This window comes from Staphylococcus rostri, from assembly GCF_002902145.1.
Classification (GTDB): domain Bacteria; phylum Bacillota; class Bacilli; order Staphylococcales; family Staphylococcaceae; genus Staphylococcus; species Staphylococcus rostri.
The window spans coordinates 1-57671 of sequence record NZ_PPRF01000019.1 but is presented as its reverse complement, the minus strand read 5'-3'; the positions used below and the strand labels follow the sequence as shown (position 1 = coordinate 57671).

Sequence of the window (57671 nt, the reverse complement as noted above, 5' to 3'; positions counted from 1 at the left end):
CAATTAACGTATTCATTGGCGTCAATTGGTAATTAATTTTACCTTCTTGTTTAAAGCTTTCTAATTTTGTTTGGATTTCCGCGATATATTGACTTACGCTTGGTCCTTCTGTTCCTACTGGGATTACAACTACATCTACAATTGCCATTGTCTATCTCTCCTGTTCGATAATATAAGTTTTTATTAAACCAGCTGCACCAACAATACCTGCCTCATTGCCTAACGAAGCGGAAACAATTTCTGTCCCTTCCTGAGATGGCGTAAAAGCAAGTTGATAGTACGCTGTTTTAACATTCTCTAATAAAATATGCCCTGCATCAGCCATGCCGCCGCCTAATATAATATATTTAGGATTCACTGTAACACTTAAAATACTAGCTAAATAAGCGATATACTGTGCGATTTTCTCAACGATAAACAAGCTAAAGCTATCACCTAATTTGGCAGCATCAAAGACGTCTTTTGCAGTGACATCTCCACTTTTAATGAGCGGACGTAATTGAGATTGTATGGATAACTTAGGGTGATAATAGTTTACAAGGTTTACAACACCTGTTGCGGATGCGACGGTTTCTATACATCCTGCTTTACCACAGTTACAATCAAACCGTTGCTCATGGTCGACACGAATATGACCTAATTCGGCACCTGAACCATTATGACCGTGGACAATTTTACCGTTTGAAATAATACCGCCACCAACACCTGTACCTAAAGTAATTGCCACGACATCATCTGCATCTTTACCAGCACCAAGATGTTTTTCACCCAATGCGGCAATGTTAGCATCGTTATCTACAACAACTGGAAAGTCTACAAATTCTGACATCAGTTGGACAACATTGACTTTACCAGGCCAATTTAAGTTAACTGCACCATTCACAATACCAGCGTCAAAATTCACAGGCCCTGGAACACCAATACCCATGCCAATAACATCATCTAACTTATAATTTAACATGTCACACTGTTCGATAAAAGCATCGTAAATCTTTTTGAGTAATTGACGACCTGTTGGATCAGACGTGTCAGTTTTAATTGCCCATTTTTTGAGCCGTGTTAAGTTTTTATCAAAGATACCCAATTTGCATGTTGTACCACCAATATCAACTGCAAAAATTAAATGTTTCGTCATAATCGGTTCAACCTTCTCTCGTTCACAATATGTCGAGCCTGTAAGAATTCATCTCGTGATATTAATTGATGTTTGAACAGTGATTTTAATTCTTGTTCAATCATTTCTAACATATCAGCCTTATTGTCAAAGTAAATAATAAAACCGAATTTCTTTAATAATTGTTGTACATCATAAAATGTTTCTAACTTTGTTTCCATATTAATCTTCCAACTCTCGTTTTAAGATTTTGACACTCTCATTTTTAGGTGCGATTTCAGCGGCTTTGTTAATAAATTTTTTGGCGCTTTTCTCATCACCTAAAGAGCGATTGGTAATTGCCATAATATAGTTAAGCTGTACAGAGTTTGGGAAAGTACGCAAGCCACGTTCCCACTCTGCCACTGCCTCAGCTTTAGAATCTTGTGCAGCGATAATCATGCCGGATAAGTAATACGTCATGTCATCCGCATAGCCTTTATCAATCGTTTGTTGAACCATTTCTTTCGCTTCACCATAATGATTGGCGTGCATTTGATCTTGAATGATTTGGTTATAAATATTTTCATCAGGTGTCAGAAACGTTTTAACCAGTAGTAATACGATCGTTAAAACTGTGAGACCAACTAACCAATAGAACCCTTTTTTAAATGTATGGTAAAAATAATAAAGGTACACAGCGAGTATACCACCTACTAAACCACCCAAGTGTGCAACGATATTAACATTGCGGACGAGTAGTGAAATAACAGCCATCACGACAGCGGCAATCAATAATTGAAAAATTGATTTTCGATCATACAACTTGCTGATTGTTAATAATGCGATTAGTGCACCTAATAATCCAAAAATTGCACCACTGGCACCTACAGACAAGCTTGTCGTAATAAAAGCGAGGGTAAATAAATTCCCTATCATGCCTGACACAAAGTAAATACCTAGCATTTTTAATGAGCTCGTATAAGATTCAACGAGCTTACCAAAAATGTAAAGTGACATCATATTTAAAATCAAATGTTCAATATCTAAATGTAAAAACATGGAAGAAATTAAACGATACCATTCTCCATGTACGACATTGAAATGTGCAAGTGCACCGAGATTAATAATTTCAATATCAGAACCATGTGGTAAGAACCAAGTAATGACAATCCAAATGAGTATGTTAATTGCAATTAAACTGTATGTGATTGGCGTGAAACGATACATCGCACGTTCAATAAGATTTTGATTGAGTACGCGTTTTTGATACATATCAATCGGTTTATTATCTCGCCTCAAAAGGTGACTTTTTGCGATAGGATTTGTCATTTTTTTAGTCAGCGTTTTTAAGTCTTGAATCGAATGGAATCGAAGTTGTACCGGCTCGCGTTCATTCAAGCTAACAGGGTTAAACGGCTTATCTGTTAAAAAGTAGATGTCATATCTCTGGATGCGCATCTTCAGAAAGTCATCGATCTGTTGTTGATGTTCTAGTACGCGTTGTTTATCAAACTCTAATGATTGAGACGTATAGCTACCATATTTGAAAATCGCAATCCGTTGTTTTGATTGATTCGCTAACCATATTTCTTGCTTTTCTTGGTCATAATGGACGCAACTATAGCCGTAGTAGCGCATCCATATATAACTGGCCTTCCATAAATCTTTTTGGTCTATCATGTTAGCCTCCATATTCTGAAGTATTTGCAATAATAAGATGTTCCACTGGTTGATCGTGTGCTTCAATTGGTATGTGGTCACACATTTGAATATCATAGACGAGGCTTAATGTTTTAACATCGTATGTATTTAAATAGCGATCAAAATAGCCCCCACCATAGCCGATGCGATATCCATCATGATTAAAAACAACACCGGGAACGATGACTAGGTCTAAATCATTATCAACAGGTGTGTCACGGTTGATATAACGAATTCCTTTTTCATCCAATGCGACATCAGACAAATCTGTGAGCGCTTGGAAGTCCATCGTCTTACTCGTATAATTTGTAGCTGGTACATAGACTTGTTTTTGATCGTGCAACATTTGTTTGATAATCGGATCGGTATTGACTTCATGTGGCATTGATAACACGACACCAATTTTATGTGCAGTTTTGTAATCAGGATGTGATAGAAATTGCGTTTGTAACCACTGATCCGCTTGCTCCTTTTGTACATAATCAAGTGCACGCATTCGCGTTAATGTATTTTGTCGTAATTCCTTTTTCATCATTTATTGCATCGCTCCAATCTTATGTCTATTATAACGTGCAGAACGTGAGGTGTCATGAATATCGCAATTTTCGTGCGTCACACATTCCAAATAAAAAACCTATCAATGGAGACTTACGAATAAGTGCCATTGATAGGATAAAGTGTGTGTGTATTATTTTTTGTCTGTAACGTCTTTAACTGTACCTTTGATTTTTCCTTCTACAGTTTCAACAACACGACCTGAAATAGATCCTTTTTTCTCAGCCATTATAAATGCCTTCTTTCTTAATATATTTGAATTGTGTAAGTAGATCACACAGCCATTCACATTATAAATGAAATTAAGTTAAAAATGAAGTGTAATAATATGCTATAGTGACAATCTTGCCGATAAAATGAAGAGAATATAATAAAAGACTAGAACACAATTATGCTCTAGCCCAAGATGTTATTATTTTGTTTCACGGTGTAATGTTTGTTTGTTTTCACGTGCACAGAATTTTTTCATTTCAATACGTTCTGGGTTATTTCTTTTATTTTTAGTAGAGATATAATTACGGTCTCCACATTCTGTACATGCAAGCGTTACGTTTACGCGCATATTACCCCTCCTAATCTTTCTTCAAAATACGACTTTATTATCATATCATTTTCTTGTTGAATTGAAAAGTATTAATTTCATTTGTCTTGTAAAGAAGTTCAAAATAAAAGAAAACGTGCAACTCATACCGTTATTCCATGGTATGTTACACGTTATCTTCTGTTAGACTTAGTCGAAATAATAATTGATAATATCTCGTCCTAAATCCCCACCGTTTAGCCATGGTTCTGGCACAGGTTGGTTCGTATATACGATAGAGAATGCAATCTCTGGTTTATCTGCTGGCGCATAGCCGACATATGTTGAGTTTACACGTGGCTCGCCATTTTGGAATACTTCGGCAGTCCCTGTTTTACCTGCTGAACGTACTTTCGTTTTACTGAAACTTTGGTAGCCAGTACCTTGTGATTCATTAAACGCCTTATCAAAGCCTTTTTGAACTTGTTTAATTTGCTCTGGTGTATTATTTACGTGATTTAATACTTTACCTGTAATTTTATGTTTGACAGGTCCAATCGCATCATCACGTGTTGCTTTGCGAATTTCTTTACCAATATGTGGTTGAATACGATCGCCGTCATTGGCAATGGTTGAAACATATTGGGCAAGTTGTAGCGGTGTATACGTATCATACTGACCGATTGCTAAGTCAAGATAGTTACCAGGGTTGTCTTTCAGCGGTTCGATCTGCCCTGTTACTTCATTTGGTAAATCAATCCCTGTTTTCACACCTAAGCCAACTTGGTTTAATCCTTTACGCAATTTTTGCCCTGCTACTGTAATATCTTCCGGAAGTGGCATCCCTGGATAATAATCAATTCCCGCAATTTTTAATGCTGTTTTGAACATGTATACGTTAGATGAATGCATTAACGCTTGTGTATCATCAATTTGACGGCTACCATTCTTGTTGAAGTATGAGCGTTTCGTCAAACCACCTTGGAAAGTCAGCGGTTCGTCGACCATGACATCACCCGGTGTAATCACTTTGTTCTGATAACCTGCAAGGAGCGTACCACCTTTTACAGAAGATCCGACTGTATATTGCGTTGTAAAAGTACCAATATCAAAGTCAGACAAGCTACCGTCTGGATCGATTTTTCTACCAGCGAGTGCTAGAATATCGCCATTGTTTGGATCCTGTACAACAACTAATGCTGAGTCCATATTGACTGCCCCTTCACTGCGTAGCTTACTAATTTGTTTTTCAAGGTATTCTTCCGCTTTTTGTTGGAGCTTCATATCAATTGTTAGGACTAAGTCATCCCCACGAGAACCTTTATTCACGACTTCTGAATCAATAATGGCACCCGATTTATCCGTCGTATAGCGCATTTCCTTCTTCTTACCACGTAAAATACTTTCGTACTGGAATTCCAAATAGCCTTTACCGACTCTGTCATTTCGAGAGTAACCTTTTGACAAATAATAGTTCGTCAATTCTTTTGGCAACCCTTCTTCAGGTGTTGACACACTGCCTAAGATACCTCTTAGAGAATCGCCAAAAGGATATTTACGTTCCCAATCCATTGTCGTATTAATACCAGGTAAGTTAGAAAGTTGTTGTGATACAGCAGCGTATTCTTTATCAGATACGTTCTCGTTCTTAATCGTTCGTGGACTTAACGTACTACCTTGCATCATTTCACGATAAACCGCCAGTACTTGCAAGTCGCTATCGCTTAATGTTTTAAGATCTTTTTCCGTTATTTTATCGCGTAACTTTTGGTCATAATCTTCTTGAGATATATCCCCATTTTTATAAAGAACGAGCTCTTTTTTCATACGCTTTTGCGCTTCATCAGGATGGTTGGTAATCCAAAAATCTTTTTTATCACGCTCAGTAATCTTTTGCGTGTCCATTTTAATGAGTTTTGCCAATCGTTTCGCAGTATCTAAGATTTCTTCTTGATCGGTTTTCTTACCTCGCGTATATGTAATAGCTTTTTTAGAGGCATTATCTACAATGACACGACCATTTCGATCTAAAATTCTCCCTCTTGGTACGGACTCATTGACCGTTACATTCTCACTTTCACGAATCATTTGGCTATAATGTGAGCCTTGTGCAATTTGTAGGTAGCCGAGCCTCAAGACAATTGCAACAAAGGCAAAAATAATAACACCAAAGATAAAATTGATGCGCTTATTCATACGATTGCGCATCTTTTCATCATTCGTTCTTTCTTTTAAACGTTTTAACAACACAACCTACCTCTATTCGCACAGATTTCATACTAAAATGATATATGAAAATTTGCTGTTTGGCTAATATTTTATTGAAAAAAAGCAAAGAAATTTTGTAGGAGTGGGACAGGCATCTCATTTATCAAAAAGATTACGTTGTCTCAAATCTGTCATCGCTTTAAATACTTTTGCATATGAAGTAATAGTATTGATTGATAAATTTTGTCTCTCCTTTTCTGCTATGATTATTTCCTTAACCTTTTCAAAAATATCTAAATCTACATGTGTCTTATTACGTCTTGTTTTTTTATTTTCCATATAAAAACACCTCTCCATTTATTGTAAAACAAATAGAAAGGTGTACTTTTGGTGTGTTTTTGTATATTTTTGAAGTTTCAATACTTAACATGTATTCATGACAAAGTTAGTTACGATTACATGTTGTTAATTTCAAAAATTACAATATTATTTTGCAGCTTGGAATAACTCGTCTACTTTTTCCCAGTTTACAACGCTCCAGAATGCATTGATGTAATCTGGACGTTTGTTTTGGTATTTAAGGTAGTATGCATGTTCCCATACATCAAGACCTAATAAAGGAGTTTTGCCGTCAGTTACTGGGTTGTCTTGGTTAGGTGTTGTCACAATTGCTAATTCGCCATTGTCTACAACTAACCATGCCCAACCTGAACCGAAACGTGCAGCAGCTTTATCAGCAAATTCTTGTTTGAAGCTGTCTAAGCTACCCCATTTTTCAGTAATTTTTTCAACAACTTCACCTTTTTCTTCTGAGTTAGGTGTTAAAAGTTGCCAGAATAATGAGTGGTTTAAGTGACCGCCACCATTGTTGCGTACTGCAGTGCGTTTTTCTTCAGGTACGTCGTTTAAGTTTGCAACAAGTTCTTCGATAGATTTGTTTTCAAACTCTGTACCTTCAACAGCAGCATTCAACTTAGTCACATATGTGTTGTGATGTTTTGTATGATGAATCTCCATTGTTTCTTTATCAAAGTGTGGTTCTAATGCGTCGTATGCATAAGGTAATTTTGGTAATTCGAAAGCCATAATTAATCATCCTCCTAATTGTTGATTCCAGTTATACTATAACAAGTCTTTGACACCACTTACAATCATTCTGCTTATAAAGGTGAATCTTTTACTCGGAATACTTATCATATTACACATTTTACATTTTCTTAAACATAAAAAGTCATATAAAAGGGTTCATTGTTTTGAATAACGCCCTATCGATATTGTATAATGTATATTAACGTTGAAAAGAATAGCCTGTCAAAGTGCATTTTCAATTTATAAATTAGTTATAAAGGAGTTTCAAACATGTCTGAAATTACACATCGTAAAAATACACGACCTGTCAAAGTTGGTAATTTAACTATTGGTGGTTCTGATGAAGTTGTAATCCAAAGTATGACGACAACGAAAACCCATGATGTAGAGGCAACTGTTGCAGAGATCAAGCGTCTTGAAGAAGCTGGCTGCCAAATTGTTCGTGTAGCATGTCCGAATGAAGAAGATGCACATGCGATTAAAGATATAAAAGCACAAATTAATATTCCACTCGTTGTAGACATTCATTTTAATTATAAATTAGCGTTAATTGCGATTGAAAATGGTGCAGATAAAATTCGTATCAATCCAGGGAATATCGGACGACGCGAAAAAGTAGAAGCTGTTGTAGAAGCATGTAAAGCGAAAGGTATTCCAATTCGTATTGGTGTTAATGCCGGTTCATTAGAAAAACACATTCTTAAAAAATATGGCTATCCTACTGCAGACGGTATGGTAGAAAGTGCATTACATCATATTAAAATATTAGAAGATCTTGATTTCCACGATATTATCGTATCAATGAAAGCAAGTGACGTGAACTTAGCAATTGAAGCATATACAAAAGCAGCACAAGCCTTTGATTATCCGTTACATCTTGGTATTACAGAAAGTGGTACATTATTTAACGGAACAGTCAAATCTTCAGCTGGTTTAGGTGCGATTTTAGCTTTAGGTATTGGTAATACATGCCGAATTTCATTATCTGCAGATCCAGTAGAAGAAGTAAAAGTGGCCAAATCATTATTGAAAGCGTTTGGTCTTGCAAGTAACGCAGCGACATTAATTGCCTGCCCCACTTGTGGCCGTATTGAAATTGACTTGATTTCTATTGCAAATGAAGTTGAAGACTATATTGAAAAACTTCAAGTACCATTAAAAGTAGCCGTGCTCGGATGTGCGGTAAACGGTCCGGGTGAAGCACGAGAAGCGGATATTGGTATTGCTGGTGCACGTGGCGAAGGATTGTTGTTTATGAAAGGAAAAACAGTTCGTAAAGTACCTGAAGAAACAATGGTCGATGAACTGAAAATGGAAATTGATAAGTTAGCTGCAGAATGGGAAGAAAACCATAACAAAGCAGCACAATAATAAAATTTCTAGGCGGGATGGCATATTGATGCTGTCCCCTTTTTAGTTCTACGCATAAGATTTCTGTAGTGCTCTCAAAGTTTTGGTAAAATCGTGGCAGTTCTGCCGAGAGCCTCTAAATGAAGCCTCAGTGGGAATACAAAAATAAGCCTTGTAAACACGTTTCGTCGTGCTTACAAGGCTTATTTTTAACGACATTTTTCGCAAATGCCATAGACTTCAAGTTTGTGCATTTCAATTTCAACTTCCGGCAATGATTTTTTAATTTCTGTCATTGGGCAGTAGTCAATCACCTTTGTATCCCCGCATGATTTACAAATAAAGTGATGATGGTGATGATTTGTGCATGCAATTCTAAATTTCATTTCGCCGTCTAACTCTGTACTTTCAATGATACCTAGCGTTTTAAACAAATGCAGATTGCGGTAAATCGTATCGAATGAAATGCCAGGGTACGTGTCATTCATTAATTTTTGTACGTGTTTCGCGTTAATATATTTATCTTCTTTAACAAAAATCTCTATCATGTCACGACGTTTATCTGTATATTTATGTCCTTCATCTTTGAGTAATTGAATAGCTTTTTTAGTTTCCATTCGTTTTCACTCCTTTAACGCGTCCTTTAGTAATTGCTTGATAAAACATTGTGAGACAAAGTAGTAGGACGAGAATCACTACAATAATCCCACCCGGTGAGATATTTAAATAAAATGCTGAAATCAGACCTGTAATAACTGAAAACTCACCAATCAGAATGCTCATAACGATAAATTGCTTATAGCCTTTAGTCCAACGCATGGCAATCGCCACTGGTAATGTAATAAGTGCACTTACAAGTAACACACCGATGACACGCATAGATGCCGAAATAACAAGTGCAACAATGACGATAAATAAAAATTGAATCCATTTTGGAATGCCGATAACTTGGCTATACTCTGAGTCAAATGACAAGATAAAGAGCTCTTTATAAAATAGTAAAATAAATAGTAGCACGAGTATCGTAATAGTAATAATCGTCACTAAGTCGCTTAACGAAACGGCACTGATTGACCCAAATAAAAGGCCTACAAGCTCTTGATTAAAGCCATCTGCAAGAGAAATAAAGATGGCACTCAAGCCGATACCTGTACTCATAATGATTGGTATCGCAATTTCTTGATAATTTTTGTATGAGTTTCGCAGATTTTCGATTAACAGCGCACCAATAATCGAGAATAAAATACCCGTCCATATTGGGTTAATATCAACAAAAAATGGGACTGCCGAAATTAAAAACATACCGAATGAAATCCCGCCTAAAGTTACGTGACTTAATGCATCCGCGATTAATGACAGTCGACGTACTACAATAAAAGTACCGATTAATGGCGCAATTAAACCGATTAAGAGGCCACTTATAAATGAATACCTGATAAATTCAAAATTTAATAATGCATCAATCATAAACAACAATCCCTATCGTGTTTATGGTCAACGAACTTAATTGGATGACCATATATTTTTGAAATTTCTACTTTATCAAGCGACTTAAATTCATGAGCTGTCCCATGAAAATGAAGGTGCTTGTTAATACATGCGACTTCAGTTGCCGTATCTGCGACGACACCAATATCATGTGTAACTAGAATAATCGTTACGCCTTCTTTTTTTAAACTGTCCAATGTATTATAAAATTCACCAACGTGTTTCGCATCAATGCCGTTTGTCGGTTCATCCAATATTAAAACAGTTGGGTTGCTGACAAGCGCTCTTGCAATCAACACACGTTGTTGCTGGCCGCCAGATAGTTCAGCAATATTTTTGCTTTTTAGATGACTAATATTAAGACGCTCGAGCACATGGTCTACCTTCTGTTGATCTTGACGATTGAACCATCTAAACAACCTTTTCTGACGTGTTAAACCACTGAGCACCACTTCGTTCACAGTCGCAGGAAAGCCTGCCGTAACCGCTGATGCTTTCTGTGATACGTAACTAATCTTATCCGTCGTTAAACTTTTATGATAAGCGACACCGTCTACAAAAATTTCCCCTTTTTGAATCGGCAATAATCCAAGAATTAACTTGAGTAGAGTTGATTTACCAGCACCATTAGGACCGACAATCGCTAAAAACTCCCCTTTATTAATACGAATATTGATGTCTTCTAGTACTTTTTTATTTTCAAAATAAAAATCAATATCTTTTAACTCGAAAACAGGTTGCATGATCGTTTCACCTCATTAATTACTATATACGTCCAAACCTTAAATGTAAATAGTAATGTTTACGACTATAAAATGACGAAAACTATACATGAAATGGTTCCCTTTCCCATTCATGTATAGTTATAGAATGTCTTGTTATTTCGTTGCTAAAATTTTAGTTTTCATATCTGCATCAAACGTTTGATTGTGGAATGCTTCAATTTCGTGTGCATATGGTGGCTTTTTATTTTTCTTATCTTCGCCAACATATGGCGTTTCTAAAATTTTAGGAATATCTTTGAATTGTTCATGATGGACAACATAATTTAACGCGTCGAATCCAATATGGCCAAAACCAATATTTTCATGGCGGTCTTTATGTGCCCCAATAGGGTTTTTACTGTCATTGACGTGTACGACTTTAATGCGATCAACGCCAACGATTTTATCGAATGTATTCAATACGCCATCGAAGTCATTCACGACATCATAACCTGCATCGTGAATATGACACGTGTCTAAACATACAGAAAGGCGATCATTATTGTGTACACCATCAATAATTTGTGCAATTTCTTCAAATGTACGCCCAATTTCTGATCCTTTGCCAGCCATTGTTTCTAAAGCAATACGTACATTATTATCATTTGTTAGCACTTCATTAAGGCCTTCAACAATACGTTTGATTCCCACTTCAGCACCTGCACCAACGTGCGCACCAGGGTGTAGCACAATATCACGTGCTCCAATTTTTTCAGTACGTTCGATTTCATTTTGTAAAAAGTCGACACCGAGTTGGAACACTTCAGGTTTTGTCGTATTCGCAATGTTAATAATATAGGGTGCATGAACGACAATATTTGATAAACCGTAGTCTTTCATTGCTGCCTGTCCAGCTTCAATGTTGAGCTCTTCAATTGGTTTACGACGTGTATTTTGGGGTGCGCCTGTATAGATCATAAATGTAGACGCGCCATAACCATGCGCTTCTTCTGCTGAGCCTTGTAGCATTTTTTTGCCACTCATTGAGACATGTGATCCGATTAACATTTATTCATCCTACCTTTACTTTTTGTTTTTACGATTTTGTCGGTTTTTACGACGACTAAATTGACGTTTTTCTTGGCGTTTCAGATTTTCAAGTTCTTGATTAAACTTCTTCTTATAGCCAGGTTTGACTTTCTTTTTATTGTTGCGTTTTACTTTATGTTTCACTTGTTGCGTAATATGGTCATCTTGCTTTTGACGTAGACGACGTGTGTTATGTGCCTTGATTGGGACTAATTCACCGTTCTTAACATCTACGTTTTCAAAATGATAGCCTTTCGCTTCAATTTGATGGATTAATGACTCTTCGTCTGGCGTATATAACGTAATCGCAATACCTTTGTAGTTACCACGGCCTGTACGACCTACACGGTGCGTGAAAAAGTCAATGTCTTTGGGTACATCAAAGTTGATTACGTGACTTACGCCTTCAATATCGATACCACGCGATGCTAAATCACTCGCAATAACGTATTGGAATTCTAAGTTACGAATACGTTTCATTTGTTGTTTACGTTCACGCGGCGATAAGCCACCATGAATTATACCCACTTGAATACCTTCTGCTGTTAGTTGTTGTGCCAAGTTGTCGGCATTTTCACGACTGTTACAGAAAATAATACCGAGATATGGGTTCAATGTGTGGATGAGTTCAATCGTTTTTTCGATTTTTGCCGAACCACGAGTTGGAATTAAGTAAAATTGGATGCTGCTTTTATTTTTTGAAGTTGTTTTGACTTCAATAAACGCAGGATTTTCCAAATATTTGTTAAGAAATGGATGCAATGATTTCGGAATCGTTGCACTAAATACCGCCATTTTTGTATCATCATCGAGTCTTGCAGCGATTTGGTCTACTTCTTGGATTAAACCGAGATCAATCATTAAGTCTGCTTCATCGACAACTAAGTAATGTGCGAGATGTACGTGTAACGCACCGATTTTTGCTAAGTCATTAATACGTGTAGGTGTACCGATAATTAATTGTGGTTGAATCGTTGTTTTCTGTTTGTCTTTTTCAAAATCTGTACCACCAATAAATAAGCTCACTTTCACGCCTTGCTTATGCTCTGCTAATTGAAGCGCTGCATGATATAGCTGCGTTGCTAACTCACGTGTAGGCGCAACGACAATCGCTTGTGGTTCCGTAATATTTGGGTCAATTTGATGAAATAATGGAAGCAAGAAAGCATGTGACTTCCCCGTCCCAGTTTGTGATTGCCCAATTAAGTTTGTTTTTTTCATCATTTTCGGAATAACACGTTGTTGTATATCAGTTGGTTGTTTAAAATTTAATGCGTCTATTGCTGCTAATATGTCTGAGTCAAAGTTAAATTGCTCAAATGGATGCTTTGCCATTGTTTGGCCTCCTTAAAGATTCATCTCTATATTATAAATGAAATAATGCATAAAGAAAATAAACAATGTGACGATGTATCATAAATACAGACATTTTGTTCGCAATCTTTGTTGTAAATTTAAATTTTTACGTCTTTGATTTGTGTTTATAGCGAATATCGATTAATGTCATATGCATTATACACGTTCTTATTATAAAATTTGTGCGTCTTCATATTATGCATATATCAACGCTAAATATTTTACCGTACGCTCTAGCCCCTTTCCTTTTAATGCGCTACAGATGTTGCTATAATAAATGTTTGAAGGAGGTTCGTGAACTTTATGGAAATTATAAAAATTACACCACGTGGTTATTGTTATGGGGTTGTTGATGCAATGGTTATTGCGCGCAATGCGTCGTTAGACCCGAACTTGCCACGTCCGATATATATACTTGGAATGATCGTGCACAACAAACATGTGACAGATGCGTTCGAATCAGATGGTATTATCACTTTAGACGGCCCTAATCGCCTTAAAATTCTAGAGCAAATTGAAACAGGGACTGTCATCTTTACAGCACATGGTGTGTCTCCTGAAGTGAAGCAACGTGCAAGAGACAAAGGATTAACATGTATTGATGCAACGTGTCCAGATGTTGAAAATACTCACGAACTGATTAGAGCGAAAAAAGCGGCTGGTTATCATGTTGTGTACATTGGTAAAAAAGGCCACCCAGAGCCAGAGGGGGCTGTCGGTGTTGCGCCTGAAATCGTCCATCTTGTGGAAACAAAAGAAGATGTTGATGCGTTACCTGATAGTTTGCATGACTATCCGTTGATTGTAACGAATCAAACGACAATGTCTCAGTGGGACGTATTACATTTGATGGAAGATTTGCAAGAGAAGTATCCGCATATTGAGCAACATAAAGAAATTTGTCAAGCGACTCAAGTACGTCAAGAAGCGGTTGCGAACCAAGCGGGACAAGCGGATTTATTAATCGTAGTGGGCGATCCAAAAAGTAACAACTCTAACCGCCTAGCGCAAGTGTCAAAAGATATTGCACATACCAATTCATATCGTATTGCTGATATTTCTCAACTTAACTTGGAATGGCTTGACGGTGTTGAAACGGTCGCGGTAACAGCTGGTGCATCAACGCCAACGCCAATTGTTAAAGAAGTCATTAATTTCTTCAACAACTATGATCCGTTAGATCCATCGACACACGACACAACTTCTAATGTGCCGGTTGAAAAAATCTTACCTAAAATTAAAAAAGCAAAGCCTGTTGAAATTATGGAATAACGTAAATATCCCCTAATCGTTCATGCCGATTAAGGGGATATTTTTTACATATATTGATATGGGTCTGTATGTGTTGTAGACGCGACAATCTGACCGTCAAATTGTTGTGAAATCCATTGATTGAGGAGCTTAACAAGCCCTTCTTTCATTACATGCTCACTATAATGATTGATGTCTAATAAATTCATACCTGCAATTTTAGCGTCTAATGCATCATGATGTTTAATATCGCCTGTTAAGAAAATGTCAGCACCTTGCTTCATTGCTGTCATTTCGTATCCGATACCAGAGCCACCTATTAACGCAACCGTCTCAATCTGAGCGTGTGGATTACCGATAAAACGAACACTCGGCATATCCAACTGTGTCTTAACGTGCGCAACAAATTGTGCAACAGTCATTGATTGCGGCAATTGTCCGATCATGCCTAAACCGCGTTGGATGTCTTTTTGTAATGGAATAAAGTCATAAACGGGTGTTTCATAAGGATGATATTGTTGAATTAACTGTTCTGCTAATTTTCGTTGTGTGCCGTCAATCATAAATTCAATTTTCACTTCATCCACTGTTTCAATTGTGCCGACTTCACCGATATGTGGTTGTGCATCGCCGACAGGTTTGAACTGCCCTTTACCACGCGTGTTGAAAAATGCGTGTTCATAGTTTCCTTCTGTCGCGAGCCCCTGTTCTGATAATCGAAGCTTAAACGCATCCGCATCTGCTTCGGGAATATAAACTTGAACTTTGTAGTAGTCTGTCGTTTCAGGCATTAGGATACGACACGATTCAAGTCCTAGACAATCAGCAAGCATTGCGTTAACCCCTTGTGGATGTACATCCAAATTCGTATGCATAGCGATTAGATTCATATTGTTTTGAATCAATTTATAAATAATGTTGCCATAACCTTCATCGGCTGTAATCGCGCGCATCCCTTTAAAAATGAGTGGATGATGTGCAACGATGGTGTTACACCCTTTTTCAATCGCTTCATCAACGACCTCCGCCGTACAATCGAGCGCCGTCATAATGCCTGAAATATCTGACGTTCGATCACCGACAAGTAAGCCAACATTATCCCACGATTCAGCACTATCAAAAGGGACGTTGTCATTTAAAATAGATAGAAATGTGCTTAATTTCATTGATTTAACACCTCTTTGATTTCATTTTCTTGTCTCGTAATTTCATCATATCGCGCTTGATGACGAACCGGATCTAATTGTTCCTTAATATCATGTAAAGCTTCAATTTCACGCGTCCATTTTTCTACAAACAGTTCTGAAGGATTCGGGTGTAAAAACGGGCCGAATTTCAAATCTCGTGCTGATAAAGTCATTGTACCTGGGTCAGCAACAATAATTTCATAAATGTGTGCGCGCTCTTTAATTAATGTTTCAGTGACAATCTGATAGCCATTAGCCTGTAAAAATCGACGAATCGGTTCAGATTGAATATTGGATTGCAGGATGAGTCTTGGGCGATATGGAATGTGTTCAAAGCCCTGTGTTAAGATTTTCGCAATAAGCGGTCCGCCCATTCCACAAATAGTGACAGTGTCTACATGATCATCTTCTGGATTTAGAATCGTTAAGCCATCGCCTAGACGAATATCAATTTGGTTATGGTAACCATGTCTTTGCACGCTGTTAACCGCAGATTGATATGGACCCGGAATCACTTCACCTGCGATGGCTGATTTGATTTGCCCTTGTTCAAGACTGTACATTGGTAAAAAGGCATGGTCTGAGCCAATGTCAGCTAGACTATCTCCTATAATATATTCACTCACTTTTTGTAAACGTCGATTAATTGGTATCATTCTCGTGACTCCTTTAATTATACAACTCTAATTTCTTAATCTATTATACAGATTTTTATTTTTTAAGACTATGACTATTGTTGACATGATAAAAAGACGGGAATAACAGCCACATTTTCAAAATGGGTTATCTTCCCGTCTATGCATAAATTCAATTTATGATGGAACTAAAGTATTAGTCCATAAAGTCTTTAAGTCGTTTACTGCGACTTGGGTGTCTTAACTTACGAAGCGCTTTTGCCTCGATTTGTCGAATACGTTCTCTTGTTACACCGAACACTTTACCGACTTCTTCAAGCGTGCGTGTACGTCCATCATCTAAACCGAAACGTAAGCGCAATACATTTTCTTCACGGTCTGTTAATGTGTCTAAAACATCTTCTAACTGCTCTTTTAATAACTCGTATGCCGCATGATCAGAAGGGCTTTGTGCCTCTTGGTCCTCAATAAAGTCACCTAAATGGCTGTCATCTTCTTCTCCGATAGGTGTTTCTAATGATACAGGCTCTTGTGCGATTTTTAAGATTTCGCGTACTTTTTCAGGTGGTAAATCCATTTCTTCCCCGATTTCTTCTGGTAATGGATCACGGCCTAGATCTTGTAGTAATTGACGTTGAACACGGATGAGCTTATTGATTGTTTCGACCATGTGCACTGGAATACGAATTGTACGTGCTTGGTCAGCAATGGCACGTGTAATGGCTTGACGAATCCACCATGTTGCGTATGTTGAGAACTTGAACCCTTTGCTGAAGTCGAACTTTTCAACGGCTTTAATTAAGCCCATATTTCCTTCTTGGATAAGGTCTAAGAACAACATACCACGACCAACGTAACGTTTTGCGATACTTACAACAAGACGTAAATTGGCTTCAGCAAGACGGGCTTTCGCTACTTCATCACCTTGTTCAATTCGCTTAGCAAGTTCAATCTCTTCTTGCGCGCTTAATAAGTTCACACGTCCGATTTCTTTTAAGTACATACGAACAGGGTCGTTAATTTTAACGCCTGGAGGTGCACTCAAGTCGTTCGGGTTGAGCTTTTCGTCAGTATCTGTGCTATCTTTTTCATTAACAAGTTGGATGTCATTGTCATTGATCATGTCGAAAAATTCGTCCATTTGATCAGAATCCATCTCAAAATTTTGCAGTTTTTCTGCTACCTCTTCATGGCTTAAATGACCCTCTTTTTTCCCCTTTTCAATCAATTGCTTCTTCACATCTTCAATTGTGAGTGTCGGATCGATTGTTTCTTTTTTGATTACTTTTACTTGGTTGTCAGACATAAAAAGGCCTCCCGAAATTAATCTTTACTTCTTAATAGCTCTCTTTTTTTATTTACAATCTGTTCTAAATAATATTTTTGTGCGTCACTATCCCCAATACGAATGGCTTCATTTAATCGTGCTTGTAATGTTTCTATAGATTCTGATGCACGATTGGACGTCATCACTGAAATGTAGTCCAGCATTTCATGTTCGTAGGGACTATAGTTCAGTGGATAATCTACGAGCTGAATAAGTGTTTCTTTGACATCGTCCTGATTGATGTATCCTAATATATCACTGATTGTAAATTGCTCATGTTCTGCATAATATTCCTGTAAGATATTAAATATACGTTTAAAATGTTCATTTGTAAAGTCACTTTCTTCAATATCTTGATAAAAACGTAAAAATAAAGCTTTATCATTGAAAAAATGCTTCAAAACGGCGCGTTCAGCTTTTTCATTTTTCGATAATCTAATAGGTTGTACAACTTGTTGCACGTTCGGTACGTGTTGTTGATAATTCGTTTGTGGATGACGTTGTTCTACTTCATGTAATAGACTATCTGGCTGTACTTTAAACACGTGAGCGGCTTCTTGTACAACTTTTTGTCGTAAAATTTGTGATTGTATCAATGCGGCATCTTCAATAAACACTTTGTAATGTTGTTCATATGCAAGGTCGTTATTTTGTATCTCTTGTTGATGCTGCTTCAATTTAAATGACACAAATGATTTCTTTTCATTCGCTACAAACTCTAGAAACCTTTCTGCACCGTATTTTTCAATATACTCATCCGGGTCCATATCTGTAGGCAATTGGATGACGAATACATCAAACTGTTGTTCTAACAATGCTTGTCCAGTTTTTAAAGTTGCCTGTGTACCTGCGAAGTCACCATCAAACATCATCGTAACGTTTTTACACAGTTTTTTAAGAATCGTCATATGTTCTTTAGAAATCTGTGTTCCCATACTTGCGACAACATTGCTAAGTCCTGCTTCGCTCGTTTTGATAACATCCATAAAACCTTCTAATAGAATGATTTCATCTTGTTGGCGAATACTTTTACGTGCCTTATCCAAATTATATAGCAACTTACGCTTCTGGAAGATAGGCGATTCAGAACTGTTTAAGTACTTCGGCGTTTGGTCACCATGGTATGCACGCCCCGAATATCCGATCACACGACCTTGTGCATTCGGCAATGGGAAAATAATACGGTCACGAAATCTATCATAATAATTAAACGTAGATTCGTTTCTCGACAAAATCCCCGCTTCGTAGCCCAATGCTAAGTCATAGCCTTTTTTCTCCATATAATCTGTTGCAAAGTTGGCTGCATTAGGGGCATAGCCGATTTTACGCTGGTCAATCATCTCATCGGTAAACCCACGTTGATAAAGATAGTTTAAAGCAACTTCCCCTTCAACCGTCTTTTTCAACAAATAATGGTAATAATCGAGCAATTCTTCGTGCATCTGAATCATCATTAGGTCATCAGAAGCAATATCTTGTGTCGGTGCAGTATGTTCCGTCTGTACCTTGATATTCGCTCTTTCACCGAGATGTTTTACCGCTTCAGCAAATGACACTTTTTCAATTTCTTGAATGAATTGAAAAACATTGCCCCCTTTTTTACAGCCAAAACAGTGACAGATTTGTTTATCTTCTGACACTGTAAATGAAGGTGTTTTCTCATCATGAAAAGGACACAAACCGATATAATTGCGTCCTCTTTTTTCTAATTTCACATATTCGCTGACAACATCTAATATGTCAGTATTTTGTTTTATTTCATCAATTGTTGTTTGTGGTATTCTCACACACATCACCTATTAATTTGTCTTCTACAATGCATTGCTAAACATCTGAATGACTTTAGAATAACGTCACTATTATACTATTTTTTAATTTAAAATGGAATCTTTATGCTCGATAATTTGAATGATGTTATTGGCAGTTTCTTCAATTGCTTTTTCAGAAACATCTAGCACTGGGCAGCCGATTTTTTCAACAATACGATTGAAATAGTCGAGTTCTTCTTCAATGCGTTTGTCATTAGCATATCGTGCTGAATCCGATAATCCGAGTTGTTTTAAACGCTCTTTACGAATGGCATTTAATTTTTCAGGACTAATTTTAAGCGCAACACATTTTTTTGGGTCGATTTCAAATAACATATCAGGTGGTGATACTTCAGGAACGATTGGTACGTTCATCACTTTGTAGCGTTTGTGCGCCAAATATTGAGAAATCGGTGTTTTTGATGTGCGTGATACACCAATTAACACGATATCCGCTTTCGGAAGCCCTTTTGGATCTTTACCGTCATCGTATTTTACTGCAAACTCCATTGCTTCGATTTTTTTGAAGTAGTCTTCATCGAGCTTATGAACGATACCTGGTTCATTTAACGGTGCTTGTTGGAATACATGTTCCATCGTTTGCATAATTGGTCCCATAATATCGACCGATTTAATATTATGTTCAACAATGAGTCCTTCCATATATTCACGAATTTCGGGTTTTACGAGTGTATAAATGACAATGCTGTCACATTCTTTTGCCATTGCGATGACTTCATCAATGTTTTGTTTCGTTTCAATATATGGGTAGCGCATTATTTCAGAAGTTACTTCACAATTATTAAATTGCGACATACACGCCTTTGCGACAAGTTCAGCTGTTTCACCAACTGAGTCTGATGCGATGATAATTTTTGTATTAGCCATTGTTGATTGCCTCCTACTGATCAAATAATGATACGAATAATTTTGTAATTGTCGTTTTTGATATTCGGCCAGTTACTTCATAATTGCCATTTTCTTTTTCTTTAACAATTGGAATAGAGTCTATCTCTTTATCAATCATTTGTTTTGCTGCATAAAGCACATAGTCGTTTTCTTTCAGCAATACGATGTTCGGCATGCGTGTCATAATAATATTCACCGGCATATTGTGAATATCTTGCCCTGCCATTGATGCGCGTAATAAGTCTTTACGAGAAACAACACCTACGAGCTCATTGTCCGCATTTACAATAAATAGTGTGCCAACATCTTCAATGAATATAGCACAAATAGCATCATAAACTGTCACATCACTTTTTAAAATAACAGGATGTGATTGATAATCTTTTACAATTTGATTTTTAAGTGGTTCTGTTAACAGCTGTGCGCGTGATTTACCTGAATAAAAGTAACCTACGCGTGGTCGTGCTTCTAAAAATCCTGACATGGTTAAAATTGCTAAGTCAGGTCTTAATGTTGCACGTGTCAAGTTGAGTTGTTCAGCAATTTTCTCACCCGTAATAGGTCCCGATGATTTTACGATTTCTATAATTTTTTCTTGTCGTTGATTGAGTTCGATGATCATCTCTGACTATTTAAAACCGTTACAAGGTTATGCTCATTAAATAGCAGAATTGCCTCCTTTTCTAAATATTAGCATCATATTTATTGATATTCTTTATTGTATTAACGTCTAAAGACTGCACTTCATATAATTTGTGGCAATGATTTATAATATAAACACTATTATAGCTTGTAATTTATTGTTATACAATTATGTTTTCACTTGCCTTTCTACCATTGATAGCATAAAATATTGATTAAAGCGAGTTAAGGACAGTGAAAGCTTAACACATTTAATTGGCATACAACTTAAATGAACTAAAGCGAGTGGCGACACTAATTTGGGTGGAACCGCGGATTACAATGTTAATTCGTCCCAAGGTTAAGAATTTATTTCTTTGCCTTGGGGCTTTTTATTTTGAAGGAGTGAACAGCAATGGAAAAAAATATGGATACAATTGTTCAATTGGCGAAACACAGAGGATTCGTCTTCCCAGGTAGTGAAATCTACGGTGGTCTTGCAAACACATGGGATTACGGTCCGCTAGGTGTTGAATTAAAAAATAACATCAAAAAAGCATGGTGGAAAAAATTCATCACGCAATCCCCTTATAACGTTGGTTTAGATGCTGCCATCTTAATGAACCCTAAAACATGGGAAGCGTCAGGTCACATTGGTAACTTCAATGACCCAATGATCGACAACAAAGATAGTAAAATTCGTTACCGTGCAGACAAATTAATTGAAGATTATATGGCGAATGTTAAAGGCGACGAAAACTTCATTGCTGACGGTATGAGTTTTGAAGAAATGAAACGTGTCATTGACGAAGAAGGTATCACTTGCCCAGTCAGCGGTACAGCAAACTGGACAGACATTCGTCAATTCAACTTAATGTTCAAAACATTCCAAGGTGTTACTGAAGATTCTACAAACGAAATCTTCATGCGTCCTGAGACAGCACAAGGTATTTTCGTAAACTATAAAAACGTACAACGTTCAATGAGAAAGAAATTGCCATTTGGTATCGGTCAAATCGGTAAATCTTTCCGTAACGAAATTACACCAGGTAACTTTATCTTCCGTACACGTGAATTCGAACAAATGGAACTTGAATTCTTCTGTAAACCAGGTACTGAAATCGAATGGCAAAACTACTGGAAAGAATTTGCAGCGAAATGGTTAAAAGACTTAGGTTTAAATGATGAAAACCTCCGTTTACGTGATCATGACGAAGATGAGTTATCACACTACTCTAACGCAACAACAGATATCGAATTCCGCTTCCCATTCGGTTGGGGTGAGCTATGGGGTATCGCAAGTCGTACAGACTATGACTTAAAACAACATAGTGAACATTCTGGTGATGACTTCAGATACCACGATCCAGAAACTAACGAAAAATACATTCCATATTGTATTGAACCATCACTTGGTGCAGACCGTGTGACGTTAGCATTCTTATGTGATGCATACGATGAAGAAGGTGTTGAAGGTAGCAAAGACGCACGTACAGTATTACACTTCCACCCTGCCATCGCACCATACAAAGCAGCAATTTTACCATTAAGCAAGAAATTGTCTGCAGATGCCATTAAAGTATACGAGCAATTGAGCGAAGAATTCGTTGTAGACTTTGATGAGTCACAATCAATCGGTAAACGTTACCGTCGTCAAGATGAAATCGGTACACCATACTGTATAACGTTTGACTTCGATTCACTTGAAGACCAACAAGTGACAGTACGTCATCGTGACACAATGGAACAAGTGCGTATGCCAATTAGCGAATTAAATGCATTCTTAGCAGAAAAAGTAAAATTCTAAATTAACTTAATTAAAAAGCATTGCATTTTATGTTCACCATAAAACTGCAATGCTTTTTGCTTGTTATTCGAACGACGCATTGAAACGACGCAATTGGTTTATCATGCGCTGACTTTTAAAATACATCCCCGCATATTCTTTATAAATCATTAAAATAAACTGTGACATTTCTTCAATAATGTCTTCATGAATTGAAAGGCTATTAATTTTAGATAATGGCAGTTGTTTCAGTATCGCCATTAAATAGAGTGCTTTGTTCGACAACGGCATTAAATGGGAATCTAGGTGCGCCGCTGTTTTAGAAATGACACCATCATATTTAAAACTATACCCGACAAATTCACCAGGTTCATCCGTGTTTTTAACCGCACAATGCGTCAAGTTAATGTCAAAACCATAATACGTGATGCATTTTAACATGACGATATTTGCGACGAGTTGTGCTGAAACGCCCGCATCAATTTGCGTAAGTGCAAACGTTAATAACGCATACATCTGTGGGTCAACTTTATCGGCATCAAAAGCACCGTCAATCGTCTCTAAACACAACGTCGCATAACTATTTGTAAATAAGTCGATACGCAAATCGTAATGGCTATTGATGACATCTACTGACGTTAACGTCCCCATGCCGCGCCACTTGTTGTATATAAACAAACCTTCCACAAATAACTGCGTCGATGCTTGTAATCCCGATTTGGCCTTTTTAGCACGTCTTACCATCAACGGAATTTTCGCCCCGTGTTCATTCAGTACAGTAATGATTTTATCCGATTCGCCATAATCAACCGTCTTAATAATAATCCCTTTTTGTTTGACGAGCATTTATCGCCCCACCTTGTTACCTATTCGTCTTCAACATAGCCCATTTGTTTAATAAAATGAGATTTGTTACGCCAGTCTTTTTGAACTTTCACCCATAAATCAAGATACACTTTTGAACCGAGCAAATGTTCAATATCTAATCGTGCACGTTTACCGATTTCTTTCAGTTTTTTACCACCCTTACCGATAACGATGCCTTTTTGTGAATCACGTTCAACGTAAATCACCGCTTCAACTCTTACACGATCCTCAGACTCTTGAACCATACGTTCAACGTTAACGCCAATTGAGTGTGGAATTTCTTCAGATGTTGTTTGTAAGATTTTTTCACGGATTAACTCGCTTACAACGAATTGTTCAGGGTGATCTGAAATTTGACCGTCTGGATAGTATTGTGGTCCTTCAGGCAGGTAACTTTTCAGTACGTTAAGAAAATGATCAACGTTATGACCTTCCAACGCAGAAATCGGAATAATTTCTGCAAATGACATATACGCTTGATATTGCTCGATTTTAGGCATTAAGTCATCAGGATGTACTAAGTCGATTTTGTTCAACACTAAGAAGACAGGTGTTTTGACCGTCTTAAGCATTTCCATAATGTACTGATCGCCTCGACCAATCTCCTCATTCGCATTAACCATAAACATAACCGCATCAATTTCAGATAGCGTATTTTTCGCTACTTTCATCATGTAGTCACCTAGTTTATGTTTTGGTTTATGAATACCGGGTGTATCCAAGAAAATAATTTGGGCATCATCTTGCGTCATAACACCTTGTATTTTATTGCGTGTCGTCTGTGCTTTATCCGACATAATCGCAATTTTATGGCCAATCACTCTATTTACAAAAGTTGATTTCCCAACGTTTGGGCGGCCAATAATCGTAACAAATCCCGATTTATATTCATTCATTAGTTATTTAAATCCTTTCCTGAAAATCCAAGTGGTAATAATTCTGCAACCGTTCGTTCTTTCATTTCGCCTTTATGGTTCGTCATATAAACAGGCATATCATCATCACATAATTCTTTCAACACCTGACGACATGTGCCACATGGTGAAGAAACTTCATCGCTATCGACCGTTACTGTGATTGATTCAAAGTCGCCCGGACGATAACCTTGTGACATCGCCGCAACAAGCGCTGAACGTTCTGCACAAATTGTCGCTGGATACGCTGCGTTTTCAATATTTGCACCGTAAAAAGTTTTACCATCTTTCGTTAAAAGGTACGCGCCCACTTTGAATTCGCTGTATGGTGCGTAGGCATTTTGTTGTGCTTTTCTTACTTCTTCAAAATGTTTGTCTGTGTATGACATAAGCGTCATCTCCTCAAAATAATTTTGGTAAAAATATGATAGCGCCAATGATTAATGCAAAAATCGAAGCAAGCAGTACACTAAAGGCAGCAATATCTTTGGCGCGTTTTGCATCGATATGATAGTCAGTCGTAACCAAATCAACCGCATACTCAATGGCTGTATTGAGCGCTTCAGTTAACCAAACAATGAAAATAGCCGTAATGATAAACAGCCATTCTAGTAAGCTAATATGGCATGCAAATCCAAGTACAATCGCAACACCACCCGCTATCAAATGCATCAAAAAATTATGATCCTTCGTTAACAGTGTCCAGCCACCTTCGAACGCATGCTTGAATCGTGCAATCATGCGTCTCTCGTTAAGCCAAATGCTGTTAGGATAGCGTCTTGGCGTCCAAACATTTCTTTTTCATCTGCTTCGGTCATATGATCATAGCCGAGTAAATGTAAAAAACCGTGCAGTGCGAGAAAGCCTAATTCACGCTCAAAAGAATGATTGTATTGTTCAGCTTGGTCTTTAGCTACATCTGTACAAATAATAATATCACCTAAGACGCGTGGAATATCTGCACCTTCAAATACATCCTCTTCTTCTTCAAACGCAAACGAAATAACATCTGTTACTTTATCTTTATCTCGATAATCACGATTGATTTCTTGAATTTCTGTCTTATCTACAAAACTAACGGATAGCTCAGCTGCTTCCTCAATACCTTCTTGCTGTTTCGCAAATGTAAGCAAGCGCTCAATCTGGTCAATCCATGCTTGTTCTACTAATTCGGTATGATCATTAAAATCAATAGTGAACATGTTATTCCTCCTCATATCGTGTAATAATGCGGCCAACGAGTGGATGACGTACCACATCTGCCTGGTCAAGGTGCTGTATGCTTAACCCTTTAAGTCCTTTTAGACGTTGCTCTGCCTCTACAAGCCCACTTTTTACGCCTTTCGGTAAGTCGATTTGTGTTTTATCACCCGTTACGACCATTTTAGAGCCGAAACCTAAACGTGTTAAAAACATCTTCATCTGTGCTTGCGTTGTATTTTGTGCCTCATCCAGTATGACGAATGCATCATCCAATGTACGTCCGCGCATGTACGCAAGTGGTGCAATTTCAATGACGCCACGTTCGATAAAACGCGTCGTTTGTTCCACGCCTAATACTGTGTGCAACCCATCGTATAATGGACGTAAATACGGATCGACCTTTTCTTTCAAGTCACCTGGTAAAAAACCGAGCGATTCCCCTGCTTCCACAGCTGGTCGTGTTAATACAATGCGTTTAACTTGTCCTGCACGTAATGCTTTCGCAGCATAAACAACTGCTAAAAATGTCTTCCCTGTCCCAGCTGGTCCGATACCAAATACAAGGTCATGTTGTTTCATCGCATGTATATACATACGTTGCCCCATTGTTTTTGGTCGTATCGTTTTACCATATGCATCTTTCGTAATTGCTTCATCATATAAATCGATTAAATGTTCGATCGTTCCGTTTTTCGCCATTTTAATCGCTGCTTGTACATCTTTAACAGCAATGTTTTCACCTTTCTCGATGACTTTTAATAAGTTGCGTAATACTGACTCAGCTGCTGTGACATCTGTAACTTTTTGTCCTTTCACTGCAACTTCTTGTCCACGCGCATGAATGATAACCCCGAATGCATTTTCAACAAGCGCAATATGTTCGTCATTATTGCCTAACAACGCTTGTGCTTGGTGGATATCATCTATCTGAATAATTTCAGGCATACAGTCGCTCCTTTACTTCATTGTTAACTTTAATCTATCAAAAATCAGAGATCAGATACAATTAAAATCCTTTCACACTTGCCTATATTATACCATGATTTTAGCGTTTCGTGAGTGGGACAGTGTCTCATTTATCACAAAGATTCCGATGTTCTCCTAGAGTAGTAAAATAGCTTACGAGTCCGTATTTCACTTCAGTCAACGCTACCGCCTACCAATGCTTAGCCCCTGCAATAACGAAAAAGCGAGCTGATTCGACTTTGTGTGTCGTTTCAACTCGCTATCTTAATTTATAGTTGTTTCGGTTTGTTTAAAATCTCAGACCAAATCATACCATTGACGACTTCATTGTCTGAAAAAGTCATCCCTTTTGAAGACGTTGCCTTTACGTTCGTTGCATCCGTTAGTGCCTTCAACTTAATCTGCTTCGTACGATTCGATAAATACTGATCTTCAATAATCATCTTCGCACGGCGTTCAATATGCGCTAATTGTTTTTGACGCTCACGGTGTAACTCATGATCCAGTTGATTCATACGCTCACTAACCATATCATTCAGACGCTGACGTTCTTGCGCTTCATCATTACGTCTCATAGATGATTGGGCTGGTTCAGGCTTAGCCTCCGTACGCATTGTCTGAGGGCGTTCAACACGTGTCGTCGCTTGTCTTTCTTCGCGGAACGGTTTTTGTGGTGTTTCTGGCTCAGTCTTTTCAGGTTCAGACAATGTCTGTTCCATTTCGGAAAGCGCCTCTTGCACCTTTTCGAAAAACCCCTTTTCAGCGGGTTCTACTGGCTTTTGTGGACGAGGTGGTTGCTGTTTTTGACGTTTTTCATGTTGTTTATCTCCTAATGCACTAAAAATTGAAATCGCAATTGTGATTAGAAAGATAATGAAACCCATACTCATAAAATCACCTCATTTATTGATCAGATGGTGTGTTATTTTGTTCTTGAGAATGTTTGTTAATCGCTTCTCTCATACCTGTATCTGCTTCAATATTTTTTAAGTTGTAATATTCTTTGACGCTGATATTACCTGAGCGAAGTGCTTCTGCCATCGCAAGTGGTACTTCTGCTTCAGCTTCTACAACTTTCGCATGCATTTCTTGAACACGTGCTTTCATTTCTTGTTCTTGTGCAACAGCCATTGCACGACGTTCTTCAGCTTTTGCTTGTGCAATATTTTTATCAGCAATTGCTTGTTCAGTTTGTAAGTCGGCACCAATGTTTTTACTAATATCTACATCGGCAATATCAATCGACAAGATTTCAAAGGCTGTACCTGAGTCAAGACCTTTACTTAATACTGTTTTTGAAATATTGTCAGGGTTCTCAAGGACTTGTGAGTGATGTTCACTTGAACCAATTGTTGAGACAATCCCTTCACCAACACGTGCGATAATTGTATCTTCGCCTGCACCACCAACAAGTCGTGAAATGTTGGCACGCACTGTAATACGCGCTTTGGCTTTTACTTCAATCCCGTTCATCGCAACACCGGCAATAAATGGTGTTTCAATGACTTTAGGGTTAACAGACATTTGAACAGCTTCTAATACGTCACGGCCAGCAAGGTCAATCGCTGCACCACGTTCGAATGGTAAGTTAATATCTGCACGTTGCGCCGCGATATTTGCATCAACAACACGGTCAACGTTACCACCCGCTAAATAATGTGATTCTAATTGATTCGTTGTAATTTGAAGGCCTGCCTTGTGTGCTTTAATTAATGGACCAATTACTTTTCTAGGCGATACACGACGTAAACGCATACCGACAAGCGTACCAATACTTACTTTCACACCTGCTGCTAATGCGGAAATCCATAGACCAATCGGCACGAATGAAAATAAAATCATCAATGCAACGATAACGAGTACCGCTATAATAACAAGTGAAATAAATCCTGCTGTAAACATAAATTTTCCATCTCCTTCTTTATGAATTACTTAATCTTACAACAACTCTTGAGCCTTCAACTTCAATGATTTCTACTTGCGAATCCTTCAAGATAAAAGGCCCTTCAGACACAGCGTCAATGCGTTCACCATTCAATAAAATAATGCCCGCTGGACGCAAATCTGTAAGTGTTGTAGCAATCTCACCAACTAGATGAGAACGATCATTGTGGGACGTGTATCCTGATTCTTTACTCGTTGCGTCTTTTAAAACGACATTATCGAATAAAGCAATCGTCTTTTTAAAAATATTCACTAAAATCACCCACTCAATAATTGTTAAAATTGATGCGATTAAAACATTCAACAACATCATTGGCAAATTATCGCCAATTGTAACTAAACTAAAAATAATGAGCCCCATTCCAATCAGACCAAGGACGGCACCAACAACAAACAATTCAATGATCACTAAGATAACGCCAATCATAAAAATAATCAATGATGTGGCGGATACACTGCCTTGTACAATAAATCCTAAAAAAAGTAATAGCAAGGCAATAAGCGATAATACGCCGGCAAAGTTGAATCGTTTAGAATAAAGTTGGTAAACAAATCCTAAGAATAACACACACGTGAGTAACATCGATATCGCCGGTGATGTCAGCCATACACCAATATCTTGTAAACTTTCTTGAAATGAAATTGCACCACTATTCAACAACGTATGTAAACTCATCTCTGTTCAAATTCACCTCACTCCCTTTCTTTAGTATACATGAATTTTTAGAGTACTTATAGTGATTGTGTCATTCTTGTGTCTCAAAACGCAAAGAAACCTCAAATGCCCAGCCGAAGCCAAACATCTGAGGTTTCTCATATATCATTAATTTTGAATGTTGAGGGAGTTCAACACGTTAATGATTATCTGAATTTACGCTTACGAGCAGCTTCAGATTTTTTCTTACGTTTTACGCTTGGTTTTTCATAGAATTCGCGTTTACGAACTTCTTGAATTGTACCGCTTTTTGACACTGAGCGCTTAAAACGACGTAATGCATCTTCTAGTGATTCGTTTTTACGGACTACTGTTTTAGACATCTGTATTTCCCTCCCTCCAAATATCAAAAAAACTTTTTTCATATTTACATAGTAACTCACCATGTATAAATTAGTATAAAATAAATCTGATTCTCGGTCAATCGACAAATTTACATTTTTATGGATAACAACCAATTTTTCTTATAAAAAAATTAAAATTCTACGCTAACATTTCAAATTCCGATTGATTATTTGCATGTTCAACTGTTCTTAAAAATGTACCGTAGTTAATTGGGTAGCCTACTTGGTTAATTTTTACTTTGCAGATTTCACCAATTAATGATGCATCGCCTTCAAATTCAACCTTCATGTAGTTATCCGCATATCCAACAAGAACACCATCTTTGGCACTCTTTTCTTCTGGAATTACTTCTAACACATCGTTTTCAAATTGAGACGCATACGTTTTCGCAAGTTGATCACTTAATTCAATCAATTTGTGCACACGTTCGTTTTTAACTTCTTCATCAATTTGGTCATCCATACGTGCTGCAGGTGTACCAATTCTTGGTGAATATGGGAACACGTGTAACTCTGAAAATTGATGTTCAACGATAAAATCGTATGTTTCTTGGAATTCTGCTTCTGTTTCACCAGGGAATCCAACGATAACATCACTTGTTACTGCAAGGCCAGGTAACGCTGCATGTAACTTCTTAATACGTTCAGAGAAGTGTGCCATTGAATATTTACGACGCATACGTTTTAAAACGCTATCTGAACCAGATTGTAGTGGAATGTGCAAGTGACGGACTACTTTTGTTGATTGTTGTAACACATCGATAACTTCATCTGTTAACTGGCTTGCTTCGATTGATGAAATACGAATACGTTCAAGACCATCGACTGTTTCAAGGTCACGTAAAAGTTGTGCCAAGTTGTAATCTTTTAAGTCTTGTCCGTAACCACCTGTGTGGATACCTGTTAACACAATCTCTTTGTAACCAGATTGAACGAGTTGTGTTGCTTGTTCTACAACTTTTTGTGGGTCGCGAGAACGCATTAAACCACGTGCCCATGGAATAATACAAAACGTACAGAAGTTGTTACAACCTTCTTGAATTTTAAGTGATGCACGTGTTCTATCTGTGAAATATGGCACGTCCAACTCTTCATAAGTACGGTTTTTCATAATGTTGCTCACACCGTTAATCGGTTGACGCTCTTGTTGATATTCATCGATATAAGATAAGAGCTTGTGACGATCTTGTGTGCCGACAACAATGTCTACACCAGGAATCTCCATGATTTCAGCAGAAGATGTTTGTGCATAACAACCTGTTACACATACAACGGCTTCAGGATTTTGTCTGATAGCTCTGCGAATCACTTGGCGACTTTTTTTATCGCCTGTATTGGTAACTGTACACGTGTTAATGACGAAAACATCTGCATTTTGTTCGAAATCAACACGCTCGTAATCAGCTTCTTTAAATAATTGCCAAATTGCTTCAGTTTCATAATGGTTTACTTTACACCCTAACGTATGAAAGGCAACTGTTGACATGACTTCACCTCATTAATTCTATTTCGTAACTAATGGCACTTAACGCATAGAGCGGTGCCGTTTCAGCACGAAGAATACGCTGTCCTAAACCAACAATACTTGCATGTGTTTCGAACAATGCGACTTCTTCTTCGCTAAATCCACCTTCTGGACCGACTAAAAGTAGCACTTTATTGTTAGGTTGGAGCTGTGAAAGCATCTCTTTAAACTTTGATGTCTCTCCTTCTTTTGCCTGTTCTTCGTATGCCATTAGAATATAATCATATTTATCAATCATATCATATACATATTTTAAATTCGAGTAATATTTTATATTCGGTATTTGTTGTCGATAGCTCTGTTCAGCAGCTTCTTTAATAATTTTTTCCCAGCGTTCTAATTTCTTAGGCGCTTTTTGGTCATTCAACTTAACGACCGAACGCCCCATTTGAACTGCGATAAAATCATGTGCCCCTAATTCCGTTGCTTTTTGTAACATCCATTCATATTTATCTGCTTTAATCAATCCGCTCGCAACAGTCACAGCAACCGGCAATTCTGTTTGAATATCAAGTTTTTCTACCGTTTCAACTTCTACAGCTTTTTGATCGGCGTTCATGATTTCAGCTTTAAAGGTTTGCATATCATTAAAGTTAATAATAATATGGTCTCCTACTACATAACGCATGACCTTTAACATATGATGAATATCGTCTTTATTCGTGATAAAAAAACGCTGATGTAACTCAGCGTTTTCATTTAAAAAGTAGCGTTGCATTATTTAACCACCTTCTGTCCAGTGATACACACCCAACCGTCAACATGTTGGACATCTATAATTTCGTAACCAACTGCTTTCATTTGTGATTGAATAGACGCGCTTTTTTCTTCAATAATACCTGAAGTAATAAAGTAACCTGATGGATTAAGTCTGTTGTAACTATCCTCAATCATCAATTCAATAATATGCGGTAAAATATTTGCGATAACCACGTCGTATTGTGCCGTCTCATTCATTAATAAATTACCTGTTGCTGTTTCAATCGCCTGATCACAGTTATTTTTTTCAAAGTTGTCTTTTGCCACTTTAACAGCCATTTCATCCAGATCAATCGCTTTAACTGATTTGGCACCCATTAAGTGTGAAGCGATGCTCAAAATACCCGAACCTGTACCAACATCAATCACAGCATGCTCAGGTTTTACTGTGCGTTCAATTGCTCTTAAACACATACTTGTTGTTGGATGATCACCTGTTCCAAAAGCCATACCCGGATCAAGTTCGATATATAAGAAACCATCATCTTGTGCGACTTCTTCCCAACTAGGTACGATGAAAAACTTATCAGATGCTTGGAATGGATGGTAATAATTTTTCCATTCATTTTCCCAGTCTGCCTCAGCAATCACTTTCGTTGAGACGTTTAATATTGTCGAGTCAATATCTTCAATCGCTTCTAAGCGTTCAGTTAATCGGCGAGTGAAGTTATCATCCACTTGCATTTCCGTATAATAACCTTTAATAATCATGTGACTTTCAGGATAATCTGAAGGGTTCAAATCAAATATTTCGCCATATTTGTCTTCTCTTTCCTTCACAACTTCATTTGAATCTTCAATTGCGACACCGTTTGAGCCGAATTCTTGTAACAAGTTCGATACAATTGATTCAGCTTCTGCATTTACAGTTACAGATAATTCTATCCAGTTCATAGTCCTAATCTCCCTTGAAGAAACGACGTGCTTTGTCTTTGAAGTTGCTTGGCTGTTCGTTAATGTCATCGCCACTTTCTTCAGCAAAAGCTTTTAATAGTTCTTTTTGACGTTCCGTTAATTTAGTTGGTGTGACAACTTTAATGTTAACGAATAAGTCACCATAACCATATCCATGAACATTTTTAACACCTTTGCCTTTTAAGCGGAATTGCTTGCCAGATTGTGTACCAGCTGGCACCGTTAACATCACACTACCATTTAATGTAGGGATTTTGATTTCGTCCCCAAGTGCCGCTTGCGCAAAGCTAATAGAATGTTGATATAAGATGTCATCGCCTTCACGAGTAAATTTGTCAGAAGGTTTTACGCGGAAGATGACATATAAGTCACCCGCTGGCCCACCATTTTCACCAGGTGAACCTTGGCCAGAAAGACGGATTTGTTGGTCGTTATCAACACCTTCAGGCACAGTTACTTCTAACTTAACATTTTTAACTTCAGTGCCTTTACCGTGACATGTTGGACATGGTTCTTCAAATTCTTGGCCAGAACCGTTACATTCAGGACATACTTGTTGTGTGCGTACACGACCTAAAATGGTGTTTTGTTCTACTGACACATGACCTGCCCCATTACAGTAGCTACATGTATGCTTTTTCGTACCAGGTTTTGCCCCTTCACCATCACATGTATGACATACTACCTCTTTGCGGACTGAAATTTCTTTTTTCGTACCAAATACAGCTTCTTCAAATGAAACAGTCATCGTGTATTGTAGATCATCACCTTTACGTGGCGCATTCGGATCTCTTTGACGTTGTGCACCGCCGAAGAATGAACTGAAAATATCTTCGAAGCCACCGCCGCCGAATCCTGAGAAGTCTTGACCGCCAAAGCCGCCTTGACCGAAACCACCTTGTGCACCGGCATGACCGAATTGATCATAGTTAGCACGCTTGTTTTCATCACTTAGCACTTCATAGGCTTCACTGATTTCTTTAAATTTTTCATCTGCGCCTTCTTCTTTATTAATATCTGGATGATACTTTTTTGATAATTTGCGGTAGGCACGCTTAATTTCATCTTTAGAAGCACTTTTCGAAATACCAAGGACTTCATAATAGTCTCTTTTTGCCAATGCAATCTCTCCTTTAGTTTGTTATTGAGTATTTTAAAGTAAAAGGGGCTGGGACGATGATTGTCCTAGCCCCTTTGAGCGACTGCTTACAGTCAATCTATTTTATACGATACATTATTTTTGATCGTCATCTTTAACTTCTTTGAACTCAGCATCTTCAACTGTATCATCTTGTTGAGCTGCGCCACCTTGAGCTTGTTGCGCTTGTGCTGCTTGTTCATACATCTTCATTGAAAGTTGTTGAATCACTTGTTCAAGTGCTTCTTTTTTCTCTTTGATTGCATCGATGGCGTTACCTTCAAGTGCAGATTTCAATGCTTCTTTTTTCTCTTCAGCATCTTTTTTGTCGTCTTCAGATACGTTGTCGCCTAAGTCTGTTAATGTTTTGTCGACTTGGAATACAAGCTGATCTGCTTCGTTACGTAAGTCTACTTCTTCACGACGTTTTTTGTCTGCTTCAGCATTTTGTTCCGCATCTTTCACCATACGATCGATTTCTTCGTCTGAAAGTGATGATGAAGATTCAATTGTAATTTTTTGTTCTTTGTTTGTACCTAAATCTTTTGCTGTAACGTTAACAATACCGTTTTTGTCGATATCGAATGTTACTTCGATTTGAGGTACACCACGTGGTGCTGGTGGAATGTCTGTTAATTGGAAACGACCAAGTGTTTTGTTGTCTGAAGCCATTGGACGTTCACCTTGTAATACGTGAATATCTACAGATGGTTGGTTATCTGCCGCTGTTGAGTATACTTGTGATTTTGAAGTAGGGATTGTTGTGTTACGTTCGATTAACGTATTCATACGACCACCCATGATTTCAATACCTAAAGATAAAGGTGTTACATCAAGTAATACAACGTCTTTAACGTCACCAGTAATAACGCCACCTTGGATAGCTGCACCCATAGCTACAACTTCGTCAGGGTTTACACCTTTGTTTGGCTCTTTACCAATTTCTTTTTTGATTGCTTCTTGTACAGCTGGAATACGTGTAGAACCACCAACTAAGATAACTTCATCAATGTCAGCATTTGATAAGCCAGCGTCTTTCATTGCTTGACGTGTTGGTGCCATTGTTTTTTGTACAAGATGATCTGCTAATTCTTCAAATTTTGCACGTGTTAAAGTCATTTCTAAGTGTAATGGACCTGCAGCACCTGCTGAGATAAATGGTAATGAGATTTGTGTTGAAGATACACCTGATAAGTCTTTTTTCGCTTTTTCAGCTGCGTCTTTCAAACGTTGTAATGCCATTTTATCTTGTGATAAGTCTACGCCATTTTCAGCTTTGAATTCTTGTACTAAGTAATCGATAATTACTTGGTCAAAGTCATCGCCACCTAATTTGTTGTCACCAGCAGTTGCTAATACTTCGAATACACCGTCACCTAATTCAAGGATTGATACGTCGAAAGTACCGCCACCAAGGTCGAATACTAATACTTTTTCTTCTTTGTCTGTTTTATCTAAACCGTATGCTAATGCAGCTGCTGTTGGTTCATTAATAATACGTTCAACTTCTAAACCAGCGATTCTACCAGCGTCTTTTGTTGCTTGACGTTCGCTGTCGTTGAAGTATGCAGGTACAGTGATAACTGCTTTTTCAACTTTTTCACCTAAGTAGCTTTCAGCTGTATTTTTTAAGTTTTGTAAGATCATTGCTGAGATTTCTTGTGGTGTATAATCTTTACCTTCAATATTTTCTTTATGGTCAGTACCCATAAAACGTTTAATAGATTGAATAGTGTTTGGGTTTGTGATGGCTTGACGTTTCGCCACTTCACCTACTTGTGTTTCACCATTTTTAAAAGCAACAACAGATGGTGTCGTTCTTGCACCTTCTGGGTTTTGAATTACTTTAGGCTCGTCGCCTTCTAATACAGATACACAAGAGTTTGTTGTTCCTAAGTCAATACCAATTACTTTACTCATATTCAAATTCCTCCTAATTTACAAACAATGTTATTTTACATAAATGATTGTTTTTCGTCAAAAATTATTGATTTACTTTAACCATTGACGCGCGTAATACGCGCTCTTTTAATTTATAGCCAGATTGTAGCTCTTCTGTAATCGCACCTGATTCAAAATCTGGATTGTCATCTTGAATCACAGCTTGGTGGAAGTTCGGATCGAATTGTTCACCTTTCGCTTGGATGCGTTCTAAGCCGTTATCTTCAAGTGCTTTAATAAGGCTGTCATAAACCATTTGTACACCTTTTTTCAATGATACAAATGACTCATCGTCACCTTCTATTTGTAATGCACGTTCAATATTATCAAGTGTTGGTAATACATCCGTTAACACTTGTTGCGCGCGATATGTTTTTTGAATATCTGCTTCATTTTGAATTCGGCGCTTATAATTTTCAAATTCTGCATATAATCTTAAATATTTTTCTTCTGCTGCATCGACTTCAGATTGCAAAGCTTCTAACTGTTGCTCTACCGTTGGCTCACTGTTATCGTCAGCCTCAGTTGTTGTTTCTTCTTCTACAACTTCTTCAGTAGCAGTTTCTTCAGATTCAACAGCCTGTTCAGCTGTTTCCTCTTGCATCTCTTCTTCACGTAATTCTTTATCTTCCGTCATTTCCAAACCTCCATAACACTTATAAAAAGCGTGATTGAATTGTTATTATCTCGTTTGACTAAGCAATTGTATCACATTTTGATAACGCATTGCTGTTGGACCTACTATCGCAATATGACCTTCTAACTCACGCGTTAAAGCATACGGTCTTGTAATGATAGCAATGCCTTGTAAATTGTGGTCTATCTCAGAGCCTATACTTATATGAATTGGTGCATCTGATACTTGATTGACAAGGTGTGTAATGCGGTCAGATTCGATATATTTCAGTATCGGTTGAATAGACGCGACCGTACTTTCATTCAAACGCTCTATTAATTGATGTTTACCACCTAAATAGATACGCGATGTTTCCGATTCTAAATGTTTTTTAATTAGATAATACACTTGCAGCAATACCGTTACTTCTGAATCGCTAAATCCCATCAGTCGATACGCATCTATGTGTTGTTGATTGCCATCATTGAGAAATGATTCAATGTTTTTGGACATGAAGTTAGATAATTTAATCACTGTCATATCATCAAGATCAAGTGATGATGACAAATGCAAATGTTTCACATGTCCCGTTTGATGAATCAATACAACAATGAGATGTTTTGCGTTCACCTTCATGAGATGGACATCAATAATAGATGATTTTGTATGGTCTGGGCCTACAACAATCGTCGTATAATGTGATTGATCAGAAAACAATTGTGCCAAGCGATCTAATGTTGTGGAAATATCGTAATGATTTTCACTAAACAATGTGCTTAGGTTTAGTTTACTTTGATGTCCTTCCACATTTGGCTGTTGTAATAATTGATTCACATAAAGTCGAAAGCCTGCTTCAGATGGAATGCGTCCCGAAGAAGAATGCGTCTTTTCAATGAGATGCTGTTCTTCTAATGACTTCATTTCATTTCGAATCGTTGCTGGGCTCACGTTGACATTATGACGTTTGATCAATGTGGATGAACCAATGGGTTGGCCTAATTCAACATAATCTTCAACAATTGCATTTAAAATACTTATTTGCCTTTGAGTAATCATGTTTCCACCTCATTAGCACTCATTTATCTCAAGTGCTAATTATAATTTATCAAATTGGTCAAAGAAAGTCAACGTTAAAGCACTCAATTTTTGACTTTCGTTTTTTATTTGATAAATGCTTCGAACACATAGTTGCCAATCACGCGTCCCTCTTCAGTTAATGCCACATGTGTCGGTGTATTATAAATTAGCTTTTTCGCTTCAAGGTTTTGTAATTCATCACGATAATAGTCGTCGAGCACTTGACCAAACTTCTCTTCAAATCGCAATTTGTTTACGCCTTCGTTCATACGCAAACCTAAAAACATCTCTTCCTCGATTTTTTCGTTTAGAGTTAAGGTCTCTTCTGTGCGAATCGGTCGTTTGCCTGCTTTTACTTGTTCAATGTAATGGTTGACTGGGTTCGTATTAGAATACCTCACACCCTCTACATAACCGCTTGCCCCTGCACCAAAACCATAATAACTTTCATTTTTCCAATACACTTTATTATGTGCAGACGCATGTCCTTCTTTTGCAAAGTTAGAAATTTCATATTGTTGCAGGCCATGCTGTGCTAATTTATCAATCATAAAATGATACATCTCAGCACCAAGGTCTTCATTCGGCATGTTTAGTTTGCCTTTTTGGTATAAGTTATAGAATTGCGTTTGTTTTTCAAGAATCAAGCCATAGCTCGAAATATGGTCAACGTCTAATGACAATGCTTCTGTAAGACTTTCATCAAATTGTTGCATAGTTTGACCTGGCAATTGATACATCAAGTCGAGACTAATAGAAGGAATGCCATATTTACGTGCATTGCGAACGGCTGAATAAATATCGGCACGTTGGTGGCTACGTCCTAACACTTTAAGTAATTCTTCATCAAACGTTTGAACACCTAAAGACAATCGATTGACACCGTATTTTTTTAAAAGTGCTACTTTCTCTTCCGTTAATTCATCAGGATTCGCTTCAAATGTATATTCACCACTAATATTAAATTGCTTATTGATAGCGGATAACAAACGTTCGAGTTGGTCTACTGTTAAAGCAGTTGGCGTCCCACCACCAACGAACATAGTTGTTAAGTTGGTTTCTTTCGCCCAAGACATTTCTTCAATTAAACATGTTAAATAGTCATCAACCGGCTGATGTTGAATGAAATATTTATTAAAATCACAATAGGTACAAATTTTCACACAAAATGGAATGTGAATATAGGCACTCTTCACTTTTTGCATATTCATCGCTCCTACGAAAGAAACTCCCAAGTCACACCGGCAAACAAGTGATTGGGAGCTTACTATTATTATTCATCGTCCATTTTTAAAACGGCTAAGAAAGCATCTTGTGGAATTTCAACGCTTCCGACTGCTTTCATCTTAGCTTTACCTGCTTTTTGTTTTTCAAGTAATTTACGTTTACGGCTGACGTCCCCACCGTAACATTTAGAAAGTACATTTTTACCCATAGACTTGATATTTGTACGTGCCACAATTTTATGACCAATCGCTGCTTGGACAGGCACTTCAAATTGTTGTCTTGGAATTAATGTTTTCAGCTTTTCAACAAGGACTTTACCACGTTCGTATGCGAAGTCACGATGTACGATAAAGCTAAGCGCATCGACTTTGTCACCGTTTAGTAGAATATCCATCTTAACAAGGTTACTTTCTTTGTTTTCGATGAATTCATAGTCGAATGACGCATAACCTTTCGTATTTGACTTAAGTTGGTCAAAGAAATCAAACACAACTTCAGATAGCGGTAACTCATAAACAATACTTACACGAATGTCATCTAAGTAGTCCATCGTAATAAATTGACCACGTTTACGTTGACATAGCTCCATTACAGCACCGACATAATCATTTGGTACCATCATTGTTGCACGAACATATGGTTCAAAAACTTTATCAATTTGGTCACGATCTGGCATTTGTGCAGGGTTATCGACTTTGATAGACTCACCATTTCTTAAAATAACTGTATAAATAACAGATGGCGCCGTCGCAATCAATTCAATACCGAATTCACGTTCAATACGCTCTTGAATAATTTCCATGTGGAGCATACCTAAGAAGCCTGTACGGTATCCGAAACCAAGTGCTTTAGAAGACTCTGGTTCAAATTCAAGAGATGCATCATTCAACTGTAACTTTTCCAATGCTTCTCGTAAGTCATTATAGTCTTTGTTATCAATTGGGAAGAGACCACAGTATACCATTGGGTTCATCTTCTTATAACCTTGTAATGGTTCGCTTGCAGGATTATCTTCGTGTGTAATCGTATCACCCACACGAGAATCATCTACGTTTTTAATGCTTGCGATAATGTAACCTACATCACCTACAGTTAATTCATCGACTGGTAATTGTTTTGGTGTGTTAATACCGACTTCTGTTACTTCAAAGCTTTTACCAGTTGCCATCATTTTAATACGGTCGCCAGCTTTTACGACACCATCAACAACACGAATTGATGACACAACACCACGATACGGGTCATATTCTGAGTCGAATATTAAAGCTTTTAGTGGTGCAGCAGGGTCGCCGTCTGGTGCAGGTACGATTTCTACAATCTTCTCTAAAATCTCATCAATACCAATATTTGATTTGGCACTCGCTAATACCGCATCATCTTTATCTAAACCGATGACATCTTCCACTTCTTGTTTTACACGTTCTGGCTCAGCAGCAGGCAAGTCAATTTTATTGATAACTGGAATCAATTCAAGATCATTGTCTAATGCTAAATAAACATTTGCTAAAGTTTGCGCTTCAATACCTTGTGCAGCATCTACTACGAGAATTGCCCCTTCACATGCTGCTAAAGAACGCGAAACTTCATATGTAAAGTCGACGTGTCCAGGTGTATCGATTAAATGAAACGTATACGTCTCTCCGTCTTTAGCCTCATATTTCAAACGAACTGCGTTTAACTTGATAGTAATACCACGTTCACGCTCTAAATCCATCGAATCTAAAAGCTGTGCTTGCATTTCACGTGATTCTACTGACTTGGTGTTTTCTAAAATTCGATCCGCTAATGTTGACTTACCGTGGTCAATGTGCGCGATGATCGAGAAGTTTCTAATATTTTTACGTCTATTTAAACGCTCATAATTGTTCATAACATCCTACTCACTTTCATAAGATTCCCCATATAAAAAAACTCTTGCATCTTTGCTATAATAACGTTTTTAAGGCACAATTGCAACTAGCTCACAGGACATATTCTATCTCTATCTTCGTTGCAATATTAAAAAATAAGTTTAAGGTCATAATTAATGATTGCACAATGCGAACTCTTTTGATAGAATAAATTTTGTTGTAATCAAAGTTATTTTGATACCAAGATGATTCTAGGAGGTGTCTTTCATGCCAAATATCAAATCTGCTATTAAACGTGTAAAAACAACACAAGTAGCTGAGAGCAAAAACATTTCACAAAAAAATGACATGCGTTCTGCAGTGAAAAGTGCGAAAAAAGCAATTGAAACTAATGCTGATAATAAACAAGAATTAGTAAGCAAAGCGATCAAACGTATTGATAAAGCTGCGCAAAAGAATTTAATTCATTCTAACAAAGCTGATAGAATGAAATCTAAATTAATGTCAGCAAAATAATCATTGTTCATGCATCTCTAATGTTGAGTTAATCAATGTTAGGGATGTTTTTTTATGCCTTTTTATAATGTTAGAAATAGCGAAAGGATGGAATATTAATTTAAGATTACATGAAGCAGGCACTGACGTGAGCGAAAATCTGTTTTACACCCCTTCCCCTACTCAGCGATGCCAGAGTGGGACAACGAAATCTATGTAGAAAACAAGATTCCTGTCCTACTCTTTTCGGCACCAACTATTATAGACTCAGAATAAACAACTCTAGTATTAATACTTTGTCCATGTAGGAGGATTTGAGTTTATAATCTGTTTCAGCACAAGCATCCATAATCGTCAACAATTGTGACAACTGGTACTTTCTCGTCTGTTGCAAAGCGAGTTTCACACGATATGGATGGACGCCGACTGTTTTAGCAATTTGTTGCTGAGAATACCCTTTTTGACTTAATATCAATGATTGATAATACAGGCGGTAGTTACTTGTTATTAGCGCAAGCAACTTAATCGGCTCTTCTTTTAACTTGATTAAGTCTTTCATCAAAGCAATGGCACGATCCTTTTGCCCTTTTTGAATATATTCCGTTAATAAAAAGACGTTTTGTTCAAGACTTCTATTTACGATAGTTAACACATCTGTTTTGTTGATGATTGGCTGGTCTCCAATAAACAAAATAATCTTTTCCAGTTCTTGTTGCACGATACGATAATGAATACCCGTTAAACTAATTAGTGTATCCAACGCGTCTTGCTTAATATCTTTAAACTGTGCGTGTAATTGTGATTGCACCCATGCTTTCATCTCTTGTTCAGTAAACTGTTCGACCTTTTTGAGCGTTGCATATTTTTTAAGCTGTTTTACGACTTTTTTTCTTTCATCAAGTTTTGTCGCATTTACTTGAAAAATAATCAATGTCTGACCATCATAATTTTCAAGAAACTGTATAAAACCATCTAAATTGGGCTGTGTCGCTTTCGCCACTTTCTCTCCAGTGAATATATAACTATTTTGTATTAACACAACCTTCTTATCTGAAAAGAAAGGGAGCGTCATTGCTTCTTCCATAATCACATTCAGTTCAGTTTCATACAAATTATATTTAACAAAATTGAAATCGTCTCTCGGCTCGTTGTCCAAGTATTTTTCAATCAGTTGATCACTTTCTTTATCAACAAGTTCTGGTACTTCTCCATATACAACATGCAAATACGACATGAGGTTCTTCCTTTCACAACGAAATGTATCCGTATTATAACATGCTTTTGTCAACGATTCGTATAATGGCTATCAATTTACATCATTCGTTAATGTATAGCCACGTGCTGCTTGTGCATTAAACGTTACGACAACATGGTGATTATCTGCAGTTGTATACACTGGAATGTGATAGGTCTTAAAACGTTCAATAATCATCGGACTCGGTAAATGATACATATTATGCTTAGCAACAGATATTAATGCTATCTTAGGTTCTATCTTGTCTAAAAATGCCTCCGAACTACTGGTTTTACTACCATGATGTCCCACTTTCAAAATATCTACTTTCGGTAATGAATACGATGTTATCAATTTCTCCTCATTTTCAGTTGTCGCATCGCCCATTAACATCATCGTCGTTTTATTGATTGTTGCCAGTGTCACAATAGAGTGTTCATTAGGATCATCACTGGATGCAATATCACTATCTAAAAATTGAAATGAGAAATCTCCAAGTTTTAAATGACTCAGTTGCTGATAAACCCACACTTGTGCCCGTTCTTGTTGCCTCACATTTCTAACGAGTCGCGCGTATGGTTGATTAAAATGACTTGGATTAATGATAATATTACCTATGTCAACGCGATTAGCAAGGTGTGCAAGTTCCCCCATATGATCTGCATGAGGATGCGTAATTACAAGGTAATCAATATGACGAATCCCACGTTTTTTCAATAACGGATATAGTTTTTGATCCGTAATGTTAAATTTATGGTTTGCTCGTTTTGGATCTTCACGTGTTCCACCGGTATCGATTAGTAGCGTTTCGCCTGTTTGGGTCTCGAATAAAATGGCGTCGCCCTGCCCAACATCAATGAGTGTCATGCGATTTTCATATTGTGGATGGCTTAATATGACAGTACATAACGCCACAACAATCCATAACAATAACATTTTTCTTTGGCGCTTTGCTAATAAGTATGCGGCACTCGCTACAAATACCATCATCATTAGATAACCTATTTCACCAAATGCAGGCAAAATCAGTTTCCAATGTGTTAATGGCGTTAATAATACAATAAAGAACTTATGAATGCTAAAAAGTAACATGAATGGATATGTGAATAGGCATAAGATGTTTGGTGCAATGAGTGCTAGAAATGTGGCTAAAAAAGAAAGCGGTATGATACAAATGCCGTAGAGTGGAATAAAAAAGATGTTGGATACTAAACCTAACCATTGAAGTTCATTAAAGTGCTGGTAACTAATTGGAATTGTGCCTAATACAGAAATGAAACTTGTGGTGATCATTGCTCGAAAAAAGGTTTGATGTAGATAGATGTTACGAAGTGTAATGAGTAAAAAACAAATAGCATATGAAAATTGAAAGCCGACATGATAATGAATGCTTGGATCATAAAATGAAAGAAAGAGATAGGAAAGCAATAAAATGTGTAATGTAGTTTGTTTTATAAAGCGTGCAAAAATAATGACGAGACAAGCCATTACAACGGCTCTTTGGGCGCTAGGACTATTGCCTGAAAAGATTAAAAACATAGGGAGCAGTGCTAGTAAGAATAGTTGAGTGATGTAGAGTGGTATGGGTAGCCTTTTACCGATCAAATACAATAGATCAGTCAAAATACCGACATGTGTGCCACTTACCGCAAATAAGTGAGAAATGCCCAAATTTTTAAGGAGTTGCTTTTGTATAAAGGGAATGTAATCAGTTGTACCTGTTACGAGCGCAATAATATATGGGTAGCCCGGTAGTCGTGAGTGGATGAGCCGTTCTATCGCAGTATTACGTATCATCATAATCCACTCTGACAGTGTTAGGTTATGATACGGTGTACATTGTGCCATATCAAGCTGCTGAACAAACAACGCTGGAGCCTGTGTATGGTTTGTGGCTGCCTTTATTGTGCCGTCTATTTTGCAGACATGTGTTGCCCAAAAACGTGCGCTATAACGCCTTGTGTCAGCAGTAAGGTCTCGGATAATAAGCCGATAACTTTGTTCGTGAACACGCCCTGTCGCACTATAAAATGTATCTTTTTTAATAGGTAAGCTATCAATATGAATTACGGTATTCAAAGGTGTGACTGCTGTTTGTTGGTTAGCAACATTGCCAATATCAGGCTGTGGTATAGGTATCAATGTTTCGACGTAATAGCCTAATAAACATATGGTGCATCCGATAGAAATCATTAACATCGTTTGTCGCTTAATCATCATGCTTACAAACAAGATGATACCAATCAAGATAGCTGCATAGACATGATGATAAGCGAGTTGACCGACAATATATAACAGCAATATATAAATCATTGTGAATCCATAATGTAATTTGCAATGCGTTCCGGTTCAAACGGAATATGTTCGTATTTTACGCCAGATTGATCAAGTAACTTCAATGCATAAGCGTGGTTATGATAATCTTTCGCATAATAAATGGTTTTAATACCCGCTTGAATAATTGATTTTGTACAGTTTACACATGGAAAGTGCGTCACATAAATTGTTGCGCCTTCTGTAGATACGCCCTGCTTAGCGCATTGTAATAACGCATTCATTTCTGCATGAATCGTACGTATACAATGCCCGTCTTCAAGTAAGCATTCTTCATCTGTACAGTGCACTTCTCCAGCAACGGAACCATTGTATCCACCCGCGATAATACGATTGTCTTTGATGATTGTTGCACCGACAGATAATCGTTTGCACGTAGAACGTAAAGCGAGTAAATGTGCTTGCGCCATAAAATAATCATGCCATTTAATTCTTTCCATTGTTTCACCCCTCTAATGGATTTCCTTTTGATTATAACTGATTTTATCATTGCACACTAGTAAAGCTACGGCTAGACCGTGAAATAACTACTGAGATTCTCATATGTTTTGTCGCCAATTCCTTTTACTTGTTTGAGCTCTTCTACAGACTGAAACTGCCCTTTTTCTTCTCGATAAGCAATGATGGCTTGTGCCGTATTCAAATTAATTGGCTGACCTTGTGCGCCCCCGTTAGCACTTGATGTATTTGCACCATTGTTTGATGACGCACCTTTAGGTTGCTCGCCTTTTTGTGGAATATAGATCATCTTCTGGTCGCTCAGTTTTTCCGCTAAGTTGATTTGAGACAAATCTGCTGTCGGTAAGGGCATAGCCTTGTCTAGCAATTGCTTAATACGATCATTCGACATCATCTGATACGTGTTAGGTTGCTTGACGGCGCCTTTAATATCAACAATGATCGCTGTTGGTTGCTGATTCATAGTTGATGACTTATCGTTCTTTGACGTATTAGAAGTGTTCGCACTTGAAGTCGTCTCTTGAACGAGTGGATCTGGCTGGGACGTTACAGAATCACTTGAATTCATATTAACCGTTAACGCAATAAGTGCAATTACTAACAGCGCCCCCATTGCAACTAGCAAACGATTTTTCATACACCATGCTTGTACTTGTGAGATGAAAGACATATTAAAAACCCCCTTTACATCTTATTACATGTGTAGAGGAGGTTGATTACTTGAAAATTATTTTGTTGCGACAAAAAATAATCTGTCACTCGTCGGATTATCGTTATTCGGATCAAAATCGTAAAATGAGGTTACCTTTTTGAAACCAATCGATTCCAACATATTATGATAGATTGGTTTATCCAATGTTCTTTGGAATTGCGATTCATCATAACGTTCATACAAACCATTCTCTCGTTGAACAAAGAATGTCAAATCGTGCCATACACTATGTGGCAACTCACCTGGTTCTGTTTGCCATACGAGCGTTAAATTTTCACGGTCGTCAAGATACGTCGCACCGTTGAATTGTGTATCCATTTTTTGTGTTGTGTGAACATCAAAAATAAGCACACCATCATTTTTCAGATGCTGATAGACATGGTTCAACGTTGCAAGCACGTCTTCTTCATCCGTTAAATAATTCAGTGAATCACATAAAATTGTAATGACATCGAAGCGGTTGGAAAGCGAAAATGCCGCCATATTGCCTACAAGCCATTCTACTTTTTCAGACTTTTGCTGTGCGTATGTGACCATTTCTTCACTCAAATCCATACCGACAACATGATCGGCAAAATCTAAGAATGAAGTCGTTAACGTCCCTGTTCCACAACCTAAATCCAACACCGTTGCCACGTGTTCACTTGGCAAAAAGTGTTGAATCACTGTGCGCCATTGATCGTACGGTTGATCATCAGTTAATTTATCATAAAATGCGCTCAATGTTTGATATGCCATTACGCTTTGATAACCTCTTGGTAACCTAAAATTTCAGCGTCATGATACAACTTTTCAAGGTTATAGTAGTCACGTTCGTCTTTATGGAATACATGGACAACAACATCCGCTAAGTCAATTAAGATCCAGCGTGCTTCATCGTAACCTTCCATACGTTTAACATGGATACCTTGTTCTTCAGCATGATCTTTTACCGCTTTGGCAATCGCCTGTACTTGACGTTCATTGTTACCATGACAAACTAAAAAGTAATCTGCAATATCTGAGATGCCTTGCATATTAATTGAAATAATATCTTCAGCTTTTTTCTCATCTGCAGCTTTAACACTTAACATTAATAATTCATTTGCGTTCATTTAATCATCCTCTAAATTTCATTCGTTTAGTTAAAATTGTAATAGTTAAGACAGTCAATTGTCGGTTGATAGACACTGACGTCTTTGTTCACCAAGTGTAACACAGTTCTTTTCGATATTTCATAAATTGTACGGTCTAAGCCGCCACCATTGTATACAAGTTCACGAATTTCATCTACACCTGGTATTTCGCGTTTTGGCTCAATATAATCAGCAATGAACACCAATTTTTCAGTTTTAGTCATCTTCTTGCGACCCGTTGTATGGTAATAAATTGCTTGTAACACTTCTTCATCAGTCACACCGTATTGATGCTCCATCAACACTGCACATACTGGACCGTGTAAAATTTCAGAGCCATAACTTAACAAGTCTGAGTCCAATTGATACTTCGTTACTTGTTGATAAAGGTAACTCAAGTCGTCGTACTTACAGAAGTCATGCAAGATACCAGCAAGCTCAGCCTTATCTTTGTCCCCTTCATATATTTCTGCTAACTTAACTGCTGTTTCGGCAACACGCAATGAATGTTTAAAGCGCTTCTTCGGCAACTTTTGTTCAACAAGTTCAATTGCAAATTGTTTATCCATATAGTCCCCTCCTCAATATGTACGATTCAACATTTAACGGCACCCACATATGAATCGTCTTGTTATCCTTGCAGCGTTGGCGTACAATCGTTGAGCTAATCGCCATTTCAGGAATTTCCAGTGGCATAATTGCCGGATCATCCGTTTTGATTTGGCGTCCACGATTCACTACGATAAATGTCACAAATTGTTTCAATTCATCGATGCGATACCACTGGTCTAACTGGTCATACTGGTCTGTACCAATCACGAAAAATAGTGCGACATCCGGCTCAGCTGCATGAATGGCGCTAAGTGTATCGAACGTATAGCTCTGACCTTTGCGTTCTATTTCATCTAAGCGTAACGTGCCAAAGCCCAAGTTATCTATCACTAATCGAATCATTGCAAGACGATCTTCAATATCAATTGGATCATGATGTTCCTTCAATGGTGACATATAACTCGGCATAAAATAAAACGCATCCGGTTGTAACGCTGCATTTACTTCACTTGCAATCATCTCATGTGCACTGTGAATGGGATTGAATTGTCCACCGTAAATGACAATGCGTTTCATTATGGTAACTCGATTTGTTTATTTTCTTTAGATTCACGATATAGCACGATAATTGACCCAATCAATTGTACAAGGTAGCTATTTGTAGATTGTGCAAGTGTTTCTGCTAATTCGTTTTTATCATCTAAGTTATTTTGTAAAATGTGCACCTTGATCAGTTCACGTTTTTCAAGAACTTCATCAATTTGTGCCACCATATTTTCGTTAATCCCTGCTTTACCAATTTGGAAAATCGGATCGATATGGTGTGCTTCGCTTCTTAAAAAGCGTTTTTGTTTTCCTGTTAATGTCATAATGACCTCCTGAATTTATCTATGTTATGAATATAATCGTTTTGTAACACGTTGGCGCATCGCATCAATATCCGCTTGTTGTCCTGTCCAAAAATTAAAACTTTCAGCACCTTGATAGACAAACATATCTAAGCCATTATACGTATCATAGCCTTGTGCTTTTGCCGCTTTTAAAAATGCTGTCTCTGCAGGAATATAAATAATATCACAAACTAAGGCATCTTGTTTTAATTGTTGTAAAGAAACGACTTGATCCGTTGAAGTATGCATCCCTACAGGTGTTGTGTTAATAATAATGTCGTATTGATGTGCAATTGTATCAACTTCTGATAATGCGTGTGCTTCTATGTCAAACTGCCAGTCATCAAAACGAGCCATTGTTCGATTTGCGACGGCAATTTGATGCGACGTCTTTTGTGAGAGTGAATACGCAATGCCTTTACTCGCACCACCCGCACCAATAATTAAAATTTTTGCATTGGATAAATCACCATAATAGTCATTTAAACCTTTTACAAAACCGATGCCATCCGTATTATGACCAATCCAGCGACCATTTTTAATCAATACAGTGTTAACTGCACCAATGGCTTTCGCTTCGTCGGTCATGTCGTCTAAATACGGAATAATACGTTCTTTATGTGGAATCGTCACATTAAAGCCATCTAACGCATATTCAGCTGCAATATCACGAATATGATGAAAATGTGCTGGTGGTATATTGAGTGCTTGGTATTCATGATTAAGTTGTAATGCTTCAAAATTTGCATGATGCATGATAGGTGAAAGTGAGTGCTCGATTGGATGACCAATAACCGCAAACTTCATTGACTTCCCCTCCTACATAATTGATGGGCGTAAATACACTTCTACGTTCTGTGGTACAGTTACAACAACTTCAGCACCTTCATCAATCGTAATAAAGCCAAGACCTGCAATCATTACGTCTTTTTTACCACCTTCCGTCTGTAATGACACTTGTTTTAATTGATCGAAATCAAAATGCTCACGGTTAGATGGTGGTGCTAATAAATCACCCAGTTGTTCTCGCCATAACTTGTCAGCTTTTTCAAGTTTTGTACGGTGAATATGCAACTCATTTGAGAAATAACAAATAAGCGGGCGCTTACCACCACGAATATAATCAATTCTCGCTAAGCCACCAAAGAATAATGATTGTGCTTCATTCAATTGAAAGACACGTTGTTTGATTTCCTTTTTAGGCATAATCAAATTAAGCTCTTTCGTTGTAACATAGTGAGTCATTTGATGTGCTTGAACGACACCCGGTGTATCATACATATAACTTCTATCGTCTAATGGAATATCAATCATATCCAATGTTGTACCCGGTACTTTTGACGTTGTAATAACGTTCTTCTCGCCAACACTTTCTTCAATTAACTTATTCACCAATGTTGATTTCCCGACATTCGTTGTGCCAACAATATAGACGTCTTGATGGTTACGATGCCTTTCAATCGCTTGCATTAAATCTTCAATGCCGTAGCCTTTCATCGCTGACAATAACACCACATCGTCAGGTGCGAGACCATATGCTTTAGCACTACGTCTGAGCCACTCCGTTACACGACGCTTGTTAATTTGTTTTGGCAATAAATCAATTTTATTTGCTGCTAAAATAATCTTTTTGTTCCCTACAATGCGTTTTAGTGCGTGAATAAATGACCCTTCAAAGTCAAAGACATCGACAAGATTTACAACAATCCCTTGTTTATCTGCAAGACCATTCAACAATGTTAAAAAGTCTTCACTTTCCATACCGACATCTTGCACTTCATTGTAGTTTTTCAAGCGGAAGCAACGTCTACAAATGACGTCTTCTTTTTCCAAACTGGCTTTAGGTACATAACCCGCTTCATTTGGATTCTCAGATTGAAGCGTTGCGCCACAACCGATACATTTTAATGCGTTCGCCATATTAAGACTCCTCCCAGTTGATATAGCCTTTGCGTTTGAAATGGCTTAAAATACGTCGCTCAATTAAGCGATTTACTTTAGTTGCTAAGCCATCTGAATTTTTCACAGGTACAACCATAATTGTGTATAGTCCACTGCGGTTGCCGCCAAAAACATCCGTCATCATTTGATCGCCGATAACCACGACTTGATCTTTCTGCAAGCCCATCTGTTGTGTTGCTTTACGTAAAGACTTGCCGCGTGGTTTTTGCGCTTTGAAAATATAATCCACCTTCAAATCTTTACAAAATGCTTTTACACGTTTTTCATTATTGTTAGATACAACTGTTACTTTAAAGCCACGTTCATCGAGTGATTTAAACCATTCTTCCACTTTAGGCGTCGGGTTCGCTTCATCCCAGCCAACAAGTGTATTGTCTAGGTCTGTAATGACACCACGAATATTACGTGCTTCTAGTTGTTGAAAATCAATTTCGTGAATATCTTTCACGTATTGATTGGGTAAAAATAATCGCTTTAAAATCCCCATCATGTGCCTCCAAAATAAATAACTTCATTCCAATTATTATAGCATAATTACAGTATCAAACTGTACACCTTATTACAGTTCTTTTACTAACGCATACACCATCTCGCTTGATGATTTTGCCGCTACTTTTAGAAATTCATCAAAAGTCATACTTGCCTCGCCATCTGCCAGGTCGGAAATCGCACGTGTTACAATAAATGGCTTACCAAATTGATAGCACGTTTGGGCAATCGCTGCCGCTTCCATCTCTGCAGCAATCGCTTGTGGAAAGTCTGATAAAATCACTTCACGTTGTGCTTCTGTACCAATAAAACTATCTCCAGACACGATTAGACCTTCCATGGCTGTTTGATCCAGTTTTTGCAAGACATTTTTAACAACTTCTACTAATTGTGTATCTGCTGCATACGTCGCTGGCATACCTGGAATTTGTCCCATTTCATAACCAAAAGCGCGCGCATCCGCATCATGGTAACCAACTTGTGTACTTACTACAACATCCCCTAATGTTAAGCCAGGTTGCAAGCCACCAGCTGAGCCTGTGTTAATAATGTAATCAGGGTTATAACGGTCAATTAATAACGCTGTTGAAATCGCCACGTTTACTTTACCAATACCACTTTGTAAAAGGACGACTTCCTTATCTGCAAGCATGCCTTTATAAAAATGTGTATGTGCAATCTTTGTTTCTTCCAATTGTGTCAGTTGGTCTTTTAAAATTTGTACTTCTTCTTCCATTGCACCAATAATTGCAATCATCATGTAGCCTCCTGTATGTATATACATAAAATTTTTATCTTCAGTCGGTGCTATTTTACCATATTTACACGTCTACACTCACTCAATTTCTTTGGAAGTGAGACAGGAATTATATTTTCCAAAAAGAATCCGTTGTCCAACCCCGGCAAGGATGAGTAGGAACTTGAACAGCTATAAATTTAAGCATTGGGGAACAAATAAACGGTGTCCCTCCCATGCAAATAAAAAAGCCAAGACAACATTGCCTTGACCTTTAACATCTCTTAATGAACTTATTGGTTCCAAAGGTCTGCTAAACCTTGGAATGCGAAAAATCCAGTGAATAGTGTCACAATGACTGCGACGATTCCAAACATTAGCATCCATGTTGGGTGTTGATAATCGCCAACGATACGCTTGTTTTTTGAAGCGATTAGGATCGTGCCTAATGTAATTGGTAAGATTAATCCGTTAAGTGCACCTGCGATAATTAATAATTTTACAGGCTTACCGATTGATAAGAAGATAAGTGTTGATACTAAGATAAACGCGATAACAACGTAGTTATCAAACTTATTCAACTTTTTGTGTAGCGTTTTGATAAATGTTGTACTTGTGTATGCCGATCCGATAACAGATGACATTGCCGCAGCAAACAATACAACACCAAAAATATTTTTACCGATTGGTCCGATAGCGTGTTCAAATACTGAAGCTGGCGGGTTATCAGGATTTAAAGAAACACCTGTTACAACAACACCAAGTACAGCTAAGAATAATAATCCACGCATAACGCCTGTTGTTAAAATACCTGTAATCGCTGAACGGTTTACAAATGGTAAGTAATCTTTACCTTTAATATCAGCATCTAAGATACGGTGTGCCCCTGCGAATGTAATGTAACCACCCACAGTACCACCTACTAATGTGATAATTGGTAACACAAGTGCTGCTGGGTTTTCAGGTAAGATCATATGTTTGGCTGCATCGGCATACGGCGGATTCGATTGAACCATAACATATGCAACAACACCAATCATAAGGACACCTAATAACATTGTGACGATGTCCATCATCTTTTGACCGTTTTTAGATACGAATACTAATATTGAAATAACCGCTGTAATGGCAGCACCGATACGTACATCAATACCGAATATCGCATTGAGTCCGAGCCCTGCACCGGCAATGTTTCCGATATTAAATGCTAAACCACCGATACCGATTAAAATTGAAATAAATGTACCTAAACCTTTTACAACTTCATTGGCAATTTCTTGACCACGATAGCCTGTCACAACAAGTACACGCCAAATATTAATTTGTGCCCCGATATCAATAATGATTGATAATAAAATCGCAAATGCAAAACTTGCTAAAAATTGTTGTGTAAATACAGCCGTTTGTGTTAAAAAGGCTGGCCCGATTGCAGATGTTGCCATCAAAAAGACGGACCCTAATAATAAACGCCTATGTGCTTTCGTGAATTGGAATTCCCCTGGATTTTCGATTTTGTTCGAATTTGATTTCATGCATTAACCCCCTATTTTGACTATATTGACATTGACCTCCGATAACTTTTCCCTGATTTGTTTTACAAACTCTAACGCATGCGCACCGTCCCCATGTACGCAAATTGTATCTGCAGAGATCTCAATTTCTTCACCAGTAATCGCTGTTGTCTTCCCTTCAGTCACCATGCGAATGACTTGTTGAATAGCTTCTGATGTATCTTCAATTAATGCACCTGGTTTTTTTCTGCTTACAAGTTGACCGTCTTTTTCGTAACGGCGGTCTGCAAAAACTTCAGACGCTGTTGGCAAGCCGACCTTTTCAGCTTCTTCAAGCAACAGCGAATTGGACAAACCGACTAAGTAGAGATTAGGATCGACCGCATAAACGGCTTCAGCAATTGTTTTGGCAATCGCACGATCTTTCGCACCCATTTGGTACAGTGCACCATGTGGTTTCACATGATTAAGTGTGACGTCATTTAAGTCGCAGAATGCTTTTAACGCACCGATTTGGTAAACCATCATATTATAGATTTCGTCCAGCGACATATCTAAGTTACGACGACCAAATCCTTTCAAATCTGGAAAACCTGGATGTGCACCAACGCTGACATTATGTGCTTTGGCAAAGCGTACAGTTTGAGCCATAACATTCTCATCTCCAGCATGGAATCCGCAAGCAACATTTGCAGATGTGATGAGTGGCAACACCGCTTCGTCATTACCCATTTTATAGTTACCAAAACTTTCGCCTAAGTCACAGTTCAAATCTACCTTAATCATGGTTAGCCCCCTTGATAATGTCATGTCTTTCTAAAAATTTAATGTCTACGTCACTTGCGTCGCCTTCACAATACGGTGGATAAGATAATACCGCATATAAAAAGTCAGCTGTTGTCGTAAATCCATCGATAATCATCTCGTCTAAAGTAACCTTCAATTTATCGATAGCGTGCGTACGATTTTCCCCTCTGACAATCACTTTTGCGACAAGTGAATCGTAGTACGAGGAAACAGTATAACCGCTATAAAGTAACGAGTCAACACGCACATTAAAACCTTGTGGTAAATGTAATCTTTGGACAGTACCAGGTGTCGGTCTAAACGCTTGTTCCGGATTTTCCGCATTGATTCGCGCCTCGATAACATGCCCTTCAAACGGAATATCTTCTTGCTTTAACGTCAACGTGCCATCTTGCATAATACGCAATTGTTCACGGACTAAATCTACATTTGTACGCATTTCCGTTACCGTATGTTCTACTTGGATACGCGCATTCATTTCAATAAAGTAATACGCATCTTCGGTTACTAAGAATTCGATCGTACCCGCACTGCGATAATTTGATGCACGTGCTACTTTTACCGCATCGTTACACATTTTTTCACGTTTCTCTGGCGTTAACGCGCTACATGGCGATTCTTCAATCAACTTTTGGTTTTTACGTTGGACAGAGCAATCACGTTCACCTAAATGGATGTAATTCCCTTGACCATCACCTAACACTTGAACTTCCACGTGTTTCGCAACTGGAATAAACGCTTCAACGTAGACGCGATCATCGTTGAAATACTTGTTCCCTTCACTTTTAGCTTCTTTAAACGCTTGCTCTAACATACTTTCGTCTTTAACGATACGAATCCCTTTACCGCCACCACCACTTGCGGCTTTTAATACGAGTGGATAGCCTAAAGATTCCGCTAACCCTTTCACTTCTTCAACCGATTCGACGGCGCCTTTAGAACCTGGAATAATTGGTACGCCTGCTTGGTCTACTGTTTGGCGTGCTGTAATCTTATCGCCCATCTGTTCCATCGTCGTCTTAGTAGGTCCGATGAAATAAAGCCCTTCTTCTTCAACCTTTTCCGCAAATACCGGACTCTCAGATAAGAAACCATATCCCGGGTGTACCGCATTGGCATTCGTAATCTCTGCTGCAGAAAGGATGTTATGAATATTAAGATAACTGTCTAAAGGATTCGCGTTCCCAATACATACCGCATGATCCGCTAGCTTAACGTGTAAACTGTCTTCATCGCCTACCGCATAAACAGCAACAGATTCCATATTCATCTCACGCAAAGCACGGATAATTCGGACGGCGATTTCACCTCTATTTGCGACTAATACTCGATACATCAGTATGTCCCCCTTATTTTAATTTAACAATGACTTGATTGTGCTCGATATTTTCACCATGATCAACAAGGATTTCTACAATTTCGCCGCTCTCATCAGCAGTTACCTCATTCATCACTTTCATCGCTTCAACATAACCGATAATATCGCCTTTTTGAATGACATCGCCCACTTTAATCACAGGTTTTGTCAATTCTTTTTCATCTTGTAAATAAAAAGTTCCAATCATTTGTGAACGAATTTCTTTCAAATCATCAGCTGGTGCCGCTTCTTGTGGTTGTGCTGCAGCTGCTTGTGGTGTAGGTTGAACTGGTGCTACTGGTGTAAACGCATAGTCATCGTTTGGTTGCGCTGCTGGAAGATCTAGCTCCAACTCCATATCTTCATCGCCATATTTGAAATGTTTCACACCATATGTTTTTAATAATGTGAGTGTTTGTTCAATTTGTTTTAAGTCCATGGTATACTATCTCCTTTTAATACACTTTTAATTTTTCGTTGTGTTGGTCGTATATTTTTCAAATAGCGTTGTGGGTATCTTCTAAGTTTTTCTTTCGCGTCTGCCAACTTGCGTCCTTTACGTGCGAGTATTTCGTTTGCTTCATTGAAAGTGACCCATTCAAAGCGAATCGTTTCGCCGGGGCGCTTTTGGATGATGTCGACAATATCACTATCGATCACTGTTCCAATCTTCGTATAACCGCCAACCGTTTGACGGTCATTGAGTAGGATGATTGGATTCCCATCTTTCGGTACTTGAATACTTCCTAATGCAACGGGTTCAGAAATAATATCTGCACTTTCCATTGGTTGAATCGAACCGCCTTTTAAACGATACCCCATGCGGTCGGAACTCTCTGACACTTGAAACTCAATATGTTCGATTTCTGCGATGGTACGCTTTGAAAATGACTCTAACTGCGGACCATCCATAATGCCGATTGGTAAATCACTCGCTGCACTAAAACTACTAAAATCACTAGAACGTCCAATTAAACTAATATCCATATTAGATGCACGTGTCGGAATAATATCGTTTTCCTTTAGCACGCGTCCTTTATAGCCACCAACACGTGTACGCGTGTGTGTCGCATAACTGCCTTCAACAAGCGGAATATCAAGTTGTTCCGCAAAGCCAATATAAGCACGCATGCCTTCTTGTGCAGCACCTAAATCTAATATATCGCCAGGCTCTGCTTTAATAACCGTTTGATGCGGAATTGACTCTCCATTCAATGTTGCAGAAAATTTTGCCCCCGTAATTGCGAATAAATTTTGTGACAAAAACTTAATTTTAGGACCAATCATTGTGATTTCTAATGCTGGTTGCTGTTCCGTTTCGAGTAATGCGTTCAAAATCTCATAACTTGGACGATCCATGACACCTGCGGGAGAAAATCCTTCTGACTGATGACCAAAGCGCCCTAAATCCTGCACAGTTGTAAATAAACCTGGTTTGATTATTTTAATGCTCATAGCCAATTTTCACCCACTCATCATAATTTAAATGTCCGTTTTCTACATACTTTTGAATATGTAAAAATTGCTCTTCATTAATTGCATAAAATTTAATTTTATCCCCTGGTTGATAGAGAATTTTAGGATCACGATTTAAATCAAAAACATCAATTGGTGTTCGCCCGATAATCTGCCAGCCTCCTGGTGAATCAGCTGGATAGAGCCCTGTTTGATTATTCGCGATACCTACTGAACCAGCTGGGATTTTAAGTCGCGGCTCGTCTTTACGTGGTGTATGAATGCGTGGACTTAAACCACCTAAAAATGGAAAGCCAGGCATAAAACCAATCATGTAGACAAGGTAATAGCCTTCAATGTGATGTTGAATAACCTCTTCAACGGTTAACTTATGATATTCCGCAACATATTCTAAATCAGGTCCCCATTTGCCCCCGTATAATACAGGAATATTGACAATACGTCTTGGTTGGTTTTGTTCAGTTGATGTTAAAGCATACGTTGATAACGCCAACTCATCTAACAACGCCTCATACGTTATTGCCATGCCATCAAAATAAACAAGTATGGCTCGATAAGATGTCACAATCTCTTGTATATGTGGATGTGCCAATAATTTCAAATAGTCAGAAACAGCGTTGACTTGGTTGAAGATTTCTTCACTAATGTTGGCATCAAAATAAATCATAAAAGATTGCTCACTTATTTGTTTAAATTCCATTTTCATCCCCCTTCCAGAAAACCCTTTCATGAAAATATTTTAGCATTATTACTTTTAACTGACAATTCAATGTTTTTGTTTGAAAGTATGGAATGGCACGTTTTTTAATTATATTTTGTGAAAATGAACAAAATTATAGAATTCGATAAAAAGAATTTAGA

At 37.8% G+C, this 57671-nt stretch carries 62 protein-coding genes (1 of these 62 running past the window's edge); 4 read left to right on the top strand and 58 right to left on the bottom strand.

Annotated elements, in window-relative coordinates; genetic code table 11:
- From CD122_RS03950 to CD122_RS03910, 9 genes are all read right to left on the bottom strand, one after another.
- Positions 1 to 148, bottom strand: the start of a protein-coding gene (locus CD122_RS03950; protein ID WP_103357705.1) for an MTH1187 family thiamine-binding protein. Its footprint begins 164 nt before the window's first position; only the first 148 of its 312 coding nucleotides appear in the window; the start codon lies at positions 146 to 148; its stop codon lies beyond the left edge, outside the window.
- 3 nt (positions 149 to 151) lie between these two features.
- Positions 152 to 1135, bottom strand: a complete 984-nt coding sequence (locus CD122_RS03945) for an ROK family glucokinase (protein WP_103357704.1) — start codon at positions 1133 to 1135, stop codon at positions 152 to 154.
- Entirely contained in the window at positions 1132 to 1335 is a 204-nt protein-coding gene (locus CD122_RS03940) for a YqgQ family protein (protein ID WP_103357703.1), read from the bottom strand. The genes CD122_RS03945 and CD122_RS03940 overlap by 4 nt, the downstream gene beginning before the upstream one ends.
- A gap of 1 nt (position 1336) precedes the next feature.
- Complete coding sequence (locus tag CD122_RS03935) at positions 1337 to 2776, bottom strand: rhomboid family intramembrane serine protease (RefSeq protein ID WP_103357702.1); 1440 nt, start codon at positions 2774 to 2776, stop codon at positions 1337 to 1339.
- Between the two features lies 1 nt (position 2777).
- The gene (locus CD122_RS03930; protein WP_103357701.1) at positions 2778 to 3332 is read right to left on the bottom strand and encodes a 5-formyltetrahydrofolate cyclo-ligase; all 555 of its coding nucleotides are present in this window, start codon (positions 3330 to 3332) and stop codon (positions 2778 to 2780) included.
- 432 nt (positions 3333 to 3764) lie between these two features.
- Positions 3765 to 3914, bottom strand: coding sequence for a 50S ribosomal protein L33 (gene rpmG / locus CD122_RS03925; RefSeq protein WP_044358954.1), 150 nt, complete (start codon positions 3912 to 3914; stop codon positions 3765 to 3767).
- 168 nt (positions 3915 to 4082) lie between these two features.
- The gene (locus CD122_RS03920; RefSeq protein ID WP_103357729.1) at positions 4083 to 6119 is read right to left on the bottom strand and encodes a peptidoglycan D,D-transpeptidase FtsI family protein; all 2037 of its coding nucleotides are present in this window, start codon (positions 6117 to 6119) and stop codon (positions 4083 to 4085) included.
- 117 nt (positions 6120 to 6236) lie between these two features.
- Positions 6237 to 6419 (bottom strand): hypothetical protein, encoded by a 183-nt coding sequence (locus CD122_RS03915; RefSeq protein WP_103357700.1) that lies wholly within the window; start codon positions 6417 to 6419, stop codon positions 6237 to 6239.
- 147 nt (positions 6420 to 6566) lie between these two features.
- A complete protein-coding gene (locus CD122_RS03910) occupies positions 6567 to 7166 on the bottom strand; it encodes a superoxide dismutase (RefSeq protein WP_103357699.1) in 600 nt (199 codons plus the stop codon).
- 273 nt (positions 7167 to 7439) lie between these two features.
- Between CD122_RS03910 and ispG the strand changes: the two genes are divergently transcribed.
- On the top strand, positions 7440 to 8540 hold the full coding sequence (gene ispG, locus CD122_RS03905; RefSeq protein WP_103357698.1) for a flavodoxin-dependent (E)-4-hydroxy-3-methylbut-2-enyl-diphosphate synthase: 1101 nt from the start codon (positions 7440 to 7442) through the stop codon (positions 8538 to 8540).
- A gap of 188 nt (positions 8541 to 8728) precedes the next feature.
- Here the strand turns inward: ispG and CD122_RS03900 are convergent, their stop codons facing one another.
- The 5 genes from CD122_RS03900 to CD122_RS03880 form a co-directional block, all read right to left on the bottom strand.
- Complete coding sequence (locus tag CD122_RS03900) at positions 8729 to 9136, bottom strand: Fur family transcriptional regulator (protein ID WP_103357697.1); 408 nt, start codon at positions 9134 to 9136, stop codon at positions 8729 to 8731.
- Positions 9126 to 9986: a metal ABC transporter permease gene (locus CD122_RS03895; protein WP_103357696.1), complete on the bottom strand. Its 861-nt coding sequence runs from the start codon at positions 9984 to 9986 to the stop codon at positions 9126 to 9128. The genes CD122_RS03900 and CD122_RS03895 overlap by 11 nt, the downstream gene beginning before the upstream one ends.
- Positions 9983 to 10750 (bottom strand): metal ABC transporter ATP-binding protein, encoded by a 768-nt coding sequence (locus CD122_RS03890; protein WP_206167748.1) that lies wholly within the window; start codon positions 10748 to 10750, stop codon positions 9983 to 9985. Before CD122_RS03890 ends, CD122_RS03895 begins: the two co-directional genes overlap by 4 nt.
- A 135-nt stretch (positions 10751 to 10885) precedes the next feature.
- Complete coding sequence (locus tag CD122_RS03885) at positions 10886 to 11779, bottom strand: deoxyribonuclease IV (RefSeq protein ID WP_103357694.1); 894 nt, start codon at positions 11777 to 11779, stop codon at positions 10886 to 10888.
- Between the two features lie 15 nt (positions 11780 to 11794).
- Positions 11795 to 13135 carry a DEAD/DEAH box helicase gene (locus CD122_RS03880; RefSeq protein ID WP_103357693.1) on the bottom strand — a complete coding sequence of 447 codons (1341 nt, stop codon included), beginning with the start codon at positions 13133 to 13135 and terminating at the stop codon, positions 11795 to 11797.
- Between the two features lie 324 nt (positions 13136 to 13459).
- Here CD122_RS03880 and CD122_RS03875 point away from each other — a divergent pair, with 324 nt between their 5' ends.
- Positions 13460 to 14428: a 4-hydroxy-3-methylbut-2-enyl diphosphate reductase gene (locus tag CD122_RS03875; protein ID WP_103357692.1), complete on the top strand. Its 969-nt coding sequence runs from the start codon at positions 13460 to 13462 to the stop codon at positions 14426 to 14428.
- Positions 14429 to 14472: 44 nt separating this feature from the next.
- On the opposite strand, the gene CD122_RS03870 is transcribed toward CD122_RS03875, so the two are convergent.
- From CD122_RS03870 to ccpN, 6 genes are all read right to left on the bottom strand, one after another.
- Positions 14473 to 15573: a Nif3-like dinuclear metal center hexameric protein gene (locus CD122_RS03870; RefSeq protein WP_103357691.1), complete on the bottom strand. Its 1101-nt coding sequence runs from the start codon at positions 15571 to 15573 to the stop codon at positions 14473 to 14475.
- Entirely contained in the window at positions 15570 to 16250 is a 681-nt protein-coding gene (locus CD122_RS03865; protein WP_103357690.1) for a tRNA (adenine(22)-N(1))-methyltransferase, read from the bottom strand. Before CD122_RS03865 ends, CD122_RS03870 begins: the two co-directional genes overlap by 4 nt.
- 175 nt (positions 16251 to 16425) lie before the next feature.
- On the bottom strand, positions 16426 to 17535 hold the full coding sequence (gene rpoD / locus CD122_RS03860) for an RNA polymerase sigma factor RpoD (RefSeq protein WP_103357689.1): 1110 nt from the start codon (positions 17533 to 17535) through the stop codon (positions 16426 to 16428).
- Between the two features lie 17 nt (positions 17536 to 17552).
- Positions 17553 to 19343, bottom strand: a complete 1791-nt coding sequence (gene dnaG / locus CD122_RS03855; protein ID WP_103357688.1) for a DNA primase — start codon at positions 19341 to 19343, stop codon at positions 17553 to 17555.
- A gap of 84 nt (positions 19344 to 19427) precedes the next feature.
- Positions 19428 to 20252 (bottom strand): pyruvate, water dikinase regulatory protein, encoded by an 825-nt coding sequence (locus CD122_RS03850; protein ID WP_103357687.1) that lies wholly within the window; start codon positions 20250 to 20252, stop codon positions 19428 to 19430.
- Between the two features lie 13 nt (positions 20253 to 20265).
- Complete coding sequence (ccpN, locus tag CD122_RS03845; protein WP_103357686.1) at positions 20266 to 20895, bottom strand: transcriptional regulator CcpN; 630 nt, start codon at positions 20893 to 20895, stop codon at positions 20266 to 20268.
- A gap of 414 nt (positions 20896 to 21309) precedes the next feature.
- Here ccpN and CD122_RS03840 point away from each other — a divergent pair, with 414 nt between their 5' ends.
- Positions 21310 to 22701: a glycine--tRNA ligase gene (locus CD122_RS03840; RefSeq protein ID WP_103357685.1), complete on the top strand. Its 1392-nt coding sequence runs from the start codon at positions 21310 to 21312 to the stop codon at positions 22699 to 22701.
- Between the two features lie 63 nt (positions 22702 to 22764).
- Here CD122_RS03840 and recO read toward each other — a convergent pair whose 3' ends face one another.
- The 19 genes from recO to lepA all read right to left on the bottom strand — a co-directional run bounded on the left by recO (position 22765) and on the right by lepA (position 40701).
- The gene (gene recO, locus CD122_RS03835) at positions 22765 to 23526 is read right to left on the bottom strand and encodes a DNA repair protein RecO (RefSeq protein WP_103357684.1); all 762 of its coding nucleotides are present in this window, start codon (positions 23524 to 23526) and stop codon (positions 22765 to 22767) included.
- Positions 23527 to 23546: 20 nt separating this feature from the next.
- Positions 23547 to 24443: a GTPase Era gene (gene era / locus CD122_RS03830; protein WP_103357683.1), complete on the bottom strand. Its 897-nt coding sequence runs from the start codon at positions 24441 to 24443 to the stop codon at positions 23547 to 23549.
- Complete coding sequence (cdd, locus tag CD122_RS03825) at positions 24443 to 24850, bottom strand: cytidine deaminase (RefSeq protein ID WP_103357682.1); 408 nt, start codon at positions 24848 to 24850, stop codon at positions 24443 to 24445. The genes era and cdd overlap by 1 nt, the downstream gene beginning before the upstream one ends.
- A 13-nt stretch (positions 24851 to 24863) precedes the next feature.
- Positions 24864 to 25202, bottom strand: coding sequence for a diacylglycerol kinase family protein (locus CD122_RS03820; RefSeq protein WP_103357681.1), 339 nt, complete (start codon positions 25200 to 25202; stop codon positions 24864 to 24866).
- Positions 25199 to 25663, bottom strand: coding sequence for an rRNA maturation RNase YbeY (ybeY, locus tag CD122_RS03815; RefSeq protein ID WP_103357680.1), 465 nt, complete (start codon positions 25661 to 25663; stop codon positions 25199 to 25201). Before ybeY ends, CD122_RS03820 begins: the two co-directional genes overlap by 4 nt.
- Before the next feature lies 1 nt (position 25664).
- Positions 25665 to 26609 carry a PhoH family protein gene (locus CD122_RS03810; protein WP_103357679.1) on the bottom strand — a complete coding sequence of 315 codons (945 nt, stop codon included), beginning with the start codon at positions 26607 to 26609 and terminating at the stop codon, positions 25665 to 25667.
- Between the two features lie 290 nt (positions 26610 to 26899).
- On the bottom strand, positions 26900 to 27520 hold the full coding sequence (locus CD122_RS03805) for a hypothetical protein (protein ID WP_103357678.1): 621 nt from the start codon (positions 27518 to 27520) through the stop codon (positions 26900 to 26902).
- 13 nt (positions 27521 to 27533) lie between these two features.
- On the bottom strand, positions 27534 to 28532 hold the full coding sequence (gene floA, locus CD122_RS03800) for a flotillin-like protein FloA (protein ID WP_044361126.1): 999 nt from the start codon (positions 28530 to 28532) through the stop codon (positions 27534 to 27536).
- Positions 28533 to 28551: 19 nt separating this feature from the next.
- Entirely contained in the window at positions 28552 to 29250 is a 699-nt protein-coding gene (locus CD122_RS03795) for an NfeD family protein (RefSeq protein WP_103357677.1), read from the bottom strand.
- Positions 29251 to 29435: 185 nt separating this feature from the next.
- Positions 29436 to 29612, bottom strand: coding sequence for a 30S ribosomal protein S21 (gene rpsU, locus CD122_RS03790; RefSeq protein ID WP_002471046.1), 177 nt, complete (start codon positions 29610 to 29612; stop codon positions 29436 to 29438).
- 160 nt (positions 29613 to 29772) lie between these two features.
- Positions 29773 to 31119 carry a tRNA (N(6)-L-threonylcarbamoyladenosine(37)-C(2))-methylthiotransferase MtaB gene (gene mtaB, locus CD122_RS03785; protein WP_103357676.1) on the bottom strand — a complete coding sequence of 449 codons (1347 nt, stop codon included), beginning with the start codon at positions 31117 to 31119 and terminating at the stop codon, positions 29773 to 29775.
- A gap of 4 nt (positions 31120 to 31123) precedes the next feature.
- On the bottom strand, positions 31124 to 31876 hold the full coding sequence (locus CD122_RS03780; RefSeq protein ID WP_103357675.1) for a 16S rRNA (uracil(1498)-N(3))-methyltransferase: 753 nt from the start codon (positions 31874 to 31876) through the stop codon (positions 31124 to 31126).
- A complete protein-coding gene (gene prmA, locus CD122_RS03775; RefSeq protein ID WP_103357674.1) occupies positions 31876 to 32811 on the bottom strand; it encodes a 50S ribosomal protein L11 methyltransferase in 936 nt (311 codons plus the stop codon). Before prmA ends, CD122_RS03780 begins: the two co-directional genes overlap by 1 nt.
- A gap of 4 nt (positions 32812 to 32815) precedes the next feature.
- Entirely contained in the window at positions 32816 to 33952 is a 1137-nt protein-coding gene (gene dnaJ / locus CD122_RS03770; RefSeq protein ID WP_103357673.1) for a molecular chaperone DnaJ, read from the bottom strand.
- Positions 33953 to 34066: 114 nt separating this feature from the next.
- Positions 34067 to 35890 (bottom strand): molecular chaperone DnaK, encoded by a 1824-nt coding sequence (gene dnaK, locus CD122_RS03765; protein WP_103357672.1) that lies wholly within the window; start codon positions 35888 to 35890, stop codon positions 34067 to 34069.
- Between the two features lie 64 nt (positions 35891 to 35954).
- Positions 35955 to 36548: a nucleotide exchange factor GrpE gene (gene grpE, locus CD122_RS03760; RefSeq protein ID WP_103357671.1), complete on the bottom strand. Its 594-nt coding sequence runs from the start codon at positions 36546 to 36548 to the stop codon at positions 35955 to 35957.
- Positions 36549 to 36593: 45 nt separating this feature from the next.
- A complete protein-coding gene (gene hrcA, locus CD122_RS03755; protein ID WP_103357670.1) occupies positions 36594 to 37583 on the bottom strand; it encodes a heat-inducible transcriptional repressor HrcA in 990 nt (329 codons plus the stop codon).
- Positions 37584 to 37687: 104 nt separating this feature from the next.
- Positions 37688 to 38809 carry a radical SAM family heme chaperone HemW gene (gene hemW / locus CD122_RS03750; protein ID WP_103357669.1) on the bottom strand — a complete coding sequence of 374 codons (1122 nt, stop codon included), beginning with the start codon at positions 38807 to 38809 and terminating at the stop codon, positions 37688 to 37690.
- 68 nt (positions 38810 to 38877) lie between these two features.
- Positions 38878 to 40701 carry a translation elongation factor 4 gene (gene lepA, locus CD122_RS03745; protein ID WP_103357668.1) on the bottom strand — a complete coding sequence of 608 codons (1824 nt, stop codon included), beginning with the start codon at positions 40699 to 40701 and terminating at the stop codon, positions 38878 to 38880.
- 247 nt (positions 40702 to 40948) lie between these two features.
- Between lepA and rpsT the strand changes: the two genes are divergently transcribed.
- Positions 40949 to 41197, top strand: a complete 249-nt coding sequence (gene rpsT / locus CD122_RS03740) for a 30S ribosomal protein S20 (protein WP_103357667.1) — start codon at positions 40949 to 40951, stop codon at positions 41195 to 41197.
- A gap of 238 nt (positions 41198 to 41435) precedes the next feature.
- On the opposite strand, the gene holA is transcribed toward rpsT, so the two are convergent.
- The 19 genes from holA to pxpB form a co-directional block, all read right to left on the bottom strand.
- Entirely contained in the window at positions 41436 to 42410 is a 975-nt protein-coding gene (gene holA, locus CD122_RS03735) for a DNA polymerase III subunit delta (RefSeq protein ID WP_103357666.1), read from the bottom strand.
- A gap of 72 nt (positions 42411 to 42482) precedes the next feature.
- Positions 42483 to 44723, bottom strand: coding sequence for a DNA internalization-related competence protein ComEC/Rec2 (locus CD122_RS03730; protein ID WP_103357665.1), 2241 nt, complete (start codon positions 44721 to 44723; stop codon positions 42483 to 42485).
- Positions 44720 to 45184, bottom strand: coding sequence for a ComE operon protein 2 (locus tag CD122_RS03725; RefSeq protein ID WP_103357664.1), 465 nt, complete (start codon positions 45182 to 45184; stop codon positions 44720 to 44722). Before CD122_RS03725 ends, CD122_RS03730 begins: the two co-directional genes overlap by 4 nt.
- Positions 45185 to 45255: 71 nt before the next feature.
- The gene (locus tag CD122_RS03720; protein ID WP_103357663.1) at positions 45256 to 45873 is read right to left on the bottom strand and encodes a helix-hairpin-helix domain-containing protein; all 618 of its coding nucleotides are present in this window, start codon (positions 45871 to 45873) and stop codon (positions 45256 to 45258) included.
- Between the two features lie 57 nt (positions 45874 to 45930).
- Complete coding sequence (locus CD122_RS03715) at positions 45931 to 46653, bottom strand: class I SAM-dependent DNA methyltransferase (RefSeq protein WP_103357662.1); 723 nt, start codon at positions 46651 to 46653, stop codon at positions 45931 to 45933.
- A complete protein-coding gene (rsfS, locus tag CD122_RS03710; RefSeq protein WP_103357661.1) occupies positions 46653 to 47009 on the bottom strand; it encodes a ribosome silencing factor in 357 nt (118 codons plus the stop codon). The genes CD122_RS03715 and rsfS overlap by 1 nt, the downstream gene beginning before the upstream one ends.
- A 26-nt stretch (positions 47010 to 47035) precedes the next feature.
- Entirely contained in the window at positions 47036 to 47599 is a 564-nt protein-coding gene (gene yqeK / locus CD122_RS03705) for a bis(5'-nucleosyl)-tetraphosphatase (symmetrical) YqeK (RefSeq protein WP_103357660.1), read from the bottom strand.
- A complete protein-coding gene (gene nadD / locus CD122_RS03700; protein ID WP_103357659.1) occupies positions 47592 to 48158 on the bottom strand; it encodes a nicotinate (nicotinamide) nucleotide adenylyltransferase in 567 nt (188 codons plus the stop codon). Before nadD ends, yqeK begins: the two co-directional genes overlap by 8 nt.
- Positions 48158 to 48451 carry a ribosome assembly RNA-binding protein YhbY gene (gene yhbY, locus CD122_RS03695; RefSeq protein ID WP_103357658.1) on the bottom strand — a complete coding sequence of 98 codons (294 nt, stop codon included), beginning with the start codon at positions 48449 to 48451 and terminating at the stop codon, positions 48158 to 48160. The genes nadD and yhbY overlap by 1 nt, the downstream gene beginning before the upstream one ends.
- 24 nt (positions 48452 to 48475) lie before the next feature.
- Positions 48476 to 49279 (bottom strand): shikimate dehydrogenase, encoded by an 804-nt coding sequence (aroE, locus tag CD122_RS03690; protein ID WP_103357657.1) that lies wholly within the window; start codon positions 49277 to 49279, stop codon positions 48476 to 48478.
- Positions 49280 to 49291: 12 nt separating this feature from the next.
- The gene (yqeH, locus tag CD122_RS03685) at positions 49292 to 50392 is read right to left on the bottom strand and encodes a ribosome biogenesis GTPase YqeH (RefSeq protein ID WP_103357656.1); all 1101 of its coding nucleotides are present in this window, start codon (positions 50390 to 50392) and stop codon (positions 49292 to 49294) included.
- A gap of 1 nt (position 50393) precedes the next feature.
- The gene (locus CD122_RS03680; protein ID WP_103357655.1) at positions 50394 to 50921 is read right to left on the bottom strand and encodes a YqeG family HAD IIIA-type phosphatase; all 528 of its coding nucleotides are present in this window, start codon (positions 50919 to 50921) and stop codon (positions 50394 to 50396) included.
- A gap of 72 nt (positions 50922 to 50993) precedes the next feature.
- Positions 50994 to 51680, bottom strand: coding sequence for a 5'-methylthioadenosine/S-adenosylhomocysteine nucleosidase (gene mtnN / locus CD122_RS03675; protein ID WP_103357654.1), 687 nt, complete (start codon positions 51678 to 51680; stop codon positions 50994 to 50996).
- A gap of 272 nt (positions 51681 to 51952) precedes the next feature.
- On the bottom strand, positions 51953 to 53191 hold the full coding sequence (locus CD122_RS03670) for an NRAMP family divalent metal transporter (protein ID WP_103357653.1): 1239 nt from the start codon (positions 53189 to 53191) through the stop codon (positions 51953 to 51955).
- A 3-nt stretch (positions 53192 to 53194) separates the two neighbouring features.
- A complete protein-coding gene (pxpA, locus tag CD122_RS03665; protein ID WP_103357728.1) occupies positions 53195 to 53953 on the bottom strand; it encodes a 5-oxoprolinase subunit PxpA in 759 nt (252 codons plus the stop codon).
- On the bottom strand, positions 53949 to 55313 hold the full coding sequence (locus tag CD122_RS03660; protein WP_103357652.1) for an acetyl-CoA carboxylase biotin carboxylase subunit: 1365 nt from the start codon (positions 55311 to 55313) through the stop codon (positions 53949 to 53951). The genes pxpA and CD122_RS03660 overlap by 5 nt, the downstream gene beginning before the upstream one ends.
- A gap of 13 nt (positions 55314 to 55326) precedes the next feature.
- Positions 55327 to 55773: an acetyl-CoA carboxylase biotin carboxyl carrier protein gene (locus CD122_RS03655; protein ID WP_103357651.1), complete on the bottom strand. Its 447-nt coding sequence runs from the start codon at positions 55771 to 55773 to the stop codon at positions 55327 to 55329.
- A complete protein-coding gene (locus tag CD122_RS03650) occupies positions 55764 to 56789 on the bottom strand; it encodes a 5-oxoprolinase subunit C family protein (protein WP_103357650.1) in 1026 nt (341 codons plus the stop codon). Before CD122_RS03650 ends, CD122_RS03655 begins: the two co-directional genes overlap by 10 nt.
- A complete protein-coding gene (gene pxpB / locus CD122_RS03645) occupies positions 56779 to 57510 on the bottom strand; it encodes a 5-oxoprolinase subunit PxpB (RefSeq protein WP_103357649.1) in 732 nt (243 codons plus the stop codon). The genes CD122_RS03650 and pxpB overlap by 11 nt, the downstream gene beginning before the upstream one ends.
- Between the last annotated feature and the right edge of the window lie 161 nt (positions 57511 to 57671).

Excerpts from the sequence above, each read along its gene's own strand:
- CD122_RS03945 (WP_103357704.1), bottom strand. The coding sequence starts at position 1,135 with ATGACGAAACATTTAATTTTTGCAGTTGATATTGGTGGTACAACATGC.
- CD122_RS03940 (WP_103357703.1), bottom strand. The coding sequence starts at position 1,335 with ATGGAAACAAAGTTAGAAACATTTTATGATGTACAACAATTATTAAAG.
- CD122_RS03935 (WP_103357702.1), bottom strand. The coding sequence starts at position 2,776 with ATGATAGACCAAAAAGATTTATGGAAGGCCAGTTATATATGGATGCGC.
- CD122_RS03930 (WP_103357701.1), bottom strand. The coding sequence starts at position 3,332 with ATGATGAAAAAGGAATTACGACAAAATACATTAACGCGAATGCGTGCA.
- rpmG (WP_044358954.1), bottom strand. The coding sequence starts at position 3,914 with ATGCGCGTAAACGTAACGCTTGCATGTACAGAATGTGGAGACCGTAAT.
- CD122_RS03915 (WP_103357700.1), bottom strand. The coding sequence starts at position 6,419 with ATGGAAAATAAAAAAACAAGACGTAATAAGACACATGTAGATTTAGAT.
- CD122_RS03910 (WP_103357699.1), bottom strand. The coding sequence starts at position 7,166 with ATGGCTTTCGAATTACCAAAATTACCTTATGCATACGACGCATTAGAA.
- ispG (WP_103357698.1), top strand. The coding sequence starts at position 7,440 with ATGTCTGAAATTACACATCGTAAAAATACACGACCTGTCAAAGTTGGT.
- CD122_RS03900 (WP_103357697.1), bottom strand. The coding sequence starts at position 9,136 with ATGGAAACTAAAAAAGCTATTCAATTACTCAAAGATGAAGGACATAAA.
- CD122_RS03895 (WP_103357696.1), bottom strand. The coding sequence starts at position 9,986 with ATGATTGATGCATTATTAAATTTTGAATTTATCAGGTATTCATTTATA.
- CD122_RS03890 (WP_206167748.1), bottom strand. The coding sequence starts at position 10,750 with ATGCAACCTGTTTTCGAGTTAAAAGATATTGATTTTTATTTTGAAAAT.
- CD122_RS03885 (WP_103357694.1), bottom strand. The coding sequence starts at position 11,779 with ATGTTAATCGGATCACATGTCTCAATGAGTGGCAAAAAAATGCTACAA.
- CD122_RS03880 (WP_103357693.1), bottom strand. The coding sequence starts at position 13,135 with ATGGCAAAGCATCCATTTGAGCAATTTAACTTTGACTCAGACATATTA.
- CD122_RS03875 (WP_103357692.1), top strand. The coding sequence starts at position 13,460 with ATGGAAATTATAAAAATTACACCACGTGGTTATTGTTATGGGGTTGTT.
- CD122_RS03870 (WP_103357691.1), bottom strand. The coding sequence starts at position 15,573 with ATGAAATTAAGCACATTTCTATCTATTTTAAATGACAACGTCCCTTTT.
- CD122_RS03865 (WP_103357690.1), bottom strand. The coding sequence starts at position 16,250 with ATGATACCAATTAATCGACGTTTACAAAAAGTGAGTGAATATATTATA.
- rpoD (WP_103357689.1), bottom strand. The coding sequence starts at position 17,535 with ATGTCTGACAACCAAGTAAAAGTAATCAAAAAAGAAACAATCGATCCG.
- CD122_RS03850 (WP_103357687.1), bottom strand. The coding sequence starts at position 20,252 with ATGGCTAATACAAAAATTATCATCGCATCAGACTCAGTTGGTGAAACA.
- ccpN (WP_103357686.1), bottom strand. The coding sequence starts at position 20,895 with ATGATCATCGAACTCAATCAACGACAAGAAAAAATTATAGAAATCGTA.
- CD122_RS03840 (WP_103357685.1), top strand. The coding sequence starts at position 21,310 with ATGGAAAAAAATATGGATACAATTGTTCAATTGGCGAAACACAGAGGA.
- recO (WP_103357684.1), bottom strand. The coding sequence starts at position 23,526 with ATGCTCGTCAAACAAAAAGGGATTATTATTAAGACGGTTGATTATGGC.
- era (WP_103357683.1), bottom strand. The coding sequence starts at position 24,443 with ATGAATGAATATAAATCGGGATTTGTTACGATTATTGGCCGCCCAAAC.
- cdd (WP_103357682.1), bottom strand. The coding sequence starts at position 24,850 with ATGTCATACACAGACAAACATTTTGAAGAAGTAAGAAAAGCACAACAA.
- CD122_RS03820 (WP_103357681.1), bottom strand. The coding sequence starts at position 25,202 with ATGATTGCACGATTCAAGCATGCGTTCGAAGGTGGCTGGACACTGTTA.
- ybeY (WP_103357680.1), bottom strand. The coding sequence starts at position 25,663 with ATGTTCACTATTGATTTTAATGATCATACCGAATTAGTAGAACAAGCA.
- CD122_RS03810 (WP_103357679.1), bottom strand. The coding sequence starts at position 26,609 with ATGCCTGAAATTATTCAGATAGATGATATCCACCAAGCACAAGCGTTG.
- CD122_RS03805 (WP_103357678.1), bottom strand. The coding sequence starts at position 27,520 with ATGAGTATGGGTTTCATTATCTTTCTAATCACAATTGCGATTTCAATT.
- floA (WP_044361126.1), bottom strand. The coding sequence starts at position 28,532 with ATGTTTACAGCAGGATTTATTTCACTTGTTATTATAGCGGTACTCGTT.
- CD122_RS03795 (WP_103357677.1), bottom strand. The coding sequence starts at position 29,250 with ATGAGTTTACATACGTTGTTGAATAGTGGTGCAATTTCATTTCAAGAA.
- rpsU (WP_002471046.1), bottom strand. The coding sequence starts at position 29,612 with ATGTCTAAAACAGTAGTCCGTAAAAACGAATCACTAGAAGATGCATTA.
- mtaB (WP_103357676.1), bottom strand. The coding sequence starts at position 31,119 with ATGTCAACAGTTGCCTTTCATACGTTAGGGTGTAAAGTAAACCATTAT.
- CD122_RS03780 (WP_103357675.1), bottom strand. The coding sequence starts at position 31,876 with ATGCAACGCTACTTTTTAAATGAAAACGCTGAGTTACATCAGCGTTTT.
- prmA (WP_103357674.1), bottom strand. The coding sequence starts at position 32,811 with ATGAACTGGATAGAATTATCTGTAACTGTAAATGCAGAAGCTGAATCA.
- dnaK (WP_103357672.1), bottom strand. The coding sequence starts at position 35,890 with ATGAGTAAAGTAATTGGTATTGACTTAGGAACAACAAACTCTTGTGTA.
- grpE (WP_103357671.1), bottom strand. The coding sequence starts at position 36,548 with ATGACGGAAGATAAAGAATTACGTGAAGAAGAGATGCAAGAGGAAACA.
- hrcA (WP_103357670.1), bottom strand. The coding sequence starts at position 37,583 with ATGATTACTCAAAGGCAAATAAGTATTTTAAATGCAATTGTTGAAGAT.
- hemW (WP_103357669.1), bottom strand. The coding sequence starts at position 38,809 with ATGCAAAAAGTGAAGAGTGCCTATATTCACATTCCATTTTGTGTGAAA.
- lepA (WP_103357668.1), bottom strand. The coding sequence starts at position 40,701 with ATGAACAATTATGAGCGTTTAAATAGACGTAAAAATATTAGAAACTTC.
- rpsT (WP_103357667.1), top strand. The coding sequence starts at position 40,949 with ATGCCAAATATCAAATCTGCTATTAAACGTGTAAAAACAACACAAGTA.
- holA (WP_103357666.1), bottom strand. The coding sequence starts at position 42,410 with ATGTCGTATTTGCATGTTGTATATGGAGAAGTACCAGAACTTGTTGAT.
- CD122_RS03730 (WP_103357665.1), bottom strand. The coding sequence starts at position 44,723 with ATGATTTATATATTGCTGTTATATATTGTCGGTCAACTCGCTTATCAT.
- CD122_RS03725 (WP_103357664.1), bottom strand. The coding sequence starts at position 45,184 with ATGGAAAGAATTAAATGGCATGATTATTTTATGGCGCAAGCACATTTA.
- CD122_RS03720 (WP_103357663.1), bottom strand. The coding sequence starts at position 45,873 with ATGTCTTTCATCTCACAAGTACAAGCATGGTGTATGAAAAATCGTTTG.
- CD122_RS03715 (WP_103357662.1), bottom strand. The coding sequence starts at position 46,653 with ATGGCATATCAAACATTGAGCGCATTTTATGATAAATTAACTGATGAT.
- rsfS (WP_103357661.1), bottom strand. The coding sequence starts at position 47,009 with ATGAACGCAAATGAATTATTAATGTTAAGTGTTAAAGCTGCAGATGAG.
- yqeK (WP_103357660.1), bottom strand. The coding sequence starts at position 47,599 with ATGGATAAACAATTTGCAATTGAACTTGTTGAACAAAAGTTGCCGAAG.
- nadD (WP_103357659.1), bottom strand. The coding sequence starts at position 48,158 with ATGAAACGCATTGTCATTTACGGTGGACAATTCAATCCCATTCACAGT.
- yhbY (WP_103357658.1), bottom strand. The coding sequence starts at position 48,451 with ATGACATTAACAGGAAAACAAAAACGCTTTTTAAGAAGCGAAGCACAC.
- aroE (WP_103357657.1), bottom strand. The coding sequence starts at position 49,279 with ATGAAGTTTGCGGTTATTGGTCATCCAATCGAGCACTCACTTTCACCT.
- yqeH (WP_103357656.1), bottom strand. The coding sequence starts at position 50,392 with ATGGCGAACGCATTAAAATGTATCGGTTGTGGCGCAACGCTTCAATCT.
- CD122_RS03680 (WP_103357655.1), bottom strand. The coding sequence starts at position 50,921 with ATGGGGATTTTAAAGCGATTATTTTTACCCAATCAATACGTGAAAGAT.
- mtnN (WP_103357654.1), bottom strand. The coding sequence starts at position 51,680 with ATGATTGCAATTATTGGTGCAATGGAAGAAGAAGTACAAATTTTAAAA.
- CD122_RS03670 (WP_103357653.1), bottom strand. The coding sequence starts at position 53,191 with ATGAAATCAAATTCGAACAAAATCGAAAATCCAGGGGAATTCCAATTC.
- CD122_RS03660 (WP_103357652.1), bottom strand. The coding sequence starts at position 55,313 with ATGTATCGAGTATTAGTCGCAAATAGAGGTGAAATCGCCGTCCGAATT.
- CD122_RS03655 (WP_103357651.1), bottom strand. The coding sequence starts at position 55,773 with ATGGACTTAAAACAAATTGAACAAACACTCACATTATTAAAAACATAT.
- CD122_RS03650 (WP_103357650.1), bottom strand. The coding sequence starts at position 56,789 with ATGAGCATTAAAATAATCAAACCAGGTTTATTTACAACTGTGCAGGAT.
- pxpB (WP_103357649.1), bottom strand. The coding sequence starts at position 57,510 with ATGGAATTTAAACAAATAAGTGAGCAATCTTTTATGATTTATTTTGAT.